Genomic DNA, 57,671 nt, shown 5'->3' with positions numbered 1-57,671 from the left:
ATTGTTGCGACCGCAGATAACTCAATGAATGTTGTGCAAGGGTTCTCTTCATACAACCCCAATGCCTACATCATAAAACCTTTAAGAATGGATACACTCTCGTCGAGCATCCAATCCAATCTGAACCTTCAAAAGTTGAGTAAAAACGCTATTCATGCCTATCAAGAGGCTGGGCTTAATGGGTTTATGACCGCGCTAAAATCCACGTCATCCCCTAAAAAGGCAATGTATGTCATTGAGCAGTTTGCTCACTTTAACCAAGCTCCACAAGAGCATCGCCTAATTGTTCTTCAGGCATTCTTCAAATCACATCCAACAACCAAGCTCGGACTCATATACGCTTTTTTGCTATTGCAAAATGGAAAGATTTCTCAGTCTGAATCGATATTACACACTCTGGTTCAACGAACGGATTGTAGACCCGTTGACTACTACCCTTTGAAGTTAGCGTTGTTGACTGCAAAGGGGGATCTAAGCGCAAGTAAAGAACTGACCAATTCTATATTGAGTGAAAGGAACGACGATCCGTCCGCGATATCCAGCCTTTTATGGACATCATTCATTGTTCCGGATCTTCTTTGCAGCGACCTACTGCACCGACTAAGACAACATTTGAGTAAAAATCTGTGGATCGATGATGAGCACAAGCTTTTGCTTTGCGCTCAATTAGCAAAAAACGGTTGCAGCAATCCTAAAGCAACGTGGAATTCAATTCCCTTGCCAACAAACAATCGCTTTTCCAATACCTACGAAATGCTTTTCACCGCATGGTGTGAATGCAAGTTGGGCAACAATATCAGTCATCCGATAAATACTTTAATTAGCTCACCGTTATTTGAACATTCGTCATTGGCAAACTTGTTTCTTCTTGATGTGTTGGAACAATCCGTAAACGACACAGAACTCAATAAGGTTTACGACCGAATTAACCATATCGGAGAGAAAATCTTATGTTTTCTTAAAAGGTCAGTCGTTACGCGCGCTACAGCGAAGCAATCTAAAACACAGCAAAGTATTCAACTTGCATAACTTCCGGAGTCGCAATGAATAGACACGTTTTAATTATTGAAGACCACGATTTCCAACGAAGATTTCTGCATTTACAGTTGGAAAAAGTCGGGTTGAACCAAATCTCTTCAGTATCTTGCGGCACAGACGCTCTCGTTTATATCGCAAAGCACAAACCAGATCTGCTGATTTGCGATTTGAACATGCCAACAATGGATGGCATTGAGTTACTTCAAGAGCTCGGTGAGGAGAATTATCAAGGCGATATCATCATTTCAAGTGCTCAAGATGAAATGGTGGTCAATTCCGCCGATAAGATGTGCCATCAATACGGATTAAATCTGATTGGTTTGATGGAAAAACCCGTAACATCTGAAAAGCTCTCTTTACTGCTCAATACTTCGGTTCAAAGCACCTCAAAAGCCGCTCCCGAATCTATTTCTGTTACAAAACAGTCGATTATTAATGGCATCGAAAATGATGAGTTCGAGCTTTACTACCAACCGTTAGTAAGCTTCAAAAACGGAGAATGGCTAGAAAGTGAAACGCTTATCCGATGGAACCACCCAGAATTTGGGGTACTCACTCCCTACTACTTCTTGGATAAAGTACAAGAACTGGGGTTGTTGCAACTCATCGCGTTACAAACCTTAAACCAAGCCATTCAGGACTTGCCTAAAACTGAATTTCGCCGATTTGCATTTAATATAACCGCCAATGAATTGATGAGTGATGACTTTACCCATCGTTTGTTCACACTGATTGACGACAGAACTTTGTCTGCCTCTTCCATTCGCCTTGAACTTACCGAGTCCGATATTATACAAAACCTCGGTAAAGCACTCGCCTCCGCCACTCGAATCTGCATGAAGGGGGTAGCCCTTGCTGTTGATGATTTTGGTACAGGGTATTCTTCTCTCAAGCTATTAGAAGAGCTGCCCTTTTCGGAGCTGAAACTCGATGTCGATTTCGTTAAGAATGTGAATAACAGCCACGTTTCGAGGGCGATTGTAGAAGCCAGCCTCTTTCTTGCTGATCGGCTTAATTTCAATACGGTTGCTGAAGGAATCGAAGACAAATCACTTTGGTCATGTTTACAAGACCTGTCAGGGGAAAAGGGGTTGGCACAGGGGTACTTTATTGCCAGGCCAATGCCCGTATCTCAGCTCGATGAATGGCATAAAAGCTGGAAAAAAAGAATTATCAGCGAGGAATTATTGTAGTTTAAGACAATAATATTCAAAATCTAAACAACGGCAGATGATTGTTTAATGTAACAACTCAGTAGAACTCACCCAGCGCGATAAAATGGTCGGAACTAATACATGGTCCGATGTGATCAGCGAATATAAGTCGAAGTCATGCTACTGTCCCGCTACATTTCAATCCGCTTTCAATTTATTTTGTTGCTGCTTATTGTATCTGCAAGTTTACTGACCATCATTTTCATGAATGTCAGTATCCATAAAGAAAGCAGCAAGCGCCTTACTGCATTAGAAAGTCGATACTACCCTGCACTTGAGCGCGCCGTAAAACTGAACTCTTTACTTCCGAGCTTAAAACAGCAATTTGATGCCGCTGTTGTCATGGAAGATGAATCCGCGCTGATTACGGCAGATGAACTCACCCAATCGCTACTTGACGATGCACAAAAAGGGGCACGTGTACTGCCTGAGTATGCCCAAAATTTTGAGACCTTCGCCTCTTCACTACAAACATACTCGCAGCAAGCAAAACAACTCAGCCTTGATTTTATCGAGTTGAACGGCACATTTGATGAGTTGAGTCGTCGTGCAAAAGCCATCGACCAACAACTTAAAGCATTGCATTCTACCTCAGATCAACTTCGAGAAAGCATACGTAAGCAAGTTGTAGAGACCATTCAAACGTCTGAAGTTGAAGCTAATCAAGCTTCGTCTGTTTCCATCATATTAGGCGGTATTCTGATTGTTTCCCTTGGCATCACCTCATTTGCGATTCAACATTCCATAACAAAATCGATTACCTTAGTGACGCAAAAGATGAAAGAGATTGCCAGTGGAGATGGCGATCTAACGGCGCGGATCGAATACAACGGTAAAGATGAAATTTCGCTGCTGGTTAGCCGAGTCAATCAGTTCATTGAGAAGTTACAAATCATCATAAAAAGCACACTGGACAGCAGCGAGATGCTTGAAAAAGTCTCTACTCGTATGGAATACAGTGCTCAGAATACGCTGGCATTAAATAACCAACAACAAACACAAATTGAAGATGTTACTCGCTCAATTAGCGACATGCTGGGCTCTATTGAGCACGTGGTCGATTACGCTTCGCAAGCTGATCTTCAAGCTCAATCGGCTAATCAAAAAGCGGAGCAAGGGGCCGAAGTCGTAACCAAGACTTCGAACCAAATAGAGTTACTCGCAGAGAAAATTCGAGCCACGGCAACCAAGCTCTCACAACTGGAGTCGAATACAAATAACGTGGGATCTATTTTGAGCACCATTCAAAACGTTGCTGAACAAACAAATCTACTGGCACTCAATGCCGCTATCGAAGCCGCCCGTGCGGGTGAGCACGGACGTGGATTTGCCGTTGTTGCCGATGAGGTAAGGGTTCTTGCCAGCAATACACAAAGCTCAGCTACGGAAATAAATGCCCTCCTTGTAGAGCTGCAAAACGAAGCCCATGACGCAGTTGAAGCCATGTCGCAAGGTTTAGAGAGCTCATCACTCGGCGTACACAACGCACGAGAAGCAGGGCAAAGTTTGTCAGAAATCACAACACAAGTTGCAAGCATCACTCAGGTCAATAAGCAAATTGCTCACGCAACTGAATTGCAACATCAAACTTCCAATCAGATCCAGCAACGTCTGGATGACTTTACTGATTGTTCTCAACAAGTCTCGCATTCCACTAGCGAACTTGAATCTCTCAGTCACGAGCTAAGCAACATTGTCGCTCAACTGAGCCAATCCACCTCCCAATTCAAAGTCTAACCCTTTTCGGAGAATAAAAATGACGAACAAAACTTTTCGCCTGCTACCATTAGCGGCGATTTGCGCTGCTGCGTTTTCAGCTCAAGCTGCGAACGCTAATTCAGAAAAACGTATTGAAGCACTAGAGCACCAAGTTAAACTTTTGGAAGCACAAAAGTCGTCTTCACTGGCTGACAAAATCAGCTTCAATGGCTTCGCTTCAGTCAATATGCAGGTTGCAAACAACAATCATGGCTTCGCCTACTCGACAGACAAAATCAAGTTTGACGAAGGCTCCCTAATCGGTCTTCAGAGTAAGTTTGCAATCAATGACTCAACATCAGCGACAGTTCAGTTGGTTGCTCGTGGAACCAAGAAAGAGAGTTGGAGCCCTGATATTGAGTGGGCGTTTGTTAGCCATCAATTTACGCCAAACCTGAAAGTACGAGGCGGTAAACTTCGCCTGCCTCTCTTTATGTACTCTGACTATCTTGAAGTGGGTTATGCGCAAGTCGGCGTTCGTGTCCCAACCGAAGTTTACGGTCCTGTCGTTGTCACGTCACTGACAGGTGGAGACTTCATTTACGATATCGAGTTAGAGGATAGTACCCTTTCGTTCCAAGGCTTTGCTGGTTCACAAAAGCTAACTGCAAATAAGCACTCTTATAATGCGCCAACGGAATTCAATGAAATCTTGGGTGGTGTGGTTAACTGGACTGATGATACATGGACGTTACGTGCTGTATATGGCCAAGCAAAAGTGTCTTCTGACGTTAATTGGAACAGCACTAGTACCGCCTTGAAACCACTCGGTGGCGTTATCGCAAACACCACCTTTGATAACGACGCAGCCAAATTTTACGGCGTTGGTGGCCGATACGACAACGGCAGCCTAATGCTGTCTTCTGAACTGACCCGCACAGAAGTGGAGGGTTTTTATGCGGATGTAGATTCTGCCTACCTAACCGCTGCATACCGCCTTAACGACGTGACACCATACTTCACTGTTTCGCATATGCGTACGAAAGACAACGATGTAAGAAACAAGCATTACGCGTCGGTAAAAGGAAGCACAACTAAGCTTGCTGCTCAAGCTGAAACGCTATTCACGAGAGCCAAAGCAATGATGGCAACCAATCCTAGTATGGCAACAATCCTTATGGTTCAAGCGCAACAAAAAGCGGCAGCAGCAAAAGCCGCTGGCAGTGTTGAAGGTTCTGCTAAAGCAATCCAAGTGGCTCAAAACATCCAACGCACCACCTACAGCATTGGTGCTCGCTGGGACGTAATGACAAACGTGGCGCTTAAGGGCGACATCAGCTACATGACTGATTTTGGTGATACATCTGGCGGGCTAAGCTCGGAAAGCCAAGATAAAACTAACCTACTCTATACGCTAAAAGTTGACGTTGTATTTTAAGGAAGAAATATGTTGAACAAGTTAATCGCTGTAGCTGCATTAGCTCTGAGTACAAACGTAAATGCTACGGTAGTTGTAATTGGTAGCCCTTCAATGGACGCGCTTAGTGCTGCAACTGTTAAGAAACTCTACCTTGGCAAAGCGAAATCTCTCAATATTGACGTTGTGGATCTCGCCGATGGTGACGCGCTCAAAGACGAATTCCACCAAAAAGTCACCGGGAAAACTGAGGCACAATTGCAAGCTTATTGGGCAAAACGTGTGTTTACAGGTAAAGGGCAACCACCAAAAGCTCTGCCTAGCGCAGATCTGGTAAAAAATACGGTTCAAACAGGTAATAACATTATCGGCTACATTGATGAAAGCCAAGTTGATGACAGTGTGAAAGTATTACTAAAACCTTAGTGATTTGTTGGGTAATTTGTAGGATTTCTCCAAATTGCCCTTCATTCTACATACCATTACAAATATCATTAACCTTCTTACAAAACTTACAAATAATTCCTTCCTACTTTATCTCACTGAATTTGCATAATATTTTCTGTTAATAACTAGTGACAAATAGTTATATTTCCATACATATATATTTCAATATGTATTTTATAGGTACTCAAGTACATAGGGTAAATTGACATCACCGGTATCCTCAATAGAATCAATCATATCAATAAGGGGGAGCGGTATTATTTATGCCAATGAATGAAAATAGAGAAGCGATATTAAAAGCAGCTGAAGAGTTATTTTTCACCCATGCATTTAAAAGAGTGACATTTAGATTAATAGCTCAAAAAGCAGGTGTTAGCCCTGCCCTAGTTGTTTATTATTTTAAGAATAAAGAACAATTATTTGATCAATTAATTGAAGAGCATACTCCTAGGCTTGCAAAAGAATTTTCCTCTTTCAAATCAAGGAGCCAAGTTCAACTATCAGAAATTATTGTGAAATACGTTCAATTTTGGCAAAACCACCCTAACATTCCAATTCTTCTAACTCGCGGTGGACTGAGCCAAGATTTTGAATCTAGGAAAAAACTAGAGGAATCTCGTTTTAATCATGTCACCAAGCAAACTTTGTATTCTGCCCTTAAGAAGGTGCCAGGTTGCAATGAAATGAACATCGACTATTACTATATGTTGGTATCTTCTCTGAGTACGCAGCCATATTTAAATATCGATAACAACGAAGATTGCAGAAAGTTTAATATCTCGGACTATACTCGTATTTTGGAAGACCTGAAATTTTCAGCTCCTGCGATATGTTAACTAAGCTTCAGTAAGAGCTATCAACATAAGCTATTGGTATGCCTTCTGGCATTAAAAAGCATCGAAGAAATTGACTGCAATATTAGACACAAAAATAATATAAATTAAAGTAATGTGCAGCAAACAAAAAATGCCTAAGTGAAAGTAACATCAGATGTTAGTTCACTTAGGCATTTTTATATCCAATTATCCTAAAGATACTTGGGTGTATACTAAAAAGCCATCAGCGTATGCTGATGGCTTTTAATTTATTGAATACTGAGATTACTCTTCAGAATCACTTTGTTCTGGTGCATCCTGCTCTGGAGCAGATTCAGATTGCTCAGCACTATTTTCAGCTGTTGCTTCTACTTCTTCACCTTCAGGCAATTCAGACTCTTCGATTTCTTCGATGCGCTGCAAACCAACAACGTTTTCGTCTTCAGCCGTTCTAATCAGAGTAACACCCTGAGTATTACGACCTACCTGGCTTACTTCAGATACGCGTGTGCGAACAAGAGTACCAGCATCGGTGATCATCATGAACTCGTCGTTTTCTTCAGTTTGAACAGCACCGACTACACAGCCGTTACGGTCAGAAACTTTTATAGAAACAACACCTTGAGTTGCACGACCTTTCGTAGGGTACTCGGCAAGCGGTGTACGTTTACCGTAACCGTTTTGCGTTACGGTTAGAATGTCACCTTCATTTGAAGGAACAATCAGCGATACCACTTGGTCGCCTTCTGCCAGCTTCATACCACGAACACCGGCAGCCGTACGACCCATTGCACGTACTTTACCTTCTTCAAAGCGTACAACTTTACCTTGTTGGGAGAACAACATAATGTCGCTTTCGCCGTCAGTAATGTCTACACCAATCAAAGAATCATCGTCACGTAGGTTAACAGCAATTAGACCGTTTGAACGTACATTGGCAAACTGATCCAGAGACGTCTTTTTAACCGTTCCGTCACCCGTCGCCATAAAGATGTACTTGTCTGCAGAGTATTCAGATACTGGTAAGATCGCTGTAATACGCTCACCTTCCTCAAGAGGAAGAATGTTTACAATTGGTTTACCACGCGCATTTCGGCTCGCTTGAGGCAATTGATAAACTTTCAGGCGATATGTCTTACCGCGGGTAGAGAAGCACAAAATGTTATCGTGCGTGTTCGCAACCAATAGACGTTCGATGTAATCTTCATCTTTCATCTTAGTTGCGCTCTTACCCTTACCACCACGACGTTGAGCTTCGTAATCGCTTAGAATTTGGTACTTAACATAACCTTCGTGAGACAGAGTAACCACCACGTCTTCTTGGGCAATGAGTTCTTCCATGTCGATATCATGAACAGCCGCAGTAATTTCTGTACGACGCTGATCACCAAAGCTTTCACGTACTGCTTCAAGCTCTTCGCGGATCACTTCCATCAAGCGCTCTGTGCTTGCAAGGATGTGCATCAATTCCGCGATTTCTTCTAGAAGTTCTTTGTATTCGTCTAAAATCTTCTCGTGCTCGAGACCAGTCAACTTATGTAGACGAAGATCTAGAATCGCTTGCGCTTGAGTTTCAGTTAAGAAGTACTGACCATCACGAATACCGTATTCAGGCTCAAGCCAATCTGGACGAGCCGCATCGTTACCCGCACTTTCAAGCATGGCAGCAACATTACCCAGATCCCAACCACGAGCAACAAGACCGGCTTTCGCTTCAGCAGGTGTCGCTGCGTTTCGGATAAGTTCGATGATTTCATCGATATTAGCCAATGCTAGAGCAAGTGCTTCAAGGATGTGCGCGCGATCGCGAGCTTTACGTAATTCAAAAATAGTACGACGAGTCACAACCTCACGGCGGTGATCGACAAAGCACTTAAGCATGTCTTTCAGGTTGAACAACTGTGGCTGACCGTTGTTCAGCGCAACCATGTTGATACCGAAAGTTGTTTGCAACTGAGTTTGGGCGTAAAGGTTGTTAAGAACCACTTCGCCTACTGCGTCACGCTTACATTCAATAACAATACGCATGCCGTCTTTATCCGACTCATCTCGTAGTGCACTGATGCCTTCAACTTTCTTATCTTTCACTAACTCAGCGATCTTTTCGATAAGACGCGCTTTGTTCACCTGATATGGAATTTCTGTGACAATAATGGTCTCTTTACCATTTTTGTCTGCTTCGACCTCAGCTTTTGATCGCATGTAGATCTTGCCACGACCAGTCTTATAAGCGTCAACAATACCTTTACGACCGCTAATCAATGCCGCCGTAGGGAAATCTGGTCCTGGAATGTAATCCATCAACTCATCGATTGTGATTTCTTCATTGTTAATGAATGCCAAGCACCCATCGATCACTTCGGTTAAGTTGTGAGGAGGAATATTCGTTGCCATACCTACTGCGATACCAGAGGCACCGTTTACCAACAGGTTAGGAATCTTTGTAGGAAGTACTGCAGGGATCTGCTCCGTACCATCGTAGTTCGGTACGTAATCCACTGTCTCTTTGTCGAGGTCAGCAAGCAGTTCATGGGCAATTTTCGCCATACGAACTTCGGTATAACGCATTGCCGCTGCAGAGTCGCCATCTATCGAGCCAAAGTTACCTTGACCATCGACGAGCATATAGCGAAGTGAAAACGGCTGTGCCATACGCACAATCGTATCGTAAACTGCACTATCACCATGAGGGTGATATTTACCGATGACATCACCTACCACACGGGCAGATTTTTTATATGGTTTATTCCAATCATTGCCTAGTACATTCATCGCGAATAAAACGCGGCGGTGTACTGGTTTTAGGCCATCACGCACATCTGGAAGAGCACGACCCACGATAACTGACATCGCGTAGTCTAGGTATGAACCTCTGAGCTCATCTTCAATGTTTACGGGCGTGATCTCTTTAGCTAGATCGCTCATAGAGCCATTATCCCTCTATAGTTTGATCGTATGTTAGATACGTACAAGGTTCAAAAATATAACACACAAATACCCCGTTCGGCATCTCTTTCCCCTTCGTTTTATCAGGTTGTGACCTTGGTTGTGATTCAATCGTTGAGAAATCGTACAGAAAAACTTTATCTGTATGAATTATAGCCATATTGTGACGCCTAATTTCACAAAATTGGAATTCAGGTGTTCTCCTGCTTTTCAGTCGCTATAATGCTTCAATCCTAATCCTGAGTATGATTGTTATGACCAAACAACAAAATGTCGATCCTGCGGAAATCAAAAAGTTTGAAGATATGGCTTCCAGATGGTGGGATTTAGAAGGCGAATTTAAACCGTTACACCAGATAAACCCATTAAGACTGAATTACGTGCTGGACAATTGCCAAGGTCTATTCGGGAAAAAAGTGCTCGATGTAGGTTGCGGCGGCGGCATACTCGCAGAAAGTATGGCTAAAGAAGGTGCTGAAGTAACAGGGTTGGATATGGGAAAAGAACCTCTTGAAGTAGCTCGCCTTCATGCATTGGAAACAGGAACAAAATTGGACTATGTCCAAAGCACTGTAGAAGATCATGCTGCAGAGAACCCAGAAAGTTACGATATCGTAACTTGTATGGAAATGTTGGAACACGTACCCAACCCACTATCTGTTATTCAATCTTGTGCCAAACTGGTTAAGCCTGGTGGTAAAGTCTTTTTCTCTACTTTAAATCGCAATTTCAAATCTTACTTATTTGCAATTGTTGGCGCTGAACACCTTTTGAAACTAGTACCAAAAGGAACGCACGACCACGAGAAATTTATCCGCCCAGCAGAACTTCTAAAAATGGTTGATAAAACGGACTTAATTGAAAAATCCATCACCGGGTTACATTACAACCCGCTGACCGATACTTACTCTCTTGGCAACAATGTCGACGTAAATTATATCGTTCACACAACACGCCTAAGTTAATATCAATACTGCCTGTTTCTTTAGGTACAGGCAGACATTTTTGCCACTGTTTTTTCCTACTCGCCTTCTATACCTCTTACTTCTTCTATTTTTGCTTTTACAGCCTCCTTTTTAACATTTATCTTGACGATAAAAATCACTATCTCAGACCTTTAGATTAATCAAATCCTCTATTATCGCTAGATACTCAATAAAGCATTCAAACGTGTTAAATTAATGTCGAATAAAGGTCTTGGCTGCATGTAATAACACACCACTAGACAGCACCAAAAAACTCAAATGGGAATGATTTTTCAGCCAAGGATTTTCGCCCAGCCAAATTATCTTACTTCGCTTATAAGCAACGTATCTCACTGCGCGATATAAAATCGATTTCCCTATATAATTTATTGCTGGATTTCTGAAAAAATGAGACACCAATCAAGAAAGTTATAATTTTGTAAAAAGTAGAGATTCATCGCCTTTTCGCACAATATGACAACGACTTGTGTGACCTTTGTACAGCTTAATTTTAGGCTCGATTTTTTCCTAAAGATCAAGAAAAATATTTTTTCTTCTGCTCATAATTAAAACACTCTGGAATGGGATATTTTTTGCAGGTAATCTCTACCTAAAATGATAGGTTAGTGCCTACTTACGATTTTTTTTATTCCCCCAACTTATCCACAAGTCTTCCAACTTATCCAACTTGAAAAATAGCCCACCGCGCACTATCTTGTAACTCGTTCAACCGAACAACACCACATATAGTGTTTTGACGCACTATATGTAGTGGATATAGATCACAAAGCCGACTACATTTTTACAAGAACTACCAAAGAAATACGGCTTTTAGCAGTTTCGTCAGGGAAATCTACCAGAATGAACCAACAACTAACTGTGACAAAAAGGGACGGTCGCAAAGAAAACATTGATTTGGAGAAGATCCATCGCGTTATCGCATGGGCTGCAGAAGGACTAGACAATGTTTCCGTTTCTCAAGTTGAATTAAAGTCACACATTCAATTTTACGACGGTATTACAACGTCGGACATTCATGAAACCATTATCAAATCTGCTGCTGACTTAATCTCTGAAGAGTCTCCAGATTATCAGTATCTTGCCGCTCGACTCGCTGTATTCCATTTGCGTAAAAAAGCGTACGGACAGTTTGAGCCACCAACACTTTATAAACACGTTTCCGAGTTGGTTGATGCTGGCAAGTACGATAAACACCTAATCGAAGATTACACGCAGTCTGAGTTTGAAGAATTGAACAGCTTCATTGATCACAACCGCGATATGAACTTCTCATACGCTGCTGTGAAGCAACTTGAAGGTAAGTACTTCGTTCAGAACCGCGTGACCAAAGAGATCTACGAGAGCGCACAGTTCCTTTACATACTTGTTGCAGCATGCTTGTTTGCTAAGTATCCGAAAGATACGCGTCTTGATTACATCAAACGCTTCTACGATGCGGCATCGACATTTAAGATTTCCCTACCTACACCAATTATGTCTGGTGTACGTACTCCTACTCGTCAGTTCAGCTCTTGTGTTTTGATTGAGTGTGATGACAGCCTCGATTCTATCAATGCGACTTCTAGCGCCATCGTGCGTTACGTTTCTCAGCGTGCAGGTATTGGTATTAACGCTGGTCGTATCCGTGCGCTGGGCTCTGAAATACGCAACGGTGAAGCTTTTCACACAGGTTGTATTCCGTTCTACAAATACTTCCAAACTGCGGTTAAATGCTGCTCTCAAGGTGGTGTTCGTGGCGGTGCGGCAACAGTATTCTACCCGCTTTGGCACCGCGAAGTTCAATCTTTGCTGGTCTTGAAGAACAACCGTGGTGTAGAAGAAAACCGTGTACGCCATATGGATTACGGCGTGCAGATCAACAAGATGATGTACTCACGTTTGATCAAAGGTGGAAATCTTTCTCTGTTCTCTCCTTCAGACGTTCCAGGCTTGTACGATGCGTTCTTTGAAGACCAAGATGAATTTGATCGTCTATACGAAAAATACGAAGCCGACGAATCCATTAAGCGCGAAACGGTGAAAGCAGTTGATTTGTTCTCTCTTCTTCTGCAAGAGCGTGCTTCTACTGGTCGTATCTACATTCAAAACGTAGACCATTGTAATACGCACAGCCCGTTTGATCCGGCTGTAGCACCCGTTCGCCAATCTAACCTTTGTTTGGAAATCGCGCTTCCTACTAAACCTTTGAACAATGTTGAAGACGACCAAGGTGAAATTGCACTTTGTACGCTTTCTGCGTTCAACCTAGGCGCGATAGAAAGCCTTGATGATTTTGAGGAATTATCTGACTTGGTTGTTCGTGCTCTTGATGCATTACTAGATTATCAAGACTACCCACTTCCGGCTGCTCGTAAGTCAACCATGAATCGCCGCACGTTAGGTGTAGGTGTGATTAACTACGCTTACTACCTCGCTAAAAATGGCGTGAAGTATTCAGACGGTAGTGCAAATGGTCTGACACACCGTACGTTTGAAGCAATTCAGTACTACCTACTGAAGGCCTCAATGAACCTAGCAAAAGAGCAAGGCGCGTGTCCTCTGTTCAACGAAACCAACTACGCAAAAGGCTTACTGCCTATCGACACATACAAGAAAGATCTAGATAAAGTATGTGACGAGCCGCTGCATTACGATTGGGATTCGTTACGTAAAGAAATTGTGGAACACGGTCTACGCAACTCGACGCTATCGGCACTAATGCCATCTGAAACATCTTCGCAAATTTCTAACGCGACTAACGGTATTGAACCACCACGTGGTTTCGTTTCTGTGAAAGCATCGAAAGACGGTATTTTGAAGCAAGTTGTACCTGATTACGTCAATTTGAAAGAAAACTACGAGTTGCTTTGGACTATTCCGTCAAACAATGGCTATTTGCAGCTTGTGGGCGTTATGCAGAAGTTTGTGGACCAAGCTATTTCTGCGAACACTAACTATGACCCAAGTGTTCAGCCAAACGGTAAAGTTCCGATGAAGCTTCTGATGCAAGACTTGCTAACCGCATACAAGTACGGTCTTAAGACGCTTTACTACCACAACACTCGTGATGGTGCGAGTGATGAGCAATCAGAAGCCGCTAAGGCTCAAGAAGATGATTGTGCAGGCGGCGCTTGTAAGATTTAAAGCTTTGGGCATCGACTCAGAGTAAAAGTTAAAACAGCCTCTTTGATTTCAAAGAGGCTTTAATGGATTTGAGGCATTTATGGCTTACAGTACTTTCTCTCAGAAGAAAAACGACCAACTAAAAGAACCGATGTTTTTTGGTCAGTCAGTGAACGTAGCACGTTACGATCAACAAAAGTTTGAAATATTTGAAAAGCTGATTGAAAAACAGCTTTCTTTTTTCTGGCGTCCAGAAGAAGTGGATGTATCAAGCGACCGTATCGACTACAACAAACTACCCGATCATGAAAAGCATATTTTCATCAGTAACCTGAAGTACCAAACACTTCTTGACTCTATCCAAGGCCGTAGTCCAAACGTTGCGTTACTTCCGCTTGTATCTCTACCTGAAGTAGAAACGTGGATCGAGACTTGGTCTTTCTCTGAGACCATTCACTCGCGCTCATACACTCACATCATTCGTAACATTGTGAACGATCCAGGCTTGGTGTTTGATGACATCGTTGAAAACGAGCATATCTTAAAGCGCGCGAAAGACATTGCTCATTACTATGATGATCTCATCGAACTGACGAACGATTACCACCGTTATGGTGAAGGTAAACATGTCATCAACGGAGAAACCGTAGATATCAGCCTAACCAAGCTTAAGAAAAAGCTGTACGTTTGTCTGATGTCTGTTAATGCACTAGAAGCCATTCGATTTTACGTAAGCTTTGCATGTTCCTTCGCTTTTGCAGAACGTGAACTGATGGAAGGCAACGCTAAAATCATCAAGCTTATCGCTCGTGATGAGGCACTGCACTTAACGGGTACTCAGCACATGCTGAACTTACTTCGTAACGGTCAAGATGATTTAGAGTTCTTACAAATCGCTGAAGAGTGTAAACAAGAATGTTTCGACCTATTTAAAGAAGCAGCAGAGCAAGAAAAAGAGTGGGCAGAGTACCTATTCAAAGACGGCTCTATGATCGGTTTGAACAAAGACATTCTGTGTCAATACGTTGAGTACATCACGAACATTCGCATGCAGTCTGTTGGTTTGGGTGTCGCATACCCAGACGCAACGTCTAACCCGATTCCATGGATCAATGCTTGGTTATCTTCGGATAACGTACAAGTAGCCCCTCAAGAAGCGGAAATAAGTTCTTACCTTGTTGGTCAGATCGATAACGAAGTCGACGCTGAAGATTTCGGAGATTTTGAGCTGTAATGCAAAAAATCAAAATCAACGAACTAAGCCCTATTGTCGCCAGCAGCGAAAAGACACTGCTGGAGGAAATGGAGAGCGCGGGATTTGAACCTGAGTACAACTGTCGAGATGGTCATTGTGGCGCGTGCCGCTGTGAATTGAAGTCGGGAGAGGTCGAATACGTTGGTTTTGCGATGGCATTTACACAGCCAAAAGAAATTTTGCCCTGCATATGCAGGGCAAAAACCGATGTCGAATTAGAAAAAGTAAACTATCAGCTCAAGGTCAAAAGCGCTTGATATCTCGCAATATCATCCTTGTTACACGCCAATTTCTTGCATCTTAAACACATTCAGATCTGCTTAAATCTGCATATTTTCCGAGTAAATATTCAGCCGTCTTGAACGAAATATCCTTCTCACCTATGGATTTGCCATCGTCGTCAAACAATGACATTCGATAACCACCATTTGGGGTATCGTTATCCGCTATAGGTGCTGCTAACCAAGTCGATACTAAATCGCTGACATGTTCGCTATGTGCTTCTCCTAACAACACTTTTTCACCGGATACTCGGTACCAAACTTTGATCATTGTTTGTGTAATCATGGGTCCCTCCAGATCGCAAATGATGATAACAGTGTGTCATTTAATTGTTCTGACCCTTCTTATATTAGCTAATTCTCAGCCGATCCCAAGCCTCAAATTAAAGAAAATGGTCAAAAAATATCTTGCATAAAAACCGAAACATATTTGGTGTTTTTTTACTCGACTTTAACCTTTGAGAGATAACGACAAATTAAAAGTCAACGAATTCTCTTATAACTTTTACACCGCAGAATTTGGCACATAAAGCTCTTTTTTTCTAACCAGAGAGCTGTAATGTCCAAAGACAGCTTTTTCCTCCAAATGACGCCTTAACATGTCCAACATAACAGCTGCAATTAAGCTACGTTTATCCTGCTTTCCATAATTTCGTGCAAACTCTAGCACTTGCCCCCACTCACCATTTCCGGTGGATAAGGCAACCGCAAACACATTGTCCTTCAATTTGCCACAGGACAATCCGAACGTAGCCTTTCCGTTTTCTCGGGTTGCAGCAGCCAAGGCCAAAGATGCAGCCAGTGGATCTTGCTCAACCAAATTTTTATCCATTTCGGTGTTCATCACCCAGCTTTGCTTAAGCAGTTTTGCCATAAGCTCATTCTCGTGCAACCAACTCGTCAGAAAACCACCGCTAGCCTGCTCCGCAAGAGACAGCGTTGTTCCCCCCTCAACCAAAAGAGCAGCCACATTATCAACCATGGGTTCATCCACACTCACGACATTGTCTTTCAGGTGACCGTATACAATTTGAAGAAGCTTCAAACGCCTTTCCATGTCTGCTGCAGGACCAAATATCTTCACTTCAATGAAAGGTAAATAAGAGCGGTATCCCAGTTCATACTGATCGGGCAGTTTAATCAGATCTAATTTGTCTGATATACCTGACTCAGAGAGCCCAATAGTATAGAGTCTGCTGCATTCCGACGGGAGGATATCGCGGTATGTCTCGCTTAGTATCGGAATAATTTGCTCCTCTACCATGCGCTTAAATTCGCTCGGCACACCCGGCGTAAAATATAGTTTGGCTTTATTGAGCGTCATCGAAAACCCGCAAGCCGTCCCGATTGGGTTATCGATAATGGCGGCTTTTTCTGGGAGCATCGCCTGCTTGAGATTACTGTCTGGCATAGTAAGCCCACGACGAGTAAATTTTTCTTCCAGAACAGTTAACCAATCTTGGAACAAACTGAGTTTTTGTCCAGACGCTTTCGCGGCGGCCGACGCCGTTAGATCATCGGTTGTTGGGCCAAGCCCACCATTCACAATAACAATGTCGAAAGATTCGCTAAGACGCAAAATCTCTTCTTTCAACACATCAAGCTGGTCGCCAACTGTAGAACGTGCCGAAAGCTGAAATCCACTTTGATACAGGATTTCACCTAGCCATGAAGCATTGGTATCCACGATATCTCCGTGAAGCACCTCTTCGCCTGTACTCAACATTGCCACTTTCAACATAAACTTAACCTTTGCTTTTTCTTTTGATATCACAATTGTTCGATGCAAAATAGTAATTCATAGTCAACTACATTCAGCTCAACTATTCTAATTAGACCGCCTTACAAGCTGATATTTTTCAATTTTTTAACGATTAAAAGGATTGCATCTCTCATTCGTAAAGAGAATAATGCTCAGCTCACTATTTTTGGTTTTTCTCAATGGAGATCTCTGTGCGACTGAAGTCACTGTCTACCGCATTGCTTGCATTTGCTACGTCAACCCAAGCTGCTGATTTTGATATCAACAACTTCTCTTATGACTTATATAACGGCGATGATCAACAAAGCTACAGTCTTAACATTGAAACAAATGTAAATCCATTCTATCTCTCTTTAAATGACAATATTGAGACGGAACCAAAACTCGAAGCGCCTCTTCCTTTGTATCTTCAAGTGCAGCCTGAAAAAGACTGGAATTACCTGAAAGAACAAACCTATACGATTTTGGGGCTCAGCGTTGCTACAGTAGGCTTAATGACACTTCTGCCCGAGAGTATTACCAAATGGGATGCCGAAGCCCGCGATATGAGTAAACTCGGGGAAAAATGGTCTGAGAATGTCAGTCAGGGTCCTGTCTGGGACAGAGACGAGCACTTCCTCAACTACATAATGCACCCTTATTTTGGTGGTGTTTATTACACGGCTTCTCGCCATGCAGGATTTAATGAATTTGAGTCTTATCTCTACTCGATGACGATGTCGACTTTATTCTGGGAATTTGGCGTAGAAGCGTTTGCTGAGATCCCCTCTTGGCAAGATATTTTCATCACACCTTTCTTTGGCGCTGTTGTCGGTGAACTGATGTTCGAAGGCGAACAAAAAATTGTCCACAATGGTGGTGAAGTATTAGGGTCTGAAACCCTCGGTGATGTCTCGCTGTTTTTCCTAAACCCGGTAGGTCACATTCATTACTGGGTAACCGATGCGTGGGGTGGTGATGCGAAGTTTAACTTCCGAACTCAACCTTGGACAGGTTACCAAACCGAAGTCGATATGGCAGTAAACCCTCAAGGTCCATTAGACAAACAGTTCTACGGGATGGAACTGACGCTAACGTTTTAACGTTGTTCTTTACCTTGTTCAAAGCGCCCTTCGTGGCGCTTTTTCAATTTTTAGAGCTATGCCTGTTTTTTAAAGCTACACCGAATGCGGTTTTAATAAACTTGATTCTTATCATATTTCCTTTCAGGTAATTTCCTATACTCACTTATACCCAAGCGACCTCAAGGTGCAGAGTTCAGAGCCTCATATTCTGTTCCAGTTCAAGGAAGAGAACGCAGCGGAATGACAGGTCCTTTCCAAGTTCTTTGACGATGAAATGGAACAGAATATGGGCTCCCAAGGGCGAGTTTAACTGGCTTTCATACTGCGTTACCGATTCTTGATTTAGAACCACCAAATCTTCAAATCGGTGTCTTGTCTGAAAGCCAGTTAATTCTCGCTGGACCCAGCATCTTGAGGTTACTTGGGTATAGTTAATAGCCACCCTGCGATCAGGAGGATGTAATATGTACACGACTTTTATTGTAAATTTTGTCGGCACTGCAACCCCTACCACTATCAAGAAATTAGCGTCAACGACACATGATAATGGTGGAAAGTGGCTTCTTAGCAAAGTGAATTTCATTGAACACCAAGTTGCAGCCGTTATAAAAATTGAGTTGCCATCTGAGAATGAAGATACCGTTAAAGATGCATTCTTAAATACCCCCGACCTCATCGTACAATTCAGCCAAGCGAGCGATCTGAGTTACGAAACCGATACCATCCACCAAATTAGATTGGACTCTAATGATAGGGCCGGCATCGTGAATGAAATCAGCCATGTGCTGGATGGAGAGGGAGTCAGCATACTAGACATGGACTGCCAACGCGTATTTATTGCTGGCGGAGGAGGTGTAAGCTCCAGCCTCTTCAGCTCGACCATGGCATTAAAAATACCTAAAGAATCCAACATCAACGACATCATTAACGAGCTGGAATCACTGAGCGAAGATACTCGTGTCGTGTTGGAGGATTAAACTCTTCTACAATTTAAACTTCGAGCCCAAGCAGACCACATTGTTTGGGCTTTTTCGTATAGCCAAAATCTCATGTTTGTACTTAACACAATGTACGATATTGAAGTTAGCGAGACAATTCACCTTCACTTTACTAAAGGCTAATGGCTAAAGGTCGTATTTGTTCCAAATATCACGTATGGACCCTAGCGAATCAACCGTGGTGTACCCTTTCAGACACTCGGCAGCATTTGCGTTAGCCAAATGAAGTGTTTTTACTGGGCTGACTTCATTGTAAATTCCCCAAAGGCAAGCGCTGCAAAACGCGTCGCCCGCCCCTACGCTAGAAATAATATCGTCGGGGCTGAGTTGTAGGCTTTCAACCCAAATAGAATCACCAAATTTAGAGACCCACGCGGCACCTTCTGGCATGTGGATGATGACGTTTTTATTTACCCCTTTCTCAAGCAGTGCCTTCGCGGCTTCCAAGATATCTTCAGAGTCTATTGTTCCGTTTTTTCGCAGCTTTTTTTGTAAACAGTACCCTGCTTCGAGTTCGTTTATGATCAAGTGGTCGACGTATTTCAGGCAAGGGGTAACCTGTTTTTCAACGTTTTCAATTTCCGTCGAAACCATGTCTAAACTGGTTTCTAAACCCAAAAACTTTAACTGTTTTAGTGCTTTGGCAGCGTAAGGTAAACCGTTTCTGTCTAAGGTATCCATGGTTTTGAGCAGTAATAAATACCCAAAGTGTGCAATTTTTATGTTTCGCATACCAATGGCGGTATAGGGAATATCGGCTGGGGAAAACTCCGCCGATACTCCGTCCTGATAGAAAAAAGTTCGTTCGCCTGTGCCGGCATCCGTCATAACGTGAGTGTGCGCTGTAATACCAGGAACCGACTTAATCCACGAATAATCGAACCCATACTGATGGCAGATATCCAAAGCAAACTGACCGTATTCGTCGTCGCCCACCACACCACAGCCATAAACGGGTAAGGTTTCGTCTAGAACGCTTAAACCAATCGCCACATTAAATGCACAACCACCGGGGCCTTTCACTTGTCGCTCAATCAGCCCTAGACCAGACTTTTCAGGCCAAGGGGAGACAAAATGCACCAAGTCGACGATCCAATTCCCTATGCACAGAATGCCTTTTCTATCTGCCATGCTTACCTACTTAAGTTCATTCCAAAGAGGGTAAATCGCGGGTTCGTCTTCAACAATATCTGAAAAGCGACCAAGTGGCTGATCAAAATAATTGTCACCATTATCGTCGTTCGCCATCGATACTTCGCCAGTCAGCACCGGACCTTTGCCTTTTTCACCGTAAAAGCGATGCATTAACCCTGTGGGGATTCGAATGCTTTGCCCTGGTGCAAGAATGATTTTCTCGAACGGTTTCGCCCTTACAACTTCCCCATCCACCGTTACTTCGATGTCTTTGTCTAAGTGCTCGCCTTTACCATTCACTTTCACACATTCCACCACTAAGTTACCGCCACCGCGGTTGATGATGTCTTCGACTTTTTTCTTGTGATAATGAAGGGGGGTTTCCTGATCTTCTTTTACCATCATGATTTTTTCGGCGTAAGGCACGCTATTTTTATCCGACTGATCGCCATTGCGAATGCAAAACAAAACCAACCCTCGTTGATCGAATCGGTCTTCGTTGAAATCGGTCACATCCCACCCTAGCTGGTATTTATGATTGTAAGCCGCTAGATCACCATTACCTTGCCATACCTCATTATTCCAATTACCCCAACGCGGAAGTTTAAAATGAAATGCTTCCATCAATTCTTCAGCGTCGCGTATGGCTTGATTGACTTGAGATCGTTTCATTGTATTTTCTCCACAGATTTATTTTGATGAGACAGCAAGGCTGCCGTGAAAATTTGATGCTGGATCATGGCTTCTTGAGGTGTAACACATTGAAAGCCTGACACACGCCCAGTCGCCAGCTCGTCGACAAACGATGCCCACATTTGTAGTACGGCATCGGTAAAACCAAACTCCATGATCCCACCTGAAATAGTTGGATAGGCGGGCAAATACCCTACTGGTATGGTTTGCCATATTTGTGTGCCACCAGCCTGATATTCCATTTTTTCGTACTGGTTGGGGCTTGCCGTAGAAAATCGAAAACTGCTGTTGATTCCATGCAGCTCAAAATACCAAGAGTTATTGTGGCCCGGCGCTATTCGGTACGTTTTTAAACGCGCTGGAAATGTCTGACCTTGCCAACTCGTCATACAATGTAAGTCGGCATTTTCAAAGGTATCGCAGTCTGTCCACTCCCCTTGTGTGTCCTTTCTTTTTTTCACCACGTCGCTTAATTGGGCATAAACACTTTCAAATGCCCAACCCAGCTTTAAAGGCACATGCAGAATGTGCATTCCCAAGTCGCCCATACACCCGTATTCACCACAAAATTGCTTTTGCCGTTTCCAGTTAATTGGCTTATCCGGATTGATATCGCTGGAGTGAAGGAATCCAATATCAGCGTGTAGAAAGGTATTCTCGCCGCTGTTTTCCATATCCCGAATCATGGCTTGCATCGCTGGGTAAAATGGAAATTCTGAAGTGCATCGCACAAACACCTCTGGGTGATCTTCAATACACGCTAAGATCTTTTCAGACGCTGATTTATCGATACCAAAGGGTTTCTCAGCGAGCAGGTGCTTCCCTGCTTTGATGATGTCTATGTAGAGTTTGTCATGTAGATGGTGCGGCACCGCGCAATAAATCGCATCGATGGACTCATCGCTAAGTAGCGCTTGGTAATTTTCGGTATAGGTTCTAATGGATGTAAAATTGTCTCGATACCAACCATGTATTGATGAGTTGGTATCACACAGCGCAACAATTTCAGGCTTGGCTGCAACGTTCGTTAAATGACACCAACGCGCGGCTGCCGAGGCAAATTCTTTGCCCATCATTCCGCCTCCAATAATCCCAAATCGGATGGTTTTCATGATGCGTCCCCAATCAGCAATTTTGCCTCTTGCAGCGTTACGCCTTCATGGACAATTTTCATTAGGGCGCGCGTAATTCCTTCTGGATCGTGGTGTTGAATCACATTGCGACCATACACAATACCCTTCGCGCCCTGTTCCATAAGCTCTGCGGTTCTTTTTAGAATCTCTTCATCACTCACCCGACCGCCCCCTCTGACCAAAACAGGCACTTGCTGCGCAGTTTCGATCACTTTGTGGTATTGACTCACGTCGTCGCAAGGATCTGCTTTAATGATATCCGCCCCCAGCTCACTCGCTTGACGAACCAAAGGAACAATTTTTCTGATGTCACCATCGACCATATAGCCGCCAGCGCTGCTATTGGGCTGCATTACCAAAGGCTCGACCATTAAGGGCATATCGTAAATCTCACATTCTTTGCGCAGCACGTTGATTCGCTTTAAGCACTGGCGATACAAATCGGTTTCATTCGGCAATTGCAGTAGATTCACCACCACACATGCCGCATCCAACCTAAGGGCTCTTTCGACTGGATTTTCGATCATTTCAGAGAAAATGGGCGGCACTAACTCTGTGCCATAACAGTTCGCAATGTCTGTCCGCAATACCAATGCTGGCTTCTTAGGCCTATTCATGCCTTGCAGTAAACGTGCACTCCCCGGCGGAAGTTGGATGGCATCCGGGTCTGCTTTCACAATGGCAGAGATGGCTTGTTCCATATTCTCAATGCCTTGTAGAAACGCACCCTGATTAAACATGCCGTGATCTATGGCCACATCAAAACAGTGACCTGACTCCCCAAACAATCGGTTCATTCTTGCTGATAACATGATATTTTCCTTAGCCTGCAACCATTAAATGGACAAGTTCTTCGCTGTTGGTTTCTGAAGCCTCACGCACTCCAACCACTTGACCACGACGAAGGACCGTAATTCTGTCGGATACGGCAAACACGTCATTCATGTTGTGAGAAATGAGAATGATCGCAACGCCTTGTTCTTTGAGCTTTAAGATCAACTCCATCACTTTTCTTTGTTCTGGCACCCCGAGCGCGGCTGTCGGCTCATCCATAATCAGCACCTTTGCTTGCCAATACACCGCGCGACCGATGGCTATGGCCTGCCTCTGACCACCAGACAAACTCAATACGGGCTTTTTCAACGATGCTTTAGGGATGATGATGTCGAGTGGCTTAATCACTTCTTCCGCCACTTTGGTCATGTACGTTCTGTCGAGAACAGGGAAAATACCGAGGCGTTTGGTTTTAGGTTCTCGACCAAGAAAAATATTGCTGCCCACGTCCAAATTATCGGCGAGCGCCAAGTCCTGATAGATGGTTTCGATACCTGAACTTCGAGCTTGCGACGGGTCTTCAAACGCAATTTGTTCCGCTTGGTACGTCATGGTTCCACTGTCGGGGATATATACTCCAGACAGTGTTTTAATTAGGGTGGATTTTCCTGCTCCATTGTCCCCCACCAGCGCCATCACTTCGCCTGGCTTAACTTCAAACGACACATCTTTAAGAGCTTCAACACCACCAAATGTTTTGCAAATCTTTGAAGCGGAAAGAATCGGTTTCATTTCAGAAGTACTAGTCACCAGAGCCTCCTGTCAGCTTAGATTTAGATTGGTCAATAAACACAGAGACAATGATCACAACCCCGACGGCGACAAACTGCCAAAATGGCTCCACGTCTATGAATACGAGACCAAACTGGATCACCGCGATTATCAACGCCCCTATTAATGTACCAACCACAGTGCCATAGCCACCAAATAGACTTGCACCGCCAATAACAACTGCTGCAATGGAGTCTAAAAGCATCGGTTCACCCGCTTGAGCTGCACCCGCAGAAAACCTTGCCGTATACGTTGCCCCTGCCAACCCTGCACACAACGCCGCGAGGATATATACCCAAGTCAGCTGTCGTTTTACTTTGATTCCTGAGCGGATAGCCGCATGCCTGTTACCACCTATTGCGTAGGTGTATTGACCAAAGCGAGTTTGAGAAAGGATATAATGCGCAACAATCAAAACCGCGAGGGCGAGAAGAACGGGATAAGGGATTCCAAGTAACTTGCCATTACCAAAGGCATATAAATAGGTATTGTTGACGGGTACTGTGGTGCCATCGGCAAAGATAAAGCCCATCCCTCGCGCAACGCCATACATGCCTAGGGTTCCGATAAAAGGAGGAATAGCGAGCCGTGCAATCAGGGTTCCATTAATAACCCCGGGTATAAAGGAAGCAAATAGCGCAGCAGCAAACCCAACCACAATGGCAATGAAGGTATCCGCGGGCATCAAGTTCATAGTGGTGGCCATGATCACGGACGCAAAGCCCATAATGAAACCTAACGACAAATCGATACCCGCCGCAATGATGACAAAAGTTTGCCCAATCCCAAGCAAAAGTGGTGCGGCAGCAAACAACGCGATGCTTTGTAAGGTAAAGCTGTTACCCAGAAAGGTCGTTTCAAACATAATTTGAGACCACACTTCGAAAAAGATCAGCAACAAACTCAAAAACAACCAAGGCCACGCTTTACTCAACCATTCCAGCCAAGAAAATCCCGTATCTTGAGATGCGCTGTCCCCTGCCTTTGTGGTAGTTGGAACACTAGACATAAATAACACCTATTTTTTGGAGTTTCTGGGGCAGAGTCCTTCTGCCCCTTAGTTTCAAGCGAATGCTTAGGGTTGATGACCCTTACTGAATTCTATGACTCATAACTCGATGAACCACTGCTCTGTGACACATCTATTTATGAGGCATCATTTTGGGGTTTAATCTGAGTACACGTACTTCAGGATGTCTGGAGAATCGATATTCGATTTATCCATCACCACAAACCCTGTACCAATCTGGTTAGGCACTGCTTGCCCAGTAAGAAGTGCGTGAGCCGTCATCACACCGTAATACCCCATTGTGGCAGGCTGCTGAGCCACGGCGATATCGACCAAACCAGATTTGATGTCTTGCACAATTCTTGGTAGTGCATCAAATGCAACAACTTTGATTTTTCCAACTTTACCCAGTTTTTTAACGCCTTCGGCAGCGCCCAATGCAGAGAAAGTATTTGCCCCAAACACACCGGCTAAGTCTGGGTTACGTGCATAAACGGCTTGAAGTTGAGATGCGGATTTATTGGAATCATCTTCGTTGTATTGAATTTTCAAAACTTCGACATCAGGCCAGCGTTTCATTTCATCCATAAAGCCTTCAGCACGCTGGTCTGTGGTAGAGATACCTGGTTTCACGCTGGCAACGTACACTTTTCCCTTGTGTCCAATGGATTCAGCAAGTGCGCGCGCTGCAATTCGACCGCCTAAAACATTGTCTGAAGCGATATAGCTATCAACGAAATCACCCGGTCCCGCCCCATCTTGGTAGTTACCATCGTCAATGAAAGTATCGACAGTAATGACGCGAATGCCCGCATCTACAGCCTGTTTAAGTGGGGCGATGAGTTGTTGCTTATCCACGGGGGAAATCAGGATCGCATCAGGTTTTTTTGCAATGATCGCATTCAGTATTGGCACTTGAGCGGTGGTATTCCATTCTCTTGGAACTTGGAAAGCCAAATCCGCGCCAATGGCATCAGCAGCATGTTGGGCACCGCGATGCATGGTGAAATAAAACGGGTCAACCACACCCGGGATAAGGGCGAGTTTCAACTTTTCGGCGGCATTGGTCATGTGGCTAAACATCGCAGACAAACCAATGATTGCCGTCATGGTGGCAACTTTTACGGTATGTTTCATCGTTTTCCTTCCTTGTTTCAGATGGGATGATATGGGTATTTCTAGCAATAAAAACTCTCACTAGAGGTAGGCAATTCGTCCGATTTGCCCTTACCCGATTTTCAAACCGAACCGTTAAAGTTAACCTTATGTTATAATTTGACACGTGTATATAATCAAAAATGAGAAAGGTGATTTAGTGAACAGTTTGGAAACAAGCGGAAAGGTGGGCTCTTTAAAATACAGTTAGTTATGTAGGTATAAATTCCGCACCGAAAATGATCATGTATGAAATTCAGTCAAAAGACAGGCTCGAAAGACTCATTTTTTGAGTAAGGATTACGCTGAAAGTCTTTTCACCAATCTTGAATGAATCGTTACTTCGCGAATAATAGCCGGCTCCAACACAGCATCAACAACGGCTCTTGCCATCTGATTACAGCTTTGTTTCACCGTGGTCAATGGCGGGTGCAAGTACGGCGCCAATTCAATATCATCATGACCCGCGAGTAAAACCTGTTTACCGATTTTCACACCTGCATTATTCAGTGCACTCAAAGCCCCCACCGCAATGTTGTCGTTCATACAAATAATACCGCAGGGCTGCGCTTTCCAATTGGTCTCGTTTAACCATTGGTGAATCATTTCGTAGCCATAGGTGGCATCTGGCCATGTAATATCCGACTGTTCATCCACGATAAATCGGGGCTCTAGCCCTGCTCTTTTAAGGCAATCTTGATAGCTCTTCCGTCTAGCCGTAATAGACGGCTTTTCCAGAATTTTGGGTACATCCAAATAGTATGGGTGAATCTCTTTTTCGAGAAAGTAGTCCGTTATAATCTCCAAACTATGACGGTTATCATTAACCACATAACTGGCGTTTTCGAGTAAGCAGTTATCCAACCAAACGATATGGATATCGTGTCTAAGCGCTTCAAAAAACTGAACGGATGCTTCGTCACTTGAGGTTGGAACGAGAATTAGAGATCTCGGCTTTAAACTTCGAAGCGATTGAATGATTTTGCGCTCGCGTTCTGGATCGCCATGGGTACTTTGTACAATGAGATTGAGACCTTTTTCATTGGCAAAATCTTCGATGTATTTGAGCGTACCGGAGTAAAAACTGTCGGTCGTAGAAGGGACGACTGCGGCAATTAATGAGCTCTGCCCTTTCACTAAATTCACAGCGTGTTGATTCGGCACATATTGCAAGGCTTCACACGCCGCTTGAATACGCGCAATGGTGGCTTGTTTAAGGGACATATCACCATTGAAATACTTAGAAGCCGACGCCCGAGAAACACCCGCTAATTTGGCAACATCAGACATAGTAACGGTATTGGACGGCTTACTGGACATAGGTTTCCTTTCTGTGAATGGGCTCTCTAGGGTTGATTTCCCCTAACTCCTACGAATTTTTCAGTATTCTCTACACGAGTCAATAGATAAGATATGAAAAGGGCGAACACACCACGTATTCGCCCGTTATATCGCTTTATTGATTCTCTTTCGAATGTTACGAAACCGACCACTGAGACAGTGAACGTTTGAAATCGGAGTAATCAAATTCATTCAGCTTTTGAATTTCCCCGTCGGAGCGTTCACAGTAAATGGATGGCATTTTAAGCCCGTTAAACCAATTCAGCTTAACCATGGTGTAGCCAGCGCTGTCTAAGATGTGTAGCTTCTGTCCAATTTCTAACGGTGCATCAAAGTTCGCTACGCAGAATTGGTCGCCAGCCAAACAGGAGCATGAGCCAATTACGTATTGGTGCTCGCCACGTTCACTCGCTTCAAGGATGGATGCGGGCTCATCGTAGATAAGCGTATCCAGTCGATGCGCTTCCGTTGCTGAGTCAACGATGGCTGTTTTCATTTCATTTTCAACCACATCGACGACAGTCACTACTAAATCTGTCGTTTTGGTGATGATGGCTTCGCCTGGCTCAAGATACATTTGTACGCCATGCTTCTCCGAGAACGCTTTCAGCGCCAGCCCCAGTTTTTCTATGTCGTAACCCGGCCAAGTAAAAAATACACCGCCGCCCATGCTGACCCAATCCAGTTTATTTAGGTATTCACCAAACTGCTCTGATATGGAGTCCAGCAAACCGATGAATGCGTCCACGTCTTTGTTCTCACAGTTCATGTGGAACATTACACCGTCAATTGAATCGAATACGTCTGGGTTAATATGATCGGCTTGAACGCCCAAGCGAGAAAATTTTCGGGCAGGATTTGCTAAGTCTTGCCCCGCATAACTTACACCAGGGTTTAGACGTAAACCAATCGAAGCTTTGCCTTCAACCATATGGCGATAGGCAGCCAATTGATTTTGGGAATTAAAGATCATCTTGTCGCAAATTTCAGCGACTTCGCGAACGTCTTCTTCGCTGTAGCCAACGCTGTATGCGTGAGTCTCGCCGCCAAAGGTTTCATGTCCGAGTTTAACTTCGTATGGACCGGAGCTTGTTGTTCCATCTAGATAGGGTTTGATGATGTCAAACACACCCCAAGTGGAGAAACACTTGAGCGCCAACACCAACTTCACACCCGAAATCTCTTTCAGTTGTTTTGCTTTCTCTAAATTTGCTATCAACTTATCTTCATTAATCATGAAGTAAGGTGTTTTAAGTTCGCTTTTTTGCATTGTTAGTACCTTGAGAGCCTTCGCTAGAAAGCGCTGCCAAATCGTACAAAGCCGACGCAGGAGCATCGGCTTATATTTATTTTGTTTGGAATTCGTTGAGATTTGCTTTTGTAGCTATGAGACCGAGCGTTGTTTACGAATGTAAGTGAACACGATGGACAACGCTACAGCAGCAAATAACAAGAATTACTTCAAAGTATGGATAACCGGTAGCCCTTGACCAACTTCCAACTCTTGAACATGCCAATCCAGACCAATAGAAGGCATGGTTTCTAGGAACGGATCTGGATCTAGTTGCTCCATGTTGAACACACCTTTATCTGCCCACTCACCGCGGAAGAACTGAAGTGCTGCGGTAATGGCAGGAACACCCGTCGTGTAAGAGATGGCTTGATGCTCAACGTCTTCGTACGCCACTTCGTGATCGGCATTGTTGTAAATGAACACACTGCGCTCTTTGCCGTCTTTCTTACCTTGAACCCACGTTCCGATACACGTTAAGCCAGTGTAGCCTGGTGCCAAAGAAGTTGGATCTGGCAACAGTGCTTTAAGAACATGCAGAGGCTGAACTACTGTTCCATCATGTAAAGTCAGCGGATCTGGGCTTAGCAAGCCGATATCACGCATACAGTTGAAGTAGTTTAGGTACTTGTCACCGAACCCCATCCAGAACTCGATACGCTTAGCAGGAATGAATTCTTTCATTGAACGCACTTCATCATGCGCCATTGAGTACACTTTGTGTGTCCCACAGTTCGGGAAATCAAACTCTAGCATACGAGAATGACATGGTACTTGTTTCCACTCTTCGTTTTCCCAATAGAAAGAATCGCCTTGAATTTCCAGCATGTTGGTTTCTGGGTCAAAGTTGGTTGCGAACTTCTTACCGTGGTCACCCGCATTCACATCCATAACATCGATGGTGTCGATTTCATCGAACAAGTGTTTCACTGCGTAAGCAGCAAATATCGATACCACACCCGGGTCAAAACCAGCACCCAGAATACCCGTGATACCCGCTTCTTTAAACTTCTCGCGGTAACCCCACTGCCAATCGTAGGCTTGCGGTACTTGCTGACCTTCAGAGCACAGATCGACGGCGACTGACGTGTCTAGGTACGATACTTTTGCTTGATAACACGCTTCCATGATGGTCATGTTTACCCATGGAGGACCAGCGTTAATGACGAGATCCGGTTGAACGTCTTTGATTAGCGCAACTAACGCTTCCACATCATCAGCGTCTACAGCGCGAGCTTCCAGCTTCTTAGATGGATCTTTCAGGTTATTTTTCTTCTGAATAGATTCGATGATTTTTTCACACTTACTGACCGTACGTGATGCAATTGTGATATCACCCAGTGCGTCGTTATTTTGCGCTGCTTTATGCGCGACTACCCAACCTACGCCGCCTGCACCAATTTGAAGAATTGCCATTATTCTTGTTCCCTTATTTCGCTAGTTCAACCGCTAACTGGTCGATATCATTTAATAGTTGTTCAAAATCTGACAAAGCCAGACATGGATTTAAGATGGTAAATTTAAGTGCAGACTGTCCATTAACCGATGTTTCACCTAAGACGGCAATACCGCGAACCAGTGCTTCTATGCGCACTTTTTGGTTTAGTTTGCACAGGTCTATTACTTGTGAATTGGCCACTCGGAACAATACCGTTGATAACGCTGGCTCAGTCAGCAATTCAAAACCTTTGCGTTGATGCACGAGGTCTGCCACCTGCAAAGTTTGCTCAAGCAAGTGATCATACATATCGCCCAACGCTTGCGGTCCTACATTTTGCATTGTCATAAACACTTTCAGAGCGTCAAAACGTTTGGTGGTCGCGATGGATTTGTCGACCAAATTCGGCAACTCATCGTGTTCACGATTTAGGTAATCGGCATGATGAAGCAAGTATTTAAAGTTCGCTTTGTCTTTTACGAGTAATGATCCGCAGCTGATTGTTTGGTAGAACAATTTATGAAAATCCACACTCAACGAATCGGCTTTTTCAATACCAGATAACCGCGCTTTATGGCTACTTAAAATCAGAGCGCCACCGTAAGCGCCATCAACGTGCATCCAAAGTTCATGTTTTTCAGCAACATTGGCGATGGTATTCATATCGTCGATCGCACCATGGTCGGTAGTGCCAGCTGTACCAACAATTGCAAAAGGTATTAAACCTTCGGATTTCGCTTTAGCGACAGTTTCATCCAGCTTAGACGCGTCCATGGTACCATTCGGCAATGCATCTACAGTGAGAATGGCTTGCTCGCCCAATCCCATCCAAGATGCGGATTTTTGCACTGTAAAGTGTGCTTTTTCTGAACAAACGATACGCAGCTTATCGGCATAATCCGGTAAGCCCAGCTTTTGAATGGAGTGACCGCTGAGTTTGTCGGCAATCCAATCGCGCGCCAGCATCAAGCCCATTTGGTTGCTTTGTGTACCACCACTGGTAAAGATTCCGTCCGCTTTATTGCCTAGGTCGTATCGCTCACATAACCAATCCACGACTTTCTGTTCGACATAAGTTGCAGAAGACGCTTGGTCCCAAGAATCCATAGATTGGTTCAATGCCGCAATCATGGCTTCTGCCGCAATAGCGGACATTAATGGGGGGGTATGCAAATGAGCAATGCAGTTAGGATGTTGCGTAAAGATAGCGTTTTTAGCAACCAAGTCTGTTGCATTGCTGATCACGTCGGTAAGGCTTTCATTAGACGAATTCAGGTTGACAGCATTGATCTGAGATTCAAGCAGTTTAGGATCCATCCCTGAATAAGGCTTATCGATCTGTTCAAAAAGCTGTTTCATTGCAGCAGTAGTGTGGTTCATTACAGAAGCAAATTCATTGGCACCCGCTTCGCCCGTGTGAATGAAATGTTTTTTCCACACGTCTGATTCTGGTAGCGATTCTTTAATGCCACCGCCAGCGACAACGATCGCTTCTTCAAGCACTTTCAAAGCAAAATCGATTTGCTCGAATGAAATGATTAAAGGGGGTAGGAATCGAATAACCGATCCGTCGCGCCCGCCTTTTTCAACCATCAATCCACGCTCTAGTGCGGCTCTTTGAATGGCAAGAGTTAGCTCACCATCGGAAGCTGGTTCACCAAATTTGTTTTTCTCACCGTTTGGTTTTTGAATTTCCAAACCCAGCATTAAGCCTCTGCCGCGAACTTCAGCAATACAATTCACGCGCTTTTGGATTTTCTCGAAACCCAATCTTAAGTACTGACCAGCAATATTGGCATGTTCAACAAGATTATCTCTCTCGATAATCTCTAACGCCTTCGCTCCCGATACCATCGCAAGTTGGTTACCGCGGAATGTACCAGTGTGCTCACCCGCCTTCCAAGTGTCGATCTCTTTGCTAAATACCAATAGAGACATCGGTAGGCCACCACCAATGGCTTTAGACAAACACAAAATATCAGGCGATATACCCGACTCTTCAAACGCAAAGCGGTAACCTGATTTACCGACGCCACACTGGATTTCATCGAATATTAAAAGAATACCGTGCTCATCACAGAGTCGGCGGAGCTCGCGTAACCAAAATGCAGGCGCGGGAATCACCCCCCCCTCACCTTGCACGGGTTCAACAATGATGGCAGCTGGCTTCATGATGCCTGCTTCGTCATCATTGAGCAGTCTTTCCATATAGCGAATACTGGCTTTTGCGCCTTCATTACCACCCAAACCAAACGGGCAACGTAAGTTATATGGGAACGGCATGAAGTGAACGTCGGACATCAATCCTGTACGGCGAGCCTTGGTGCCAAGGTTACCCATCATGCCCATGGTGCCGTTTGTCATACCGTGGTAAGCACCGCGGAATGCGAACATGGTATTACGACCCGTGGTTTGTTTCGCAAGTTTGATTGCGGCTTCAACCGCATCGGCACCAGAAGGACCACAAAACTGAATCGCAGAGTTTTTAGCAAAGTCTTCCGGTAGAAACGCTTTTACGCGTTTAATGAAAGTGTCTTTAGCTTTGGTGGTGATATCTAATGTTTGATAAGGCAAACCAGAATCTAACTGCTCTTTTAGAGCTTGGTTAATTTCTGGATGGTTATAACCCATTGCCAGCGTGCCTGCGCCGGCCAAACAGTCTAGAAAAATCTGACCGCGAGTATCTTCTACTAAAGCGCCGTATGCTCTTTTGATTGCAATAGGTAAACGACGTGGATAAGAACGTACTTCAGATTCGTGTTGTTCTTGATCGAGTAAAACTTGATCGGGAGTGAGGTCATAAACCCCTTCAATGCCCGGAACAAGAGATGAAAATGGGGATTCGGAGCGTGACGCGTCCATTTCAAAAGCTGTGCTCATCGCAAAAAACCTTTAAATAGTGCCATTTCAAGAAAATGATCTTTGAATAGCGATATTTATGCCTTCCTCGCGCTAACGAGAAAGCAAATAAAAGCGACCTGTGTTTGCTAAACAAACAAGGAAAGAAACTAGCAGAGAATGCTATTTAAGAAATGTCAAGACGGATCAAGGCTCGGTGATAATACCGCAATTCGGAAGTACGAAGCTGATTTTAAAAAATGAAGTCAAATTAGTCATGTTGGGCTTCCTATAATAATACCAGTCCTGTGGCATTCTTCTTCCCATCTACTAATCGAAGCACCGATTAGTACCTACCCTACACAATGTCACAATCAGCTTGAATGGTCATTGTGCGTATCCCCCAAAACGCTCTTCGAGATTAGCGCGGAGAATATCTTAGATTATTAGGGAGCGCAACGGTTTTTACATTTGGCTATTAACAATTATATATATTGCTAATAGCCCTCTTAAGTGAAACACAATAAAATCATTATATTTCAGTATATTAACTTATATCTAATTCCGTTATATGTAAGGTTAAATAAGCTTCTTATGCATGATGTAACTGTCTACAAAACCCAACTTTTTGTGTTGATATGCATCGGGAATAATACCCAAGATCTTAAACCCTAATTTCTGCCACAGCTTAACGGCTATATCGTTAGAGGCAACAACGGAATTAAATTGCATCGCTCTAAACCCCATGCTTATTGCTTGCTCTTGTGAATGAATACACATAGCAGTTGCTACTCCTTTACCTCTCGCAAATGGAGTAACCATATAACCACAATTGCATATATGACGACTTGGACCGCTCGCGTTTCTCTTTATGTAATAGCTTCCTAAAATTTGGTTATTTTCTTTAAAAACAAAGCAAGCCTCAGGTAATTCAACCCATAAGGCATAAGCTTCATCAAATGACATATCTGGATCAAACGCGTAGGTTTCTTGCGCTTGAATAACAGATTGAAACGTATCCCAAAATTCACCAAAATCCTGTCGAGACATCAACGAAATGTTCACTGTTTATATATCCTGCGTACTCAATCCTATGAATGTACAGCAATCCATATGTAAAGAAGTTAACGTTTGTTAACAAGCCGCACCGCGATATTTCAAGCCATATTTATTCCGACTTGAAATGTTGTTTGGCAACTTGATTAAATACATTAACCCACTTGTCATCAAACTGGGTTCCTTTGTAGTTGTTGATTTCTACAATACAGCGGACCAGTGGTCGTTTAAGTAAGGTATGATGTGCTCGCTCGTGAGTACGCGCATCGAAGGTATCGACAATGCTCAGTATTTTTGCACCGTCAGAGATTTGATCTTGATTTAAGTGATTCGGGTAACCCGTTCCATCCATTTGCTCATGATGCTGAAAAATCATGACCGCAGCATCGTGCCACCGGATAGATTCATTCAATAACAAATATCCCGAATAAGGATGGTGGTGCAGTATTTCTCTTTCTGCAGTAGTAATTGTGCCCTTTTTATTCAACATTTCTAGCGGCATAAACGACATGCCAATATCATGTAGCATAACAGCAACTGCCAGTTGAGAAGCCTCTACCGGGCTGCCTGCTGATTTGTTCATTTCTAAGCTTAAGAATAGCTGCCTTAGGGTTCGCCCGTGCCAATACTTACTTCGGTCTTCCAGAGGTTGAACCAAGCTTGAGTAAAAACGGATGTCATCATCGGTTTCGATACCATAACTAGACAACATAGCTAAAAGCTCATTTTGGTAGCTTTCACCATCAGACCCCTTCCCTATTTCTTTTAGTATTGGAGCATCGGTATGCTGCTCAGTTAACTTAGTTGTAGGATCGAGCAGAAGTAACACATCGTTAATGAGCGCTACCTGTCTTTCTGGGGAAACATCGGCGACCAAACTTATGTCTTCACAAATTTTATCCAGTATATTTTCTGCTAGAGGGCTTTCTTTCTCGTCTAACCTAGCCTCTACCATTTGTTTTGTTTTGTCTAAAGAGAGAAGAATAACGTCACACAGAATACTGTCGTATTTCAAATGCCCTTTTCGAATGTAATCCAGCAAATCTTCAAGGCTTTGCATAAGCGGCGTGATGGACACTAAGCCAACGTAGACTAAGTTTCCTTTAATTGTGTGCACTACCCGAAAAAGCCCATTTAGCAAATCCACATCGTCTGGTCGATGTTCAAGATCAATTAAAATAACTTCACATTTTTCATGAGCTTCTCGAAAATCTTGAAAGAAGTCTCCGAGCGATTCGTATTGGATTTCTTCTTCAGATATTTCTTTTGGGAGCGCCATCTTTTTTACCTACTATGTTCACGTCTAATAGCAGTATAGAACACTGATAGGTTTATTAAGTTTCGAGTGGCTAGATTAGGCAGGTTTTCTTTGTATTTCGCTCATGTACTTGTCATGAAGATCACCCATAGCCAAGTAAGCCCAAGTACCAATGACCAAATCACTACTCGAATTAAACCGCCGTAACGGCTTTTCTTCCGTTTTGGTGCTGTCGGTGTATGCGCTTTCTCATGAGCTTCCGAACGCCCACGCAACGCGGCTTTTTGAGCGCGCCTTTCTGCTGCCTGATTAGCGATTTCAGTAAATCTATGTCTTTGATCATTATTGAAATCCTGTTCAGGATTATAATGTTTACCAGTGTCACCCTGTTTGCGAGATACGGCCATGTTCACCTCCTCAAAAATCAAAGATAAACTGTTCCATAAATAACTTTAAGCCACATTATACGAATTCGCCAACAGACCTAGACACATATCTTACTTTTGATACAACTAAGTCAAACTCACAACTTCTGGGACTGATAAAACCCTTTGTATGGTTTGGTTTTAGAAGAAAATAACGGTAGGATTAAAGGCATTTCAACATTAGCTAGTTCAAAGGGTTACAGAAATTTTATGACAAAAACCATCGCAGAAGAGCTTGTATATGACTTTACTGACGGTTTGACCTTAGTATTGAAAATCGCCCTTAAGCCAAATCAATCTGAGTTCATCAGTTCCACAAAAAAAATGTATACGTTTAAGGATGGTTCTAAGATATTGCTCGACAGAGACGACCCTAAATACCATGAAGTGATTGTTTAGCCTACTCAGTTTTATATGTGTGTTATTGTGTAAATATGACTTTATTCGATAAAGGCTCAAATTTCTTTGAGCCTTCTATATCTTCAAGCTGTCGTTTTTCTCTATTAGGAATAACAACAAACCAATTTAAATGACACATTCTTGCGCCGCTTTCGCTTTTTCCACACCCTCTTCAATAAGGGTTAGCGCATCTTGGTTTGCTATAGAGCCCATAATTTTTTCAATCAACTTTTCGGCGGTTGACTCTGATGATGCGTCAACTAGGCAGCTATACGCATTAGAAACGTGCTCAGTGGCTTGAGTCAGCGCCTCAGAATCATTGAAATCCATATTCGTAATTTGTTCAATCGCCGATGTAAGTGCTTGAACCGACTCTGTTGCACTACCGAATTGCTCCAAATCTAAGTCAGCAAAATTCGAAAAATCCAGCTCTTCTTGGAAATTATCTACAGCGCTGTTTGCAGCTTCTTGTGCTTGGTCGATGGCATTGGCTGCGTCTTCACACCCTACTAGGGCAAGTGTTATAACCAATGCTGTCAGGGACTTTTTCATATTACCTCTTAAAAAGCGGATACTTATTCCCTCTCATAATAATGCGAACAACTCACTCTAGAAAACCGAAGTAACGTAACAAAGTGTTGATGTTCTAAATGTATACCCAAGTGACCTCAAGGTGTAGGAACCAGAGCCGCATATTTTGTCTAACTTCAACTCAGGCTCTTTTAACAAACTTAGCGGTAACCATCATTTCTCCAGCACCATCAACCTTGCAGTCCAATTGATGATCTTTACCTTCAACGATTCTCCTAATGACCGCTTTGGTTCCTATTTTAAGTACCAAAGAACTGCCTTTTACTTTTAAATCTTTCGCTAGGGTTACCTTATCTCCTTCTTGTAGTTGTGTTCCATTTGCGTCTTTAACGGTGAACGCACCTTCTTCACTAAATGCTTCTGAAGGATTCCACTCATGTGCACACTCTGGGCAAATTAAATGATTCTGATCTTGGTATACAAACTCAGACTGGCAATTTTGACAAGGAGGAAAGGACATACTTCAACTCTTATAAAACTTAACATCGCGAATATGTTAATCACTCTTTTTATCTATAGCGAGTGGAATCTAGAAATTGTTTTTAAATCTCACATATCAAATTTTTCTGACCATACATTAGTCATGTAATTCAGTGACCTGTCATTTCTTTCCATGTGCTCTTTGTCAGGAAAACGAATTCAAGACAAGCTGTGTTGGAATTAATATGCTTTTATCATAACTGTATATAAAAACAGTAAGGTATTCACAAATGAAATCAGCATTTATAAGCTACATAAAGGAATTTATGCACCTTAGGCGTTATGCCATAAGAACAATAGATGCGTATACAACGTGGATTTGTAGGTATATTCATTTTCACGATATGGCCCACCCAGCGAAACTATCAGATAAAGACGTAGAAGCATTTTTGACTCACCTGGCATGCGATCAAAAACTAGCAGCAAGTTCACAATCGATCGCGCTAAATGCGTTGGTGTTTTTATACAAAGAAGTTCTAAAATCCCCACTATCTATCGACATAAAATTCAAGCGTTCTGCGATTAAAAGAAAGCTGCCTGTTGTCCTCACAAGAGATGAAGTCAGAAGGCTTCTTCTTCATATAGATCCACCATATCAACTGCAAGCGCAACTTTTATACGGCTCTGGTTTGAGGTTAATGGAGTGCATGAGGCTAAGGGTACATGATATCGATTACGACTATGGCGCGGTCAGGATCTGGAACGGAAAAGGAGGAAAAAATAGAACGGTCACTATGGCTAAGGAATTGGAACCGTTTTTAAAATCACAAGAACAAAATGTTCATCAGTTCTTTCAAAGGGATATGGAAACACCAGGCTATGGCGGAGTGTGGCTTCCAGAAGCACTGTACAAGAAATACCAAAATGCACCATTTGAAGTGAACTGGCATTACTTGTTTCCATCTGGAAAGCTATCTGTAGATCCAGAATCCGGTATGTTAAGAAGACAACATATGAGCGAATCGACTATCCAAAAAACCGTCAGAAAAGCAGCTAAAAGTGCCAGTATAGATAAGAATGTCACCTGCCACACCTTACGGCATTCTTTTGCAACACATTTGTTAGAAAGTGGAGCTGATATAAGAACGGTTCAAGAGCAACTAGGGCATACAGATGTCAAAACAACACAAATCTATACGCATGTATTAGACAGAGGGGCAAACGGTGTCATAAGCCCTTTATCAAGGCTATGAACGCTGAAAGCAGCAAGTTTATTATTGCTACGATAGGATTGAGCAAACAATCTATGATTAGATGCCAGAAATGAAAAAAGGAGAGCAAATGCTCTCCTTCTATTAAACCTTACACTGCTACTTAAAGAGCAGCTTTCGCTTTTTCAACTAGAACTGCAAATGCAGACTTGTCGAATACCGCGATATCAGCAAGGATCTTACGATCGATCTCGATAGATGCTTTCTTAAGACCGTTAATGAAACGGCTGTAAGATAGACCATTCTGACGAGATGCCGCATTGATACGTGCAATCCAAAGTTGACGGAATTGACGTTTCTTGTTGCGACGGTCACGGTAAGCGTATTGACCAGCTTTAGTAACTGCTTGGAAAGCTACGCGGTATACGCGAGAGCGAGCACCGTAGTAACCTTTAGCTTGTTTTAGAACTTTCTTATGACGTGCACGAGCTTGTACACCACGTTTTACGCGAGGCATTATGCTTCTCCTAAACTAAACGATTGATAACTAAAAAGAATTAAGCGTATGGCATCATACGAACAACTGCAGCCACTTCACACTTAGGAAGGATTGCATTTGGACGAAGCTGACGCTTGTTCTTAGTAGTACGCTTGGTCAGGATGTGACGTTTTGTAGCGTGCTTGTACTTAATACCACCAGCAGTTTTCTTGAAACGCTTAGCAGCACCTTTGTTGGTTTTCATCTTAGGCATGATGAAGAACTCCGCATTGTTGAGTTATTAAACAATAGTAATTAGGGCGAATAAAAACCTGCCGTTTATACCTTTTTTCAAAGGGAACACGACAGGATTTAATTACTTGTAAGCCGTTAATTACTTCTTCTTAGGGGCTAGAACCATGATCATCTGGCGACCTTCGATTCGAGTAGGGAAAGACTCCACAACAGCTAGTTCTACTGTGTCTTCTTTCAATCGATTCAAAACGTCAACACCGATTTCTTGGTGAGCCATTTCACGACCACGGAAGCGAATTGTTACCTTCACTTTGTTGCCGTCTTCAAGGAAACGCGTCAGGTTGCGTAGTTTTACCTGATAGTCTCCGATATCAGTTCCAGGACGGAATTTTACTTCCTTAATCTGAATCTGTTTTTGCTTTTTCTTCTGCTCTTTCGCAGCTTTGCTCTTCTCGAAGAGGAACTTGCCATAGTCCATCACACGACAAACTGGTGGCTCGGCGTTAGGGCTGATCTCTACAAGATCCATACCAGCTTCAACAGCTGTTTCAAGCGCTTCATTAATAGAAACGATACCAACGGGTTCACCGTCGGCGCCTGTAAGACGAACTTCACGAACGCCGCGAATTTCACCGTTTAAACGGTGCTGGTTTTGTTTGGCCGGCTGTTGGCCACGTCTTCCGCCTTTAATAGTTTATTCCTCCAGATTGAGCTTACGGCTAGATACTTCGGCTTGGATGTACGAAATAAAATCATCCACTTTAAATTTACCGAGATCTTTGCCTTTACGTGTTCGAACTGCGATTTCTCCGGCTTCCATTTCTTGGTCGCCGCAGACTAGCATGTAAGGAACACGCTTCAATGTATGTTCGCGGATTTTAAAGCCTATCTTCTCATTTCTCAAGTCCGCTTTAGCTCTAATTCCACTTTTTTGCAGTTTTTGTGCAACTTCTTGAACATAATCGGACTGTTTATCCGTGATATTCATGATAACCGCTTGCTCTGGTGCCAACCAAGTTGGGAAGAAACCAGCATATTCTTCAATAAGAATACCGATGAAGCGCTCCAATGAGCCAAGAATTGCACGGTGAATCATTACTGGTACAAGACGTTCGTTATTTTCGCCAACATAAGTAGCGCCCAAACGACTTGGTAGATTGAAATCTAGTTGAACTGTACCACATTGCCATGCTCGGTCGAGACAATCATGCAATGTAAATTCGATTTTAGGTCCATAGAACGCGCCTTCGCCTTCCTGAATTTCATATGGAATCGCCATATTTTCAAGAGATTGCTTTAGAGCTTCTTCAGACTGATCCCAAATTTCGTCACTTCCCACACGTTTTTCCGGGCGAGTAGACAGCTTCACTACGATGTTATCAAAGCCAAATGTTTGATACGTATCGTAAACCATCTTGATACAGCTAGTTACTTCATCTTGAATCTGACTTTCTGTACAGAAGATATGTGCATCATCCTGAGTAAAGCCACGTACACGCATGATGCCATGTAATGCGCCTGAAGGTTCATTACGGTGGCAAGAACCAAACTCAGCCATACGCAATGGTAAATCGCGGTACGATTTCAGACCTTGGTTGAAGATTTGAACATGACCTGGGCAGTTCATCGGTTTTAGGGCGTATTCACGGTTCTCTGAAGCCGTTGTAAACATTGCTTCTGCGTATTTATCCCAGTGACCTGAACGTTCCCATAGCACTCGGTCCATGATAAGTGGACCTTTTACTTCTTGATAACCGTATTCTGTCAGTTTTTCACGAACAAACACTTCCAAATCGCGGAAAATAGACCAACCATTGTGATGCCAGAACACCATGCCCGGTGCTTCTTGCTGCATGTGGAACAAGTCCAAATGCTTACCAATTTTACGGTGGTCTCGCTTCGCCGCTTCTTCCAAGCGAGTAAGGTGAGCTTTTAATGCTTTTTTGTCGTGAAATGCTGTGCCGTAGATACGTTGAAGCATCTTGTTGTCGCTGTTACCACGCCAGTATGCACCAGCGATATTCAGCAACGTAAAGTGCTGACAAAAGCCCATGTGCGGTACGTGAGGGCCACGACACATATCAATGTATTCTTCGTGATGGTACAAACCAGGACGGTCGTCACGCGCAACGTTTTCGTCTAAGATTTCAACTTTGTATGGTTCGCCACGCGATTCAAACGCGTCGCGAGCTTCCTGCCAGCTTACTTTTTTCTTGATAACCTGATATTTGGTTTTCGCCAGCTCTTTCATGCGCTTTTCGATCTTTTCAAGATCGTCTTGCGTGAGTGATTCCTCTAGATCGATGTCGTAGTAGAAACCGTTGTCGATGGTTGGACCAATCGCCATTTTAGCTTGCGGATAAAGTTGCTTAAGAGCATGACCAAGAAGGTGAGCACATGAGTGACGAACGATCTCAAGACCGTCTTTTTCGTCTTTTGCTGTGATGATTTCAAGGCTCGCATCGTCTTCGATAAGATCGCATGCGTCTACACGGTTGCCATCGACACGACCCGCAATGGTGGCTTTCGCAAGACCAGGACCGATTGATTGAGCGACGTCTAGAGTAGAAACAGGGTTGTCGAATTCGCGCTGACTGCCGTCAGGAAGAGTAATAATAGGCATGTTTATTCCTTTACAGTGGTGTTGCATACCAAGCAACACATGTTTAGTTCACTCGCTCAAATGTTTGGAACATCTGTCGATGTGAAATGTAAGTGTGTATGTTTGTCTATCAAACAAAAATCGTCATCCAGCAAAATACAAATACAGATGCACTTTGCCAAATGAACGCGCAATTCTAACGAATATTTCCAGAAGAAGAAAATGATATTTTCCTCACAGCTCAATAGCTAATTGCTATTCTTCGGACGTAAAAATAATGGGTAGATAATCTCACCAATATCATTTGTGCCTAAGTTATTGACCTTACACCTATATGTAATTTAAAAACAACAAAACGTTGCACAGTGCACATTTTTTAGGCATTATTGCGCCGATTTTAATAATATCTGAAAATGAGTTACGAAAATGTTATCAAAACTACGTTTTGCGGCAGGTTTCCTGCTAATGATGGCAGTAATGTTTGGAATTACATTATCTAACGCCCTATTTTGGGCTGGCGCGCTGTAAGCCGCACTGCAAAATCAACGGAATTGAGAAAGCCACCTGACAAACAGCCAGGTGGCTTTTGCATTCTTATACCTTTAGGTAGTTAGTCTATGGCTTAAGACACTTAGGTTTACGGCAAATTTGGTTTAGGACAAAATTCCAAACCACCTTCGACTACCATCACGCAATCCATTCCTGCAGCATGGGCAGCTTGCTTACCAAGTGCTGTATCCTCAAACACAACACAAAGTTCAGGTGCCACACCGATCTCTTTTGCAGCAAGTAAAAATGTATCTGGGTTGGGTTTATGATTTGTCACATCAGAAGCCGTTACAATTGCATCGAAATACGGTGTAAGTGCCTTTTCATCAAGCATGCGAGACGCATTTTCCCTTACGCTCCCAGTCCCTACTGCCATTTTCTTACGACCTAAATAACGCTTAACGATATCGCATGTATCATCTATGAGGTCACCAAAATCTGTCGTGGATTCAAAATGATCCATTTTCGCCTTGGCCACTTTTAACGGGTCCAATTCAAGCCCGTACCGCTTATTCACCTCTAGCGTAATCTTGGCACTTGGCATTCCTCCCATGGAAGCAATCCAGTCTCGGTCAAATGGAATGGCAAAATCTTTCGCCGCTCGCTCCCAAGCGTCTAAGTGAGCAGGCATAGAGTCAATCAACGTGCCATCCATATCGAATATCAACCCATGGTATTGCTCTAAATCTAACGTCATCTACTGCTCCAGAAGTAATTCAGCGACTTAAGTGAGGCTTCACTATATACCAAAGTCGCCTAGAGTTGCAGGGCTCTCCCACTTCACGGCGTAGTTTGCTTCCAATAAGGAAAAGCTTTGAGCTAAGTTGAAAATGTTCAAACAACAACCATACTCTAAACATAATGTCAGGATAAGTTAGACAATGATAAGAATATCTAGAATATGGTGGGCTTGCTTAACTGTATCGCTTGTTTTTTCTGCGTATTTATTTCACCAGGCAAGTCAATGGTCTGGGGATTTTTTGCGCCCTCCTGAAAAGAAAGTGTACAACACTGATGTTGTAAAACCTGTTCCCCCATCAACTCAATTTAACCGAAGTAAAGTTGAACTTGGGTTCCGACTGTTCAAAGACACAAACCTGTCATCAAATAACCAAATCAGTTGTGCCAGTTGTCATCATTTAGAATCCAATGGCGCAGAAAAGACACGGGTATCTCATGGTGTAAAAGGGTTTGGAGACCGTAACTCTCCTACGGTATTCAACGCGAATTTAAATACGCGTTTTTTTTGGGATGGTCGTGCATCCAGCTTAGAGCATCAGCTGGATGGTCCCATTCATAACCCTTTAGAAATGAATTCAAGTTGGGCGTCCATCACTGAACGAATCAAAGCAGATAAGACGTATCAATCGCTATTTTCCTCAGCATATAAAAACGAAATTTCGAAAGACACCATTAAGGATGCGCTTGTCATATTCATGAAGTCTTTAAACACACCGAATTCCCCTTTTGATCAGTTTCTTGAGGGCAATGAAAGTGCACTATCAACGGTAGAAAAAAAGGGGTGGCTCAACTTTCAAAAGCTAGGTTGTGTCGCGTGTCATCAAGGTCAAAACTTAGGTGGCAATCTTTTCCAACGCTTTGGCAATATTCAAAATATCACACCGGACCAAAAGGTCTCGGATCTTGGGCGCTATAACTTAACTGGAAACAATGAAGATAAATATGTATTCAGGGTTCCGGGGCTTCGCAACGTAGCCACTACCCCCCCTTACTTTCATGATGGAAGAGCCAATACGTTAGAAGAAGCGATTTTAACCATGGCCAAGGTTCAGCTAGGAATGGAGCTGGATGCGGTTACCACGATAGAACTCAGTGCATTTCTCAACAGCCTTACCGCACCCAAGCCACCGCTTCTTCTGGAGTTGCTTAATGAAAATCAGTAGTAAGATTAAGGAACTGGTATTGGTCAGCTTACTGACCGTGATTATTGTGTCTTTAAGTTTTAATCTCTACAAACACTATGTTCATACTCAACTTCAAAGCAGCTACAACTCTTTACATCAGAATGTTATTGCACTCCAAGAGAGTTTATTTAGTTTTCAGTTTCGCAGTTTCAATCGCTACGATGAACTGTCTGAAATGTTGGTGCAGACAGAACTTTTTGCTGAAGAATTGAATAGCTCTATTCACAAGCATTTTTCGGAAACTCCTTTTATTTTCCAGCCTTTTGATGCCAGTGCTTTGGAAAAAGCGAAAGCAACAGAACTGAAAATTAAGGCATTTGTAAGGGAAAAAGAATCGCTTCTTAGCGCGAATGTTTCGCTAAACTACGCCGGTAAAACCATTAACTTATTACAAGAAGAATTATTTAATCGATACTCTTCTGTGGAAGAAAAGTTGGTGATATCAACGGCGACCCAAGGCGGCTTTTCCGATAGCCTATATCTCGAAAATTCCTCCTTATCTCAGAACACAGCTTACCTATCGCTACTTAGCTACGTTCAGCTTCAAGACAGAGTAAAACATCAAGTTGAAAGAAAACAGGTTGCTTTAATCGGTTTGGGGGTATCTGAGCACCTCAAAAAAGTGGATTCCTATTGGGCTAATCAAGTTAGTCGCTCTATCGAGAATATTGCATTACTCATTTTTTCCATGATTATCTTAGTCTGTATTTACGCTCTACATCGCCAAAAACTGACTTTTGTTGAATTGCTTAAAATGAAACAGACAGTCATTGAGGCAGAAAAACAGCGTGCCAGTCACGCACTCATCGCAGAGCATGCTAAAGACGCTATCATAGTGACTGATCCCGGGGGCTTAGTAACGTGGGTGAATAAAGGGTTCGAGAGACTCTCGGGTTACAGCTTACATGAAATGATAGGAAAGACACCGGGCAGCGTTTTACAAGGTGAAGATACCTGTCCTTATTCCGTTCAACGTATTTCCAATGCGATAAAAAGCCACAATAGCATTGAGTCGAACTTACTCAATTACCATAAGAATGGGACACCTTATTGGATTGATATGATCATTACTCCTATCAAGGATGAAGATGATAATTTGAATTGCTATATCGCAGTAGAGCGCGATATAACAAAGAAAATACAACTTGAGAGAAAATTGGAACAGTCTGTTGAACGCGCCAATGTAGCAAACGAGGCAAAATCTACCTTTCTAGCGACCATGAGCCACGAACTAAGAACACCACTCAACGGTATTTTAGGTATGGCTCAAATCATACGTGGTGAAACCACTAACAGCGAGCATAAAGAACAATTGGAAGTTCTTTTGGAGTCTGGTGACCACCTAACTTCTTTGCTTGATGATATTCTCGACTTCTCAAAAATAGAACAAAATAAATTAGAGCTTGATGCCGTTCCTTTCCATTTTAAGCAAATACTGACCCCTATCACCTCTACGTATCAGTTACTCTGCGATGAAAAAGGTATAGAACTGGAAATAGATAACCAGATTCCTGACCATCTAGTTTTTCTAGCTGATATTTCTCGGATCCGACAGATAATCTTTAACCTAATGAGTAACGCCGTAAAGTTCACTGCAAGCGGCAGTATTCAGCTTCGCTGCTCCTGTAAATCAGGAGCGTACAATACATATGGTTTAACTGTCGAAATTCAAGATTCAGGAATAGGAATCGCTCAGGACAGGTTGGCACACATTTTTGATCCATTCATTCAGGCGGAATCCTCTACAACTCGAAATTTTGGAGGAACCGGACTAGGGCTCGCTATTGTGAAGCAATTAGTTGAACTAATGGGTGGAACAATTAGCGTATCAAGCAATCAAGGTGTCGGAACCTGTTTTACCTTTCAAATTAGTGCTGAACAAACACAAGATCGCCCTATTCAAAATCAACTCGAAATTAAACCTTTCAAATCACTTCCTGTTGGTTTAGATATCCTTATCGTTGAAGACAACCCTGTGAATGCGATGGTTACTAAGAAATTCTGCTATTCGCTGGATCATAAAGTAGCTATTGCAAAAGATGGATTAGAGGCGATAGAACTACTTCAGGAAAGTACGTACGACATAATCATAATGGATAACCACATGCCAAGGTTGGACGGCATTGAAGCAACACAATACATAAGAAATGAATTAAAACTAAACACCATTATATTTGGATGTACGGCTGATGTATTCCAAGAGGCACATGACCGCTTTATTGATGCTGGGGCAAACTATGTTCTCACTAAACCTTTACAAAAAAACAGCTTTAACGATGCGTTAGCTGAACACAAAACAATGATAGAGCAAAGGAGAGCTTTAGAAGGTAAGGTGGTGGAGCTGGAACCGTTTACGTTATCGAATGAAACGGTTTCAACTTCCGAATCTGAGGTCGATTTGAGTTTTTATATTAATGATGTGTGCGCGGGTGATAATGCTCAACTTGTCGAGATAATTGCAACACTTAAAGAATCCATGAATGAGAGTATTGATGCTCTGGTTGAAGCCGCAGAGACGAAAGACATCGATTCAATCAAGATTCACACCCACACGATGAAAGGCATCGCCAGCAGCCTCAATGCCAACAAAATGTTCAATAAGTCGGAGCAAGTCTTTCAAATGGCGAGCCAAGGACACGCTCCCGATCTTTCAGCGTTACAAGAGTTGATTAACTTACTCAAAATCAACACCGATCAAACTTCAATCCTATTGAAACAACATTTGGCAGAGCATTCCAGTCAAGATTCGACGTCTATACCCAAGTGACCTCAAGAGCTTTGAGTATATGTAACACCGAGATGCTATGAGAAAAACATGATACCCTTATCTCAATCTAATTCCGTATGATCTCTAAAACTTAAAGTTAACAGACCTTAAGTTATAGTGTTCTATTAGCAATAGCTGAGAGTAAAGGTTTGATCAAAATATCAAATTCCGTAGTGATTTCATCATGGGAAATACACACAGAAGCCATCAGAGCCCAAGGTGCTGGTGGGCAAAATGTTAACAAGGTCTCCAGTGCCATTCACTTACGATTCGATATCAACAAATCTGCCCTTCCCGACTTCTATAAAGAGCGCCTTTTACGTTTAAAAGACAGCCGAATCACTAAAGACGGCATTATCGTTATCAAAGCGCAGCAGTTCCGAACTCAAGAGCAAAATAGAGAAGATGCCTATAACCGACTTGCCGAATTGGTCCGCTCTGCTACAGTCATCGAAAAGAAAAGGCGAGATACTAAACCCACGTTCTCTTCCAAAATGAAGCGCATGGATAAAAAAACACAACGCGGGCAAACCAAAAAGTTACGTGGCAAAGTTTCACATTAAATCACCTTGTTCGCAATGGCATTTTAAGTGGGCAATATCCAAGCAACCAAATTTCAGGTTAAGTACAAACCGCTTCAATTTTATTGCCATCTAAATCATGAACATATGCAGCATAGTAGGCATCACCGTACTCAGGCCTTGGGCCTGGCTCCCCAGCGCACAAACCACCATTTTCAATGGCAACGGCATGGAAAGCCTTTACTGATTCTTCGGTCGGGGCGTTAAATGCAATGTGCGTCCCTGTTCCCGAAATAGAATGCTTTCCGCAAATGCAGCCTACCCAGAACTCGAAATTCGTTCCGTAACTTATTGCTTCACCCTCTATGGTGTGAGAACGAGATATCTCCAACGTTGCCAGTACTTTGTCGTAAAAAGCCGCCGCTTTTTCAACGTTGCTCGCCCCCACAGAAACATGGTTAATAATCATTTACTTACCTAAATATAAGAAAAACAAAACGGTTACTATTGCTCAGCTTTGCAGGGAAGACAAGTATATATGATTAACTATTCAACGCATTTCAAACACGGTAGCTAAGACCAGTTGGTCTTTTTTGGTAGAATTTTATTCAAACCCTATACCCAAGTATCCTCAAGGTGCTTGGGTATAGGCGTTTTAATGGCGATAAAAGGTATGACACCTAGTTGAAAGAATTACATGGTTGAACATTTTTGCATGGATTAAAAATTTACACGGCTAAAAAATATTTTTGACCACCTTGCCACTCGCTTTGAACAAACGCTTGCCCTGTTTAAGTATGCCGGCTGATCCTTTTGCCTCATTTCTTTGTCGGTTTAGCTGAACATTTTTAGCTTCATCACATTTGTGCTGAATTTCCTCTTCCAGCTCTAACAACCCAAACATAGGTTTGTCTTCCGGAATGGCTAGAGGAAGCACTTGATCAAATGGTAGAAGGTCTTGATTAAACTTCATTGCCGCTTGAATGGTCATTGATTTTGAATTCTCAGTGTCATTGAGATCATAAGGTGGATACCATTCTGATATGGGTTTAAGTTTGTCTACCTGATTTACCACGCCAATCAATTTTGGCTTTTTGAGAGAAATATTTTTAGGACATTGATAGAAGGCTTCAAACTCTTTTGCTAACGCCACATCTAATTGACGAGAAGATTGATTTGCCTTAAGTACCCAAAGAACAAGATCTGACTGAGTCATTTGTTTCAGCATATGTTGAGTGCTTTTCTCGTCCCCATCCAAACCTGGCATATCCACTAGTTTTAGCGTTTCATCACCGTCGATGTTGCACTGATACACTGCAATGTCATCCGTCGTAGGGAGCATGTCGACTTCTGCATTCATTTCATTTGTTAGCGCGTTCACTAAAGAAGATTTACCGGCGCTTAGCTGCCCAACCAAAGTAATTCGAACCGGTTCGAGCGGCAGTGCTTTATGTTTTTCATCTTCTTTATTGATTTTGCTCGTCGATATTTGATCGTCTTCTATCGTGTAGCGACCGCTGTATAGGTCAATACACACTTTTGCCACTTCCTGAAGTAACGCTCGTTTGGCGTTTCTCTGAAGGTTATCGGATATCTGGTCTGTAATCGAACCCAGCATTTTGCTCCTCACTTCATTGGCAACCGCAGCGGCTGGGTTAGCTGCGCGTAGTATTCTCCAGGCTAGCATACCACGTTTACCCACTTTTAGGGCTGTTTCACCATACCTATCACCCGTCTCGTAAAGCCATTTAATCTGAGATACTTTCACCATATCAACTGCAGGAACATGATCATTGAGTACCCGCCGATAGCGTCTGCTGATCTCTTCCATCAGCTGTAACCCTTCAGGCACAGTGAAATCCAGCTCTTTTTTTCCAAACGACTGAGCGACCAGTTCTGCGATATTAAAGCCGTGTGCTTTTAACACACCCCAGTCATCGTTTTGATCAAGCAATCTCTCGATAGCCTGATTGCTGCTAGACCATATTTCTTGTTCAGAATCAGACCAATCATTCGACGGTTCAACAAAATCCTCTTGATCTTCTTGTGGTTTGTTTTCTTTGGCTTTTTTCCAAATAAAGCGAGGAATAAAAATCATCAATGCCGAGACTAACAAGGCGATAGCGAACGGCACTACATATCCGTGCTCAATAACAGCATAAAGACCGAACCCACTCAATATGAGAGCAGGGAAAATTATGCCTATCAAAGAGACCGCAATCAGCCCACCAGTATACCGATTTAAGCTCTTTAACCCTTTCTTAACTCTCGTCATCACTTGCGACCTTTTTGCCTTTTTTGAATGCGTCTTTGTACAATTGTTGCATTGTTTCGCTACTGACCGTTTCTCCTTTGCTTTTGTGGTAAAAGTAATAACATGCTGCACGCCCAAGACCATAAGTGGTTGCAAAACTAATGGCTGCGGCGGCGACTGCCCCCACGGTTTGCCCAAAACCAGGGATCAACTTAACCAGCTGCCTTGCTCCAAGTTTCACGCCATATTGAACCCCAAAACTTGTGCCCAATGTTCCAATCAATTCACTAAACGTTCTTTTGTTCCATTCCACGCCATATTGATTTGCCAAACTATGCAGCATCTTTGCCTGAATAGCAGGAACAGATACCAACCCAACGGCTGGAACTAAGTCTGAAGCGCTTGCACTGCCAGAATACCAAAGCACTTCATTTTCTAACTTATCGAAATTCTCTTCTTCAAAAGAGGAGAACTCTTTGTCTCTCACCATTAACCCTACAATAGGTAACATTTCAGACAATGCATTTATCATTTCATCAAGATGGAAGTAATGCTCAGAGTCACATTCAAAGTCCACATCTATGGAAGGCAGCTTTTTACCCCATGCTTTTTCAAACTGAGCCTGATTATGAGACATCATTCGCCCCCTATCTTCTTTATCAACTTGATTTACAGCGGTATGAATAACGAGAACGTGCTTGATATCAGACTGTTTACGAATCTGCTTTAGTGCTTCCAATACTGAGCTTTGTTCAGGCTCATCAACTTTCGCCACAACCAACAAAGCATGACCTTTCTCGGCACATATTCTGATATCGTCTGCTGGATCGTATTCAGCCTCGCCAAGTCCGCGAGTATCCAAAAATCGCAGTACGGGTTTATCTTGAGGAAAGTCATAGGAAGACGAAGTCATAGTACATGGTGCAAAGCCATTACCGACTTCTACAGAGGTCAACCCTGTTAATGCTTGGATCAATGAGGATTTTCCTGCACCGGTTTTTCCAAGTAGCCACAATGTAGGCAAGTGGGACTCTTGATAGTCAAAAGCCGAGGAAAGATCGGGGTTTTTCCCCGGGTTAATAAAGTCTTTGATAGCATCAAACATGGTAAACCCAGACCAAAAGTAACAATTCCGAATAGCTTACCATAGAATATTTAAACTAATAGAACGTCATTCCATTAATTTAAATGGCAACCTAAACCCATTCTAGATTGCCACAAGGAAGGCGATTACCGCTCAGCTGAATACGGGTCTTCTGCCGATAGATACGCCTGTAGATCATGTTTATTTGGGTGAGCATTAATCCAACTGCGAATGTCTTTGAGTTTCTCGTAAGTTTCTTCGCCGAATTTATCATTGTAGAGCGAAACAAAGTTCTCAGTTGAGTTGTTGGTACGTATGTTCTTCTGCCATTGAGTGGTAACAACTGCATTCAGAGAGTTCGCCAATCCACCTTCGCGAATAATGCTCCACTCCCCTTTATCCAACCAAATACCGCCTACCGCCACGCTGTAATCTAAACGATGTGAAATATTGCTGGAGATACGAAGCTTACGCATGATCGTACCCGTTTGTGGGCATAGAAGCGCAGTTTCTGTGTCACTTATCTCGCATGTTACGGAATTTGAAATCGGGTACGCTGGGTTATCTTCCTTCCAAGCAACATAATCTTCAACCAGTATCCAATTTCCCTCACATTCATTGCAGATGTGAGCAGGAAACATACCATCGATAAATTTGGGTTCTAAAACGCCTGTATTACAACTTGTGCACTTCATTTTTTTGTATCCTTAGCCATACAGTGACAAGCGCCATTTCAGTCTTTCGAAACGCGCATAGTTTTTTATTCTAACGTCAGGTTTTTTGTATAATTCAAGGATTTTACACAAGCTCGACAACATAATGTTTGTCGATTTAATGACATAAACCGCATAAATGACAAAAAGCCCAACTGAGGGCTTTTTGTCATAATGATGAAAGTGCTTTTAACTCGGAAAAGCAAACTGAATACTTTCGCGTAAATCCGCTGAAAGCCATCTTTGAGTAATGGTTTTTCTCTTGGTGTAAAAACGAATGCCATCAGGGCCATATGCCGATAAATCACCAAATAGTGAGCGCTTCCATCCACCAAAACTGTGGTAGGAAACAGGAACAGGCAAAGGAACATTAATTCCGACCATTCCCACTTCAATTCTGTCAGAGAAATACCTTGCGGCTTCACCATCGCGCGTGAAAATACAGGTGCCATTTCCATACTCATGATCATTGATCAGTGACATGGCGTCTGTCATTGACTCTACACGCATCACCTGAAGTACCGGACCAAAAATTTCCTCTTGGTAACTGGTCATCTCCACAGTGACATTATCGATGAGTGTCCCGCCAATAAAGTAGCCTGATTCATAACCAGCCACTTCTATATCTCGACCATCTACCAAGATATCTGCGCCTTGCTCTTGTGCGCTATCAATATAACTAGACACTTTTTGTTTATGTTGAAGTGTAATTAACGGGCCGAAATCACTATCGCGTTGCTCGCAGCTTCCCACTTGCAGCTTACTCATTTCTTGTTGTAGCTTTTCAACCAATTGGTCTGCAATCGCATCACCGACCGCGACGACAACAGATAACGCCATACATCGCTCACCGGATGATCCAAATGCTGCGCCGAGTAGCTGATTTACCGTACTATCAATATCGGCATCAGGCATCACTATGGCGTGATTTTTCGCGCCTCCCAATGCTTGGCAACGCTTGCCATTTTCCGACGCTTTCTTATAAATCGTTTCAGCAATGGTTGTTGAACCAACGAAACTGACGGCTTTGATTCTGTCATCTGAAAGTAAGACGTCCACCGCTTCTTTGTCGCCATTAACTATATTGAATACACCATCTGGCAGTCCCGCTTGTGACAGCAATTCTCCTAAGAATAAAGTGGAACTTGGTACGCGTTCAGATGGCTTCAAGACGAAGGTATTACCACATGCAATCGCCAATGGGAACATCCACATTGGCACCATTACAGGGAAGTTGAACGGTGTGATTCCCGCAACGACGCCTAGCGGTTGAAACTCACTCCAGGAATCGATGCCAGTTCCTACGTTTTTACTGTGCTCACCTTTCAACGCATCTGCAATGCCGCAGGCAAATTCAATATTTTCCAACCCGCGCTGAAGTTCTCCCATCGCATCACTGACGGTTTTACCATGCTCCTCTCCAATTAGAGCAGCCAATCGCTCCAGATTTTCTTCCACCAGCTGCTTAAAGCGGAACATGACTCTTGCTCTTTTGGTTGCTGGGGTGTCTCGCCAGCTTTGGAACGCCGCTTGTGCCGCGAGAATCGCGTCTTCGACCGTGCCTCGTTCTGCCAACTGAACATTTCGTCGTATTTCTCCGTAGGCAGGGTTGTATACCCCCTGCTCTCGCCCCTGTGATTGTACATATCTTCCATTTATCCAATGCCCTATCGTTTCCATGTTTTAATCCTTCGTTTCTTCTATCGCTTCGCCCAACGCATTAATTAATGTGTCGAGTTCTTTTTCAGTTGTTTGAAATGGCACACCAAGCTGAATTGTGTCGCCGCCATAACGTACGTAAAAACCCTTTTGCCAACAGGACATGGCTATCTGGTATGGGCGTAGCAGTGGTTGTCCTTCTTTGGCTAAGAACGTGAGACCTGCTGCCAAGCCAAAATTTCGAATATCGAGTACGGAGTCATGAGACTGAAGGCTATGGACTTTCTGCTCGAAGAGTGGCGATAGATCACGCACTTGAGATATCACACCCTCTTGCTCAATCAGGTCTAATGTTGCCAAAGCGGCGGCACACGCAATAGGGTGCGCTGAGTAGGTGTAGCCATGGGGTAATTCCAGCAAATACTCCGAGCCACCCGTTTCCATAAATGTGTCGTAAATAGGTTGAGATGCCACCACCGCTCCCATTGGAATAGCACCGTTAGTGAGCTGTTTGGCGATCGTCATTAAATCGGGTGTCACTCCGAAGAGTTCCGCAGCGCTGTTTGCTCCCATGCGCCCAAAACCGGTAATTACTTCATCAAAAATCAGTAAGATGTCGTGCTTGGTGCATAAATCTCTTAAGCGGGACAAATACCCTTTCGGGGGCGGTAGCACGCCAGCACTCCCAGCAATGGGCTCTACTATCACAGCAGCTATGTTATCTGCGCCATGCAACAGCACTTTTTCTTCAAGTTCATTCGCCAATGCAGTCCCAGTTGCTGGAAGCCCTTTGGAAAAGCGATTCTCTTCCAACAAGGTATGAGAAAGGTGATCACTCGCCAGCCCTTCACCATAGAGGCTTCGGTTCGCACCAATACCACCAACACTGATTCCACCATAATTCACGCCGTGGTAACCCTTGGCACGTCCAATCAACTTTGTCTTACTGGCTTTACCGCGTTTCTTCCAATACGCTCGCGCTATCTTCAGCGCAGTATCAACCGATTCAGATCCAGATCCTGTAAAGAAAACTCGGTTTAAATCCTGGGGCATCAGCGAAGCTATGCGTTCTGCGAGCTCAAAGGCTTTTGGATGACCAAATTGGAAGGCCGGAGAATAATCCAGCATGGCGGCTTGCTTTGATATCGCTTCTGTAATGCGTGGATGACAATGCCCCAATCCGCAGGTCCACAAACCCGATAGACCATCAAAGATCTTGCGTCCTTTGTCATCGGTATAAAATCGACCGTTTGCAGACTGAATGACTCTGGGCGCACGTTTGAATTCTCGGTTCCCTGTAAACGCCATCCAGTGCGCATCCAATTGTTTCTTGGTTAACGTACTGCTGTTAGAGATTAAGGAACTGTGGTGAGAAGATTGAACTTCCATATTCTGATCGCCTTATTGGTTACATACTTATCCCAATGTAATGTTCAATTTAGGCAACTTAAATACAGAGTTAGTTACGTTAAGTTAACCCATTAATTACGCAAATAATCTCCTTAGTCCGATAAAAAAACACCCTAACGTCTTTTGAATAGGACGTTAGGGTGCTGTGGTTTTCATTAAACCAGTTTTGTTTCATTGTCTGAGCTGTAGAGGGGCTACCCCTATGATGTTTAGGTCTCTTAGCTCACGGTTTCTGCTTTAAAAGCCCAAGACTTGCGTAACAATGGCAGCACAGCAATTGCACTCAATGCAAGAGCGACAATTGCTATTGTATTGACAACTGGCAAACCAAAGTTTGGTAGCAATACCCCCACAACTAAAGGACCGGCTGTTAGCCCCGCACCTAATGCAGGGATGCTAAGTGCCACTGCTCGACCTGATGAATCTGAATCCGCCACGACCGCAAACAAATATGGAGCACAGTAATTCCAAAGAAAGTTAAATATTGAAGCGAGGTACAAGAACGGCATGGTCTCCAAATTGCCTTGTAAAAGTATGACAACAACAACTTGAATGCCGATGGTCAACAGAATGGGAAATAATCGACCTAGTTTTTCAGCTTGAACCACGGCGCACGCAGCCCCCGCAAGACCAGCTAAGCCTATTGTCCCAAGTAATGCCCCAATCTCACTGTTTGCAATTCCCCCTTCTTCAGCAATGATCTCTAAAAACGCCCACACCGCATTCTCGCCAGCGTAGAAAAAGAACATTGTACAAACAGAGAGCAGAATCACGATATTACGCGTCGACGACGTATCAGAAGGTGATGTGGCGGGTGAAATCGAAATAGACAGTTTTCGAGCCCATATAGGTGCCGCTGCAAGTACCAATACGCACAACCCTGCGAGCACATAAAATATGACATTGACGCTACCAACAGATGCAATGACATTCGGGAAAAAGTATATGCCTAGCGCACTGAAAGAGAGTTGAGCAAACAACAAATACGCAAACGCTCGATCGCTATTTTGTGCTTTGCTTAGCGCAATGTTAATGATGGCAGCCAAACTTCCGCTCCCTAATCCACACATCACTCGCACCCACATCAGCACCTCATAACTGCTTTCGTGACTGCTGGAAATATAAGCACTGGCAAGATTCCCAGAAATCATCATCCATAACGCAACGAATACGATTCTTGTCCATTGGGTGTTTTTTAAACACAGTGTTGCTATTAGCCCACCAACAGCAAAGCCTCCTAGCTCTGCCGACAGTAAGAAACCAGCTTGATCAACCGCCATTCCCGTTTCAACCAACCCACCGACGAAGACAGGGGCGACGAGAAACACGAAAGCAGGTAATACTCCCGCACACGCAAGCATCATGATGGACAGTAAATTGGGATGTTGTATCGAATTATTCATTGCACTTCTCTCTTCATTCCTTTGACAGATAAATGTGTATTGGTTTTAGGGTCTATTGACCCTAGTGCCCATCAACTAAACGGTTATGCTTCTTTAGCAGCGAACGCAACTTTTGATGATCAATTTCATCAAATACCAATCCTTTGGGCTTCACGCTTAACGTCGTTTTTGCTGCCACCATGGCATTCAAAATCGCTTCTTCAACGGCTTGAACCGTCGCCATGTAAAACTCATCCAAGTAATGTTCATTCACATGCTTTAAGGGCAGAACTGCGTCCAAAACCGTGCCACAACTGAACGACATGCCATTGTCGTTTGCGGTTGAAAATGCGAGAAAGATATCGCCAGAATAGTGACCACCAGATGTCCCTGTTCTGCCTAGCCCTATCGCTGCTCGCTTCGCTAGGCTTTGAAGTTGCAATGGCAGTAACGGGGCGTCCGTTGCTATGGTTACAACGATGGACCCTGTGTCTCTTGCGTCGCTATCCATCGCTTGAAGGATTGGGCAATTTTCATTTAAGTATTGACCGACAGGCACACCAGCCACGTTAAACTCATGCCTCAACCCAAAATTGGACTGAACGAAAACACCTACGACAAATTCATGTCCGGGAATACGAACCAAGCGCGATGAGGTTCCCGACCCGCCCTTAAATTCATAAGTTTGCATACCCGTTCCACCGCCAACGTTGCCTTCTTCTATTGAACCAGACTGTGCTCGGTTGATTGCTTCGAGTACATCCGATTCAGTGACAAACTGAGCCGTAATGTCATTCATAAAACCATCGTAAGTCTCTGCCACAACGGGCATTGCCCAAGCGTGACCATCTTTGAAGTGCGTATCGTAAGTATCCATCATCCACCGAGTTGCGCCATGGTGCACCATACCGACAGAGTGCGTATTCGTAATACAGACAGGGCCGAGGAAATACCCTGCTTCATTGATCCAGTGGGTACCCGTCATTTCTCCATTCCCATTCAGATCGTACTGCCCGGCCCAGACAGGGCTTGGGGATTTTCTTTTCCCTCTAGGAAGAATGGCGGTCACCCCTGTACACATTTTTTTCAACGGATCAATCAAAGTGGTGTATCCAACTTCCACCCCTTTTACATCCGTGATGGCATTAAAGGTGGCGGTTTCACCTTCTAATGGTATACCCAAGTCACGAGCGCGAGGGGTAAAAGAGTGGTGGGATGTTTTGGAATTGGAACGAGTTACTGCCATGAAACCTTCTCTTAATTTGAATATCCAAGAACAATTGTGAAATTCACAACTTGTTAACAACCAAATTAAGATAAAGGGGTAAGGAGCCGCTGTATTGACTTGAAGTGACAACTTAGTGGCACGTAAGCAATATACGGCGATTCATAATTAAACACTCTATATATGAGGCAAAAGGCTATGAAGGCGGAAACAACTCAAGAAAAGCCGCTACTCCGGAAAAAATAACTCGCGATATTGTGTAGGGGTAATTCCATGCCAGCGCTTGAAAGCTCTGTCGAACGCTGCAAGCTCTGAATAACCTAAGGTTAAAGCGATATCGATCATTGAGATGGTGGCTTCATGTAACAACTGACACGCAAAATGACGGCGAACGTTGTCCACTAAATAGGAAAAGCTTACATCGTGATCCGCTAACCTGCGCTGAAGCGTACGACGGCTCATGCACATGTGCTCGGCGGCTTTATCAATTCCGCATTCTTCATCAGACAAGAGTTGAAAGATGACATCTTCCAACTCTTGGAAAAAAGACAGCGTTTCAGATTGTTGGTCGATTTTTTCGGTCAAATTGCTACACATAATGTCATACAAACGCTGATCCGATGCGGCAATCTGCGCTTCCAAAACATGGTTTTCTATCGTGACAAAATTGAATGGCTGCTCTGCGAGAAGCAAAGACCGCGTCTTCTCACTGATGTTTTGTTTTCGCTCACTGTGCGTTAAACCTATGAGCACTGGGCTCCAATCTGGATTGCATAAATACTGTATAAGGCGGATAAAAAAGCCTAGTGACATATGGGTATCATGCG

Annotated in this window: 50 protein-coding genes (2 of these 50 running past the window's edge); 17 read left to right on the top strand and 33 right to left on the bottom strand. The window is 43.4% G+C overall.

What is annotated here, in order from left to right:
• The 6 genes from VPNCDNU1_RS02600 to VPNCDNU1_RS02575 all read left to right on the top strand — a co-directional run.
• Window positions 1-1,029 carry the 3' portion of a response regulator gene (locus tag VPNCDNU1_RS02600; RefSeq protein ID WP_104398908.1) on the top strand. The gene continues 264 nt to the left of window position 1, outside the view, so 1,029 of the gene's 1,293 nt are visible here — the last part of the coding sequence; its start codon lies off the left edge, out of view; its stop codon occupies window positions 1,027-1,029.
• Between the two features lie 14 nt (window positions 1,030-1,043).
• On the top strand, window positions 1,044-2,231 hold the full coding sequence (locus VPNCDNU1_RS02595; protein WP_104398907.1) for an EAL domain-containing response regulator: 1,188 nt from the start codon (window positions 1,044-1,046) through the stop codon (window positions 2,229-2,231).
• 138 nt (window positions 2,232-2,369) lie between these two features.
• Window positions 2,370-3,989, top strand: a complete 1,620-nt coding sequence (locus tag VPNCDNU1_RS02590; RefSeq protein ID WP_104398906.1) for a methyl-accepting chemotaxis protein — start codon at window positions 2,370-2,372, stop codon at window positions 3,987-3,989.
• A 19-nt stretch (window positions 3,990-4,008) separates the two neighbouring features.
• Window positions 4,009-5,388 (top strand): hypothetical protein, encoded by a 1,380-nt coding sequence (locus VPNCDNU1_RS02585; RefSeq protein ID WP_104398905.1) that lies wholly within the window; start codon window positions 4,009-4,011, stop codon window positions 5,386-5,388.
• 9 nt (window positions 5,389-5,397) lie between these two features.
• The gene (locus VPNCDNU1_RS02580; RefSeq protein WP_104398904.1) at window positions 5,398-5,793 is read left to right on the top strand and encodes a phosphate ABC transporter substrate-binding protein; all 396 of its coding nucleotides are present in this window, start codon (window positions 5,398-5,400) and stop codon (window positions 5,791-5,793) included.
• 284 nt (window positions 5,794-6,077) lie between these two features.
• Window positions 6,078-6,650, top strand: a complete 573-nt coding sequence (locus VPNCDNU1_RS02575) for a TetR/AcrR family transcriptional regulator (RefSeq protein WP_104398903.1) — start codon at window positions 6,078-6,080, stop codon at window positions 6,648-6,650.
• 264 nt (window positions 6,651-6,914) lie between these two features.
• Here the strand turns inward: VPNCDNU1_RS02575 and gyrA are convergent, their stop codons facing one another.
• Entirely contained in the window at window positions 6,915-9,554 is a 2,640-nt protein-coding gene (gyrA, locus tag VPNCDNU1_RS02570; protein WP_104398902.1) for a DNA topoisomerase (ATP-hydrolyzing) subunit A, read from the bottom strand.
• 275 nt (window positions 9,555-9,829) lie between these two features.
• On the opposite strand from gyrA, the gene ubiG reads away from it, so the two are divergent.
• The 4 genes from ubiG (at window position 9,830) to yfaE (ending at window position 15,175) form a co-directional block, all read left to right on the top strand.
• Complete coding sequence (gene ubiG / locus VPNCDNU1_RS02565) at window positions 9,830-10,540, top strand: bifunctional 2-polyprenyl-6-hydroxyphenol methylase/3-demethylubiquinol 3-O-methyltransferase UbiG (RefSeq protein WP_104398901.1); 711 nt, start codon at window positions 9,830-9,832, stop codon at window positions 10,538-10,540.
• A gap of 861 nt (window positions 10,541-11,401) precedes the next feature.
• Complete coding sequence (gene nrdA, locus VPNCDNU1_RS02560) at window positions 11,402-13,684, top strand: class 1a ribonucleoside-diphosphate reductase subunit alpha (RefSeq protein WP_104398900.1); 2,283 nt, start codon at window positions 11,402-11,404, stop codon at window positions 13,682-13,684.
• A gap of 79 nt (window positions 13,685-13,763) precedes the next feature.
• Window positions 13,764-14,897 (top strand): class Ia ribonucleoside-diphosphate reductase subunit beta, encoded by a 1,134-nt coding sequence (nrdB, locus tag VPNCDNU1_RS02555; protein WP_104398899.1) that lies wholly within the window; start codon window positions 13,764-13,766, stop codon window positions 14,895-14,897.
• Window positions 14,897-15,175, top strand: coding sequence for a class I ribonucleotide reductase maintenance protein YfaE (gene yfaE, locus VPNCDNU1_RS02550; RefSeq protein WP_101115529.1), 279 nt, complete (start codon window positions 14,897-14,899; stop codon window positions 15,173-15,175). The genes nrdB and yfaE overlap by 1 nt, the downstream gene beginning before the upstream one ends.
• Before the next feature lie 43 nt (window positions 15,176-15,218).
• On the opposite strand, the gene VPNCDNU1_RS02545 is transcribed toward yfaE, so the two are convergent.
• The gene (locus tag VPNCDNU1_RS02545) at window positions 15,219-15,485 is read right to left on the bottom strand and encodes a 30S ribosomal protein S6 modification protein (RefSeq protein WP_104398898.1); all 267 of its coding nucleotides are present in this window, start codon (window positions 15,483-15,485) and stop codon (window positions 15,219-15,221) included.
• Between the two features lie 219 nt (window positions 15,486-15,704).
• A complete protein-coding gene (locus tag VPNCDNU1_RS02540) occupies window positions 15,705-16,940 on the bottom strand; it encodes a CinA family nicotinamide mononucleotide deamidase-related protein (protein WP_104398897.1) in 1,236 nt (411 codons plus the stop codon).
• Window positions 16,941-17,140: 200 nt separating this feature from the next.
• On the opposite strand from VPNCDNU1_RS02540, the gene VPNCDNU1_RS02535 reads away from it, so the two are divergent.
• Window positions 17,141-18,043, top strand: a complete 903-nt coding sequence (locus VPNCDNU1_RS02535) for a DUF3943 domain-containing protein (protein WP_442758988.1) — start codon at window positions 17,141-17,143, stop codon at window positions 18,041-18,043.
• Between the two features lie 446 nt (window positions 18,044-18,489).
• Entirely contained in the window at window positions 18,490-19,002 is a 513-nt protein-coding gene (locus VPNCDNU1_RS02525) for a glycine cleavage system protein R (RefSeq protein ID WP_104398895.1), read from the top strand.
• Window positions 19,003-19,149: 147 nt separating this feature from the next.
• On the opposite strand, the gene VPNCDNU1_RS02520 is transcribed toward VPNCDNU1_RS02525, so the two are convergent.
• The 14 genes from VPNCDNU1_RS02520 to VPNCDNU1_RS02455 form a co-directional block, all read right to left on the bottom strand.
• A complete protein-coding gene (locus tag VPNCDNU1_RS02520; RefSeq protein ID WP_104398894.1) occupies window positions 19,150-20,154 on the bottom strand; it encodes a carbohydrate kinase family protein in 1,005 nt (334 codons plus the stop codon).
• A gap of 6 nt (window positions 20,155-20,160) precedes the next feature.
• Window positions 20,161-20,829, bottom strand: coding sequence for a D-lyxose/D-mannose family sugar isomerase (locus VPNCDNU1_RS02515; protein ID WP_104398893.1), 669 nt, complete (start codon window positions 20,827-20,829; stop codon window positions 20,161-20,163).
• Window positions 20,826-21,962: a Gfo/Idh/MocA family protein gene (locus VPNCDNU1_RS02510; protein ID WP_201797105.1), complete on the bottom strand. Its 1,137-nt coding sequence runs from the start codon at window positions 21,960-21,962 to the stop codon at window positions 20,826-20,828. The genes VPNCDNU1_RS02515 and VPNCDNU1_RS02510 overlap by 4 nt, the downstream gene beginning before the upstream one ends.
• Window positions 21,959-22,795, bottom strand: a complete 837-nt coding sequence (locus tag VPNCDNU1_RS02505; RefSeq protein ID WP_104398891.1) for a class I fructose-bisphosphate aldolase — start codon at window positions 22,793-22,795, stop codon at window positions 21,959-21,961. Before VPNCDNU1_RS02505 ends, VPNCDNU1_RS02510 begins: the two co-directional genes overlap by 4 nt.
• A gap of 10 nt (window positions 22,796-22,805) precedes the next feature.
• Window positions 22,806-23,567 (bottom strand): ATP-binding cassette domain-containing protein, encoded by a 762-nt coding sequence (locus tag VPNCDNU1_RS02500; protein WP_237324072.1) that lies wholly within the window; start codon window positions 23,565-23,567, stop codon window positions 22,806-22,808.
• The gene (locus VPNCDNU1_RS02495; protein ID WP_104398890.1) at window positions 23,560-24,597 is read right to left on the bottom strand and encodes an ABC transporter permease subunit; all 1,038 of its coding nucleotides are present in this window, start codon (window positions 24,595-24,597) and stop codon (window positions 23,560-23,562) included. The genes VPNCDNU1_RS02500 and VPNCDNU1_RS02495 overlap by 8 nt, the downstream gene beginning before the upstream one ends.
• 159 nt (window positions 24,598-24,756) lie before the next feature.
• Complete coding sequence (locus VPNCDNU1_RS02490) at window positions 24,757-25,734, bottom strand: ABC transporter substrate-binding protein (protein WP_104398889.1); 978 nt, start codon at window positions 25,732-25,734, stop codon at window positions 24,757-24,759.
• Window positions 25,735-26,052: 318 nt separating this feature from the next.
• Window positions 26,053-27,072 (bottom strand): LacI family DNA-binding transcriptional regulator, encoded by a 1,020-nt coding sequence (locus tag VPNCDNU1_RS02485; protein ID WP_104398888.1) that lies wholly within the window; start codon window positions 27,070-27,072, stop codon window positions 26,053-26,055.
• 157 nt (window positions 27,073-27,229) lie between these two features.
• A complete protein-coding gene (gene nspC, locus VPNCDNU1_RS02480) occupies window positions 27,230-28,363 on the bottom strand; it encodes a carboxynorspermidine decarboxylase (RefSeq protein ID WP_104398887.1) in 1,134 nt (377 codons plus the stop codon).
• Between the two features lie 186 nt (window positions 28,364-28,549).
• Window positions 28,550-29,800, bottom strand: coding sequence for a carboxynorspermidine synthase (locus VPNCDNU1_RS02475; RefSeq protein WP_104398886.1), 1,251 nt, complete (start codon window positions 29,798-29,800; stop codon window positions 28,550-28,552).
• 13 nt (window positions 29,801-29,813) lie between these two features.
• Window positions 29,814-32,702, bottom strand: coding sequence for a pyridoxal phosphate-dependent class III aminotransferase (locus VPNCDNU1_RS02470; protein ID WP_104398885.1), 2,889 nt, complete (start codon window positions 32,700-32,702; stop codon window positions 29,814-29,816).
• Window positions 32,703-33,239: 537 nt separating this feature from the next.
• Window positions 33,240-33,710 carry a GNAT family N-acetyltransferase gene (locus VPNCDNU1_RS02465; RefSeq protein ID WP_104398974.1) on the bottom strand — a complete coding sequence of 157 codons (471 nt, stop codon included), beginning with the start codon at window positions 33,708-33,710 and terminating at the stop codon, window positions 33,240-33,242.
• A gap of 118 nt (window positions 33,711-33,828) precedes the next feature.
• Window positions 33,829-34,995, bottom strand: coding sequence for an HD domain-containing phosphohydrolase (locus tag VPNCDNU1_RS02460; RefSeq protein WP_104398884.1), 1,167 nt, complete (start codon window positions 34,993-34,995; stop codon window positions 33,829-33,831).
• A 101-nt stretch (window positions 34,996-35,096) separates the two neighbouring features.
• Window positions 35,097-35,381, bottom strand: a complete 285-nt coding sequence (locus tag VPNCDNU1_RS02455; protein ID WP_104398883.1) for a hypothetical protein — start codon at window positions 35,379-35,381, stop codon at window positions 35,097-35,099.
• A gap of 228 nt (window positions 35,382-35,609) precedes the next feature.
• Between VPNCDNU1_RS02455 and VPNCDNU1_RS02450 the strand changes: the two genes are divergently transcribed.
• Complete coding sequence (locus VPNCDNU1_RS02450; RefSeq protein ID WP_104398882.1) at window positions 35,610-35,798, top strand: hypothetical protein; 189 nt, start codon at window positions 35,610-35,612, stop codon at window positions 35,796-35,798.
• 126 nt (window positions 35,799-35,924) lie between these two features.
• On the opposite strand, the gene VPNCDNU1_RS02445 is transcribed toward VPNCDNU1_RS02450, so the two are convergent.
• Entirely contained in the window at window positions 35,925-36,350 is a 426-nt protein-coding gene (locus VPNCDNU1_RS02445) for a hypothetical protein (RefSeq protein WP_104398881.1), read from the bottom strand.
• A gap of 160 nt (window positions 36,351-36,510) precedes the next feature.
• The gene (locus tag VPNCDNU1_RS02440) at window positions 36,511-36,849 is read right to left on the bottom strand and encodes a zinc ribbon domain-containing protein YjdM (RefSeq protein WP_104398880.1); all 339 of its coding nucleotides are present in this window, start codon (window positions 36,847-36,849) and stop codon (window positions 36,511-36,513) included.
• A 250-nt stretch (window positions 36,850-37,099) separates the two neighbouring features.
• Here VPNCDNU1_RS02440 and VPNCDNU1_RS02435 point away from each other — a divergent pair, with 250 nt between their 5' ends.
• Window positions 37,100-38,062 (top strand): integron integrase, encoded by a 963-nt coding sequence (locus VPNCDNU1_RS02435; protein WP_104398879.1) that lies wholly within the window; start codon window positions 37,100-37,102, stop codon window positions 38,060-38,062.
• Window positions 38,063-38,183: 121 nt separating this feature from the next.
• Here the strand turns inward: VPNCDNU1_RS02435 and rplT are convergent, their stop codons facing one another.
• The 5 genes from rplT to VPNCDNU1_RS02410 form a co-directional block, all read right to left on the bottom strand.
• Window positions 38,184-38,537, bottom strand: coding sequence for a 50S ribosomal protein L20 (gene rplT, locus VPNCDNU1_RS02430; protein ID WP_021019837.1), 354 nt, complete (start codon window positions 38,535-38,537; stop codon window positions 38,184-38,186).
• Between the two features lie 40 nt (window positions 38,538-38,577).
• Window positions 38,578-38,772: a 50S ribosomal protein L35 gene (gene rpmI, locus VPNCDNU1_RS02425; protein ID WP_004401085.1), complete on the bottom strand. Its 195-nt coding sequence runs from the start codon at window positions 38,770-38,772 to the stop codon at window positions 38,578-38,580.
• 120 nt (window positions 38,773-38,892) lie between these two features.
• Window positions 38,893-39,444 (bottom strand): translation initiation factor IF-3, encoded by a 552-nt coding sequence (gene infC, locus VPNCDNU1_RS02420; protein ID WP_101115501.1) that lies wholly within the window; start codon window positions 39,442-39,444, stop codon window positions 38,893-38,895.
• Between the two features lie 3 nt (window positions 39,445-39,447).
• Window positions 39,448-41,376 carry a threonine--tRNA ligase gene (gene thrS / locus VPNCDNU1_RS02415; protein WP_104398878.1) on the bottom strand — a complete coding sequence of 643 codons (1,929 nt, stop codon included), beginning with the start codon at window positions 41,374-41,376 and terminating at the stop codon, window positions 39,448-39,450.
• A 616-nt stretch (window positions 41,377-41,992) separates the two neighbouring features.
• Window positions 41,993-42,601, bottom strand: coding sequence for a beta-phosphoglucomutase family hydrolase (locus tag VPNCDNU1_RS02410; RefSeq protein ID WP_104398877.1), 609 nt, complete (start codon window positions 42,599-42,601; stop codon window positions 41,993-41,995).
• Window positions 42,602-42,884: 283 nt separating this feature from the next.
• Here VPNCDNU1_RS02410 and VPNCDNU1_RS02405 point away from each other — a divergent pair, with 283 nt between their 5' ends.
• The 3 genes from VPNCDNU1_RS02405 (at window position 42,885) to arfB (ending at window position 47,159) form a co-directional block, all read left to right on the top strand.
• Complete coding sequence (locus tag VPNCDNU1_RS02405; RefSeq protein ID WP_237324071.1) at window positions 42,885-43,808, top strand: cytochrome-c peroxidase; 924 nt, start codon at window positions 42,885-42,887, stop codon at window positions 43,806-43,808.
• Window positions 43,795-46,596, top strand: coding sequence for a hybrid sensor histidine kinase/response regulator (locus VPNCDNU1_RS02400; protein WP_104398875.1), 2,802 nt, complete (start codon window positions 43,795-43,797; stop codon window positions 46,594-46,596). The genes VPNCDNU1_RS02405 and VPNCDNU1_RS02400 overlap by 14 nt, the downstream gene beginning before the upstream one ends.
• Before the next feature lie 149 nt (window positions 46,597-46,745).
• A complete protein-coding gene (gene arfB, locus VPNCDNU1_RS02395) occupies window positions 46,746-47,159 on the top strand; it encodes an alternative ribosome rescue aminoacyl-tRNA hydrolase ArfB (protein WP_104398874.1) in 414 nt (137 codons plus the stop codon).
• Between the two features lie 58 nt (window positions 47,160-47,217).
• Here arfB and VPNCDNU1_RS02390 read toward each other — a convergent pair whose 3' ends face one another.
• From VPNCDNU1_RS02390 to VPNCDNU1_RS02350, 9 genes are all read right to left on the bottom strand, one after another.
• Window positions 47,218-47,586: a VOC family protein gene (locus VPNCDNU1_RS02390; RefSeq protein WP_104398873.1), complete on the bottom strand. Its 369-nt coding sequence runs from the start codon at window positions 47,584-47,586 to the stop codon at window positions 47,218-47,220.
• A gap of 267 nt (window positions 47,587-47,853) precedes the next feature.
• Window positions 47,854-49,392, bottom strand: coding sequence for a GTPase family protein (locus VPNCDNU1_RS02385; protein WP_104398872.1), 1,539 nt, complete (start codon window positions 49,390-49,392; stop codon window positions 47,854-47,856).
• Window positions 49,379-50,476: a YcjF family protein gene (locus tag VPNCDNU1_RS02380; RefSeq protein ID WP_104398871.1), complete on the bottom strand. Its 1,098-nt coding sequence runs from the start codon at window positions 50,474-50,476 to the stop codon at window positions 49,379-49,381. Before VPNCDNU1_RS02380 ends, VPNCDNU1_RS02385 begins: the two co-directional genes overlap by 14 nt.
• 125 nt (window positions 50,477-50,601) lie before the next feature.
• The gene (locus VPNCDNU1_RS02375) at window positions 50,602-51,150 is read right to left on the bottom strand and encodes a TFIIB-type zinc ribbon-containing protein (protein ID WP_104398870.1); all 549 of its coding nucleotides are present in this window, start codon (window positions 51,148-51,150) and stop codon (window positions 50,602-50,604) included.
• Between the two features lie 207 nt (window positions 51,151-51,357).
• Complete coding sequence (locus VPNCDNU1_RS02370) at window positions 51,358-52,848, bottom strand: CoA-acylating methylmalonate-semialdehyde dehydrogenase (RefSeq protein WP_104398869.1); 1,491 nt, start codon at window positions 52,846-52,848, stop codon at window positions 51,358-51,360.
• Window positions 52,849-52,851: 3 nt separating this feature from the next.
• Complete coding sequence (locus VPNCDNU1_RS02365) at window positions 52,852-54,216, bottom strand: aspartate aminotransferase family protein (RefSeq protein WP_104398868.1); 1,365 nt, start codon at window positions 54,214-54,216, stop codon at window positions 52,852-52,854.
• A gap of 239 nt (window positions 54,217-54,455) precedes the next feature.
• Window positions 54,456-55,640: an MFS transporter gene (locus VPNCDNU1_RS02360; RefSeq protein WP_104398867.1), complete on the bottom strand. Its 1,185-nt coding sequence runs from the start codon at window positions 55,638-55,640 to the stop codon at window positions 54,456-54,458.
• Between the two features lie 61 nt (window positions 55,641-55,701).
• Window positions 55,702-56,865: a DmpA family aminopeptidase gene (locus tag VPNCDNU1_RS02355; RefSeq protein WP_104398866.1), complete on the bottom strand. Its 1,164-nt coding sequence runs from the start codon at window positions 56,863-56,865 to the stop codon at window positions 55,702-55,704.
• Window positions 56,866-57,072: 207 nt separating this feature from the next.
• On the bottom strand, window positions 57,073-57,671 hold the 3' portion of the coding sequence (locus VPNCDNU1_RS02350; RefSeq protein ID WP_104398865.1) for an AraC family transcriptional regulator. It continues 415 nt past the right edge of the window; only the last 599 of its 1,014 coding nucleotides appear in the window; its start codon lies off the right edge, out of view; its stop codon occupies window positions 57,073-57,075.

Origin of the sequence: Vibrio penaeicida (genome assembly GCF_002933855.1) — a bacterium.
Lineage (GTDB): Bacteria > Pseudomonadota > Gammaproteobacteria > Enterobacterales > Vibrionaceae > Vibrio > Vibrio penaeicida_A.
The sequence above is the reverse complement of the archived record's forward strand: the minus strand, read 5'-3'. Positions and strand labels throughout refer to the sequence as shown.

Bases quoted from the DNA above. Each gene is read 5' to 3' on its own strand.
- VPNCDNU1_RS02595 (WP_104398907.1), top strand. From the start codon at position 1,044: ATGAATAGACACGTTTTAATTATTGAAGACCACGATTTCCAACGAAGA.
- VPNCDNU1_RS02590 (WP_104398906.1), top strand. From the start codon at position 2,370: ATGCTACTGTCCCGCTACATTTCAATCCGCTTTCAATTTATTTTGTTG.
- VPNCDNU1_RS02585 (WP_104398905.1), top strand. From the start codon at position 4,009: ATGACGAACAAAACTTTTCGCCTGCTACCATTAGCGGCGATTTGCGCT.
- VPNCDNU1_RS02580 (WP_104398904.1), top strand. From the start codon at position 5,398: ATGTTGAACAAGTTAATCGCTGTAGCTGCATTAGCTCTGAGTACAAAC.
- VPNCDNU1_RS02575 (WP_104398903.1), top strand. From the start codon at position 6,078: ATGCCAATGAATGAAAATAGAGAAGCGATATTAAAAGCAGCTGAAGAG.
- gyrA (WP_104398902.1), bottom strand. From the start codon at position 9,554: ATGAGCGATCTAGCTAAAGAGATCACGCCCGTAAACATTGAAGATGAG.
- ubiG (WP_104398901.1), top strand. From the start codon at position 9,830: ATGACCAAACAACAAAATGTCGATCCTGCGGAAATCAAAAAGTTTGAA.
- nrdA (WP_104398900.1), top strand. From the start codon at position 11,402: ATGAACCAACAACTAACTGTGACAAAAAGGGACGGTCGCAAAGAAAAC.
- nrdB (WP_104398899.1), top strand. From the start codon at position 13,764: ATGGCTTACAGTACTTTCTCTCAGAAGAAAAACGACCAACTAAAAGAA.
- yfaE (WP_101115529.1), top strand. From the start codon at position 14,897: ATGCAAAAAATCAAAATCAACGAACTAAGCCCTATTGTCGCCAGCAGC.
- VPNCDNU1_RS02545 (WP_104398898.1), bottom strand. From the start codon at position 15,485: ATGATTACACAAACAATGATCAAAGTTTGGTACCGAGTATCCGGTGAA.
- VPNCDNU1_RS02540 (WP_104398897.1), bottom strand. From the start codon at position 16,940: ATGTTGAAAGTGGCAATGTTGAGTACAGGCGAAGAGGTGCTTCACGGA.
- VPNCDNU1_RS02535 (WP_442758988.1), top strand. From the start codon at position 17,141: ATGGAGATCTCTGTGCGACTGAAGTCACTGTCTACCGCATTGCTTGCA.
- VPNCDNU1_RS02525 (WP_104398895.1), top strand. From the start codon at position 18,490: ATGTACACGACTTTTATTGTAAATTTTGTCGGCACTGCAACCCCTACC.
- VPNCDNU1_RS02520 (WP_104398894.1), bottom strand. From the start codon at position 20,154: ATGGCAGATAGAAAAGGCATTCTGTGCATAGGGAATTGGATCGTCGAC.
- VPNCDNU1_RS02515 (WP_104398893.1), bottom strand. From the start codon at position 20,829: ATGAAACGATCTCAAGTCAATCAAGCCATACGCGACGCTGAAGAATTG.
- VPNCDNU1_RS02510 (WP_201797105.1), bottom strand. From the start codon at position 21,962: ATGAAAACCATCCGATTTGGGATTATTGGAGGCGGAATGATGGGCAAA.
- VPNCDNU1_RS02505 (WP_104398891.1), bottom strand. From the start codon at position 22,795: ATGTTATCAGCAAGAATGAACCGATTGTTTGGGGAGTCAGGTCACTGT.
- VPNCDNU1_RS02495 (WP_104398890.1), bottom strand. From the start codon at position 24,597: ATGTCTAGTGTTCCAACTACCACAAAGGCAGGGGACAGCGCATCTCAA.
- VPNCDNU1_RS02490 (WP_104398889.1), bottom strand. From the start codon at position 25,734: ATGAAACATACCGTAAAAGTTGCCACCATGACGGCAATCATTGGTTTG.
- VPNCDNU1_RS02485 (WP_104398888.1), bottom strand. From the start codon at position 27,072: ATGTCCAGTAAGCCGTCCAATACCGTTACTATGTCTGATGTTGCCAAA.
- nspC (WP_104398887.1), bottom strand. From the start codon at position 28,363: ATGCAAAAAAGCGAACTTAAAACACCTTACTTCATGATTAATGAAGAT.
- VPNCDNU1_RS02475 (WP_104398886.1), bottom strand. From the start codon at position 29,800: ATGGCAATTCTTCAAATTGGTGCAGGCGGCGTAGGTTGGGTAGTCGCG.
- VPNCDNU1_RS02470 (WP_104398885.1), bottom strand. From the start codon at position 32,702: ATGAGCACAGCTTTTGAAATGGACGCGTCACGCTCCGAATCCCCATTT.
- VPNCDNU1_RS02465 (WP_104398974.1), bottom strand. From the start codon at position 33,710: ATGTCTCGACAGGATTTTGGTGAATTTTGGGATACGTTTCAATCTGTT.
- VPNCDNU1_RS02460 (WP_104398884.1), bottom strand. From the start codon at position 34,995: ATGGCGCTCCCAAAAGAAATATCTGAAGAAGAAATCCAATACGAATCG.
- VPNCDNU1_RS02455 (WP_104398883.1), bottom strand. From the start codon at position 35,381: ATGGCCGTATCTCGCAAACAGGGTGACACTGGTAAACATTATAATCCT.
- VPNCDNU1_RS02450 (WP_104398882.1), top strand. From the start codon at position 35,610: ATGACAAAAACCATCGCAGAAGAGCTTGTATATGACTTTACTGACGGT.
- VPNCDNU1_RS02445 (WP_104398881.1), bottom strand. From the start codon at position 36,350: ATGAAAAAGTCCCTGACAGCATTGGTTATAACACTTGCCCTAGTAGGG.
- VPNCDNU1_RS02440 (WP_104398880.1), bottom strand. From the start codon at position 36,849: ATGTCCTTTCCTCCTTGTCAAAATTGCCAGTCTGAGTTTGTATACCAA.
- VPNCDNU1_RS02435 (WP_104398879.1), top strand. From the start codon at position 37,100: ATGAAATCAGCATTTATAAGCTACATAAAGGAATTTATGCACCTTAGG.
- rplT (WP_021019837.1), bottom strand. From the start codon at position 38,537: ATGCCTCGCGTAAAACGTGGTGTACAAGCTCGTGCACGTCATAAGAAA.
- rpmI (WP_004401085.1), bottom strand. From the start codon at position 38,772: ATGCCTAAGATGAAAACCAACAAAGGTGCTGCTAAGCGTTTCAAGAAA.
- thrS (WP_104398878.1), bottom strand. From the start codon at position 41,376: ATGCCTATTATTACTCTTCCTGACGGCAGTCAGCGCGAATTCGACAAC.
- VPNCDNU1_RS02410 (WP_104398877.1), bottom strand. From the start codon at position 42,601: ATGACGTTAGATTTAGAGCAATACCATGGGTTGATATTCGATATGGAT.
- VPNCDNU1_RS02400 (WP_104398875.1), top strand. From the start codon at position 43,795: ATGAAAATCAGTAGTAAGATTAAGGAACTGGTATTGGTCAGCTTACTG.
- VPNCDNU1_RS02390 (WP_104398873.1), bottom strand. From the start codon at position 47,586: ATGATTATTAACCATGTTTCTGTGGGGGCGAGCAACGTTGAAAAAGCG.
- VPNCDNU1_RS02385 (WP_104398872.1), bottom strand. From the start codon at position 49,392: ATGACGAGAGTTAAGAAAGGGTTAAAGAGCTTAAATCGGTATACTGGT.
- VPNCDNU1_RS02380 (WP_104398871.1), bottom strand. From the start codon at position 50,476: ATGTTTGATGCTATCAAAGACTTTATTAACCCGGGGAAAAACCCCGAT.
- VPNCDNU1_RS02375 (WP_104398870.1), bottom strand. From the start codon at position 51,150: ATGAAGTGCACAAGTTGTAATACAGGCGTTTTAGAACCCAAATTTATC.
- VPNCDNU1_RS02370 (WP_104398869.1), bottom strand. From the start codon at position 52,848: ATGGAAACGATAGGGCATTGGATAAATGGAAGATATGTACAATCACAG.
- VPNCDNU1_RS02365 (WP_104398868.1), bottom strand. From the start codon at position 54,216: ATGGAAGTTCAATCTTCTCACCACAGTTCCTTAATCTCTAACAGCAGT.
- VPNCDNU1_RS02360 (WP_104398867.1), bottom strand. From the start codon at position 55,640: ATGAATAATTCGATACAACATCCCAATTTACTGTCCATCATGATGCTT.
- VPNCDNU1_RS02355 (WP_104398866.1), bottom strand. From the start codon at position 56,865: ATGGCAGTAACTCGTTCCAATTCCAAAACATCCCACCACTCTTTTACC.